The sequence below is a fragment of the Mesorhizobium sp. M0028 genome (assembly GCF_040323855.1).
Taxonomy (GTDB): domain Bacteria; phylum Pseudomonadota; class Alphaproteobacteria; order Rhizobiales; family Rhizobiaceae; genus Mesorhizobium.
This window is the reverse complement of the sequence record NZ_JAMYVG010000006.1, coordinates 222,817-280,487: the sequence shown is the minus strand read 5'-3', so window position 1 is coordinate 280,487 and position 57,671 is coordinate 222,817. Positions and strand designations below refer to the sequence as shown.

General features: G+C 63.7%; 41 protein-coding genes (2 of these 41 only partly in view). 15 read left to right on the top strand and 26 right to left on the bottom strand.

Features of this window, described 5'->3' with window-relative positions; genetic code table 11:
* The 3 genes from NKJ93_RS15270 to NKJ93_RS15260 all read right to left on the bottom strand — a co-directional run.
* Nucleotides 1-313, bottom strand: partial view of an RrF2 family transcriptional regulator gene (locus tag NKJ93_RS15270; RefSeq protein WP_352589965.1) — the 5' portion only. Its footprint begins 206 nt before the window's first position; the window shows 313 of its 519 coding nt (coding positions 1-313); its start codon is at nt 311-313; its stop codon lies beyond the left edge, outside the window.
* 100 nt (nt 314-413) lie between these two features.
* Nucleotides 414-1,727 (bottom strand): NAD-dependent dihydropyrimidine dehydrogenase subunit PreA, encoded by a 1,314-nt coding sequence (preA, locus tag NKJ93_RS15265; protein WP_352495148.1) that lies wholly within the window; start codon nt 1,725-1,727, stop codon nt 414-416.
* Nucleotides 1,728-1,729: 2 nt separating this feature from the next.
* Nucleotides 1,730-3,094 (bottom strand): NAD(P)-dependent oxidoreductase, encoded by a 1,365-nt coding sequence (locus NKJ93_RS15260; protein WP_352589962.1) that lies wholly within the window; start codon nt 3,092-3,094, stop codon nt 1,730-1,732.
* A 411-nt stretch (nt 3,095-3,505) separates the two neighbouring features.
* Here NKJ93_RS15260 and NKJ93_RS15255 point away from each other — a divergent pair, with 411 nt between their 5' ends.
* On the top strand, nt 3,506-4,282 hold the full coding sequence (locus NKJ93_RS15255) for a VOC family protein (RefSeq protein WP_352589960.1): 777 nt from the start codon (nt 3,506-3,508) through the stop codon (nt 4,280-4,282).
* Between the two features lie 117 nt (nt 4,283-4,399).
* Here NKJ93_RS15255 and NKJ93_RS15250 read toward each other — a convergent pair whose 3' ends face one another.
* Entirely contained in the window at nt 4,400-4,906 is a 507-nt protein-coding gene (locus NKJ93_RS15250; RefSeq protein ID WP_031194518.1) for a hypothetical protein, read from the bottom strand.
* A 181-nt stretch (nt 4,907-5,087) separates the two neighbouring features.
* Between NKJ93_RS15250 and NKJ93_RS15245 the strand changes: the two genes are divergently transcribed.
* Nucleotides 5,088-5,480: a DoxX family protein gene (locus tag NKJ93_RS15245; RefSeq protein ID WP_023720867.1), complete on the top strand. Its 393-nt coding sequence runs from the start codon at nt 5,088-5,090 to the stop codon at nt 5,478-5,480.
* Nucleotides 5,481-5,484: 4 nt separating this feature from the next.
* Here the strand turns inward: NKJ93_RS15245 and NKJ93_RS15240 are convergent, their stop codons facing one another.
* Together NKJ93_RS15240 and NKJ93_RS15235 are read right to left on the bottom strand one after the other, a co-directional pair.
* Entirely contained in the window at nt 5,485-7,926 is a 2,442-nt protein-coding gene (locus NKJ93_RS15240) for a GcvT family protein (protein ID WP_352589957.1), read from the bottom strand.
* Between the two features lie 79 nt (nt 7,927-8,005).
* Nucleotides 8,006-9,544 (bottom strand): trimethylamine methyltransferase family protein, encoded by a 1,539-nt coding sequence (locus NKJ93_RS15235; RefSeq protein ID WP_352495144.1) that lies wholly within the window; start codon nt 9,542-9,544, stop codon nt 8,006-8,008.
* Nucleotides 9,545-9,762: 218 nt separating this feature from the next.
* Between NKJ93_RS15235 and NKJ93_RS15230 the strand changes: the two genes are divergently transcribed.
* Nucleotides 9,763-10,353, top strand: coding sequence for a transglycosylase SLT domain-containing protein (locus tag NKJ93_RS15230; RefSeq protein ID WP_352495143.1), 591 nt, complete (start codon nt 9,763-9,765; stop codon nt 10,351-10,353).
* Between the two features lie 15 nt (nt 10,354-10,368).
* Here the strand turns inward: NKJ93_RS15230 and NKJ93_RS15225 are convergent, their stop codons facing one another.
* From NKJ93_RS15225 to NKJ93_RS15200, 6 genes are all read right to left on the bottom strand, one after another.
* On the bottom strand, nt 10,369-12,780 hold the full coding sequence (locus tag NKJ93_RS15225) for a dipeptide ABC transporter ATP-binding protein (RefSeq protein ID WP_352589954.1): 2,412 nt from the start codon (nt 12,778-12,780) through the stop codon (nt 10,369-10,371).
* A 79-nt stretch (nt 12,781-12,859) separates the two neighbouring features.
* Complete coding sequence (locus tag NKJ93_RS15220) at nt 12,860-14,017, bottom strand: ABC transporter permease (protein ID WP_352482929.1); 1,158 nt, start codon at nt 14,015-14,017, stop codon at nt 12,860-12,862.
* 12 nt (nt 14,018-14,029) lie between these two features.
* Entirely contained in the window at nt 14,030-15,064 is a 1,035-nt protein-coding gene (locus NKJ93_RS15215; RefSeq protein WP_023720873.1) for an ABC transporter permease, read from the bottom strand.
* A 221-nt stretch (nt 15,065-15,285) separates the two neighbouring features.
* Nucleotides 15,286-16,938, bottom strand: coding sequence for an ABC transporter substrate-binding protein (locus tag NKJ93_RS15210; RefSeq protein WP_352495141.1), 1,653 nt, complete (start codon nt 16,936-16,938; stop codon nt 15,286-15,288).
* 260 nt (nt 16,939-17,198) lie between these two features.
* Nucleotides 17,199-23,249, bottom strand: a complete 6,051-nt coding sequence (locus NKJ93_RS15205; RefSeq protein WP_352589951.1) for a translocation/assembly module TamB domain-containing protein — start codon at nt 23,247-23,249, stop codon at nt 17,199-17,201.
* Nucleotides 23,249-25,177: an autotransporter assembly complex protein TamA gene (locus NKJ93_RS15200; protein ID WP_352589948.1), complete on the bottom strand. Its 1,929-nt coding sequence runs from the start codon at nt 25,175-25,177 to the stop codon at nt 23,249-23,251. Before NKJ93_RS15200 ends, NKJ93_RS15205 begins: the two co-directional genes overlap by 1 nt.
* Nucleotides 25,178-25,450: 273 nt before the next feature.
* Between NKJ93_RS15200 and NKJ93_RS15195 the strand changes: the two genes are divergently transcribed.
* The 7 genes from NKJ93_RS15195 to NKJ93_RS15165 all read left to right on the top strand — a co-directional run bounded on the left by NKJ93_RS15195 (nt 25,451) and on the right by NKJ93_RS15165 (nt 38,040).
* Nucleotides 25,451-30,931 carry an alpha-2-macroglobulin family protein gene (locus tag NKJ93_RS15195; RefSeq protein WP_352589945.1) on the top strand — a complete coding sequence of 1,827 codons (5,481 nt, stop codon included), beginning with the start codon at nt 25,451-25,453 and terminating at the stop codon, nt 30,929-30,931.
* Nucleotides 30,932-31,108: 177 nt separating this feature from the next.
* Nucleotides 31,109-33,190 carry a penicillin-binding protein 1C gene (gene pbpC, locus NKJ93_RS15190; RefSeq protein ID WP_023720877.1) on the top strand — a complete coding sequence of 694 codons (2,082 nt, stop codon included), beginning with the start codon at nt 31,109-31,111 and terminating at the stop codon, nt 33,188-33,190.
* Between the two features lie 27 nt (nt 33,191-33,217).
* Nucleotides 33,218-33,931 carry a M15 family metallopeptidase gene (locus tag NKJ93_RS15185; protein WP_036245347.1) on the top strand — a complete coding sequence of 238 codons (714 nt, stop codon included), beginning with the start codon at nt 33,218-33,220 and terminating at the stop codon, nt 33,929-33,931.
* A gap of 219 nt (nt 33,932-34,150) precedes the next feature.
* Nucleotides 34,151-35,179 (top strand): sulfate ABC transporter substrate-binding protein, encoded by a 1,029-nt coding sequence (locus NKJ93_RS15180; RefSeq protein ID WP_023720879.1) that lies wholly within the window; start codon nt 34,151-34,153, stop codon nt 35,177-35,179.
* Between the two features lie 18 nt (nt 35,180-35,197).
* Nucleotides 35,198-36,049: a sulfate ABC transporter permease subunit CysT gene (gene cysT / locus NKJ93_RS15175; RefSeq protein WP_023720880.1), complete on the top strand. Its 852-nt coding sequence runs from the start codon at nt 35,198-35,200 to the stop codon at nt 36,047-36,049.
* Complete coding sequence (gene cysW, locus NKJ93_RS15170; RefSeq protein ID WP_352589942.1) at nt 36,042-36,926, top strand: sulfate ABC transporter permease subunit CysW; 885 nt, start codon at nt 36,042-36,044, stop codon at nt 36,924-36,926. Before cysT ends, cysW begins: the two co-directional genes overlap by 8 nt.
* A gap of 73 nt (nt 36,927-36,999) precedes the next feature.
* Nucleotides 37,000-38,040, top strand: a complete 1,041-nt coding sequence (locus tag NKJ93_RS15165) for a sulfate/molybdate ABC transporter ATP-binding protein (protein WP_352482922.1) — start codon at nt 37,000-37,002, stop codon at nt 38,038-38,040.
* 14 nt (nt 38,041-38,054) lie between these two features.
* Here NKJ93_RS15165 and NKJ93_RS15160 read toward each other — a convergent pair whose 3' ends face one another.
* Both NKJ93_RS15160 and NKJ93_RS15155 read right to left on the bottom strand, forming a co-directional pair.
* A complete protein-coding gene (locus NKJ93_RS15160; RefSeq protein WP_023721147.1) occupies nt 38,055-38,453 on the bottom strand; it encodes a type II toxin-antitoxin system VapC family toxin in 399 nt (132 codons plus the stop codon).
* Complete coding sequence (locus NKJ93_RS15155) at nt 38,453-38,725, bottom strand: antitoxin (RefSeq protein ID WP_352589939.1); 273 nt, start codon at nt 38,723-38,725, stop codon at nt 38,453-38,455. The genes NKJ93_RS15160 and NKJ93_RS15155 overlap by 1 nt, the downstream gene beginning before the upstream one ends.
* A 280-nt stretch (nt 38,726-39,005) precedes the next feature.
* On the opposite strand from NKJ93_RS15155, the gene NKJ93_RS15150 reads away from it, so the two are divergent.
* Both NKJ93_RS15150 and NKJ93_RS15145 read left to right on the top strand, forming a co-directional pair.
* On the top strand, nt 39,006-39,992 hold the full coding sequence (locus tag NKJ93_RS15150; RefSeq protein WP_023721149.1) for a sulfate ABC transporter substrate-binding protein: 987 nt from the start codon (nt 39,006-39,008) through the stop codon (nt 39,990-39,992).
* A 250-nt stretch (nt 39,993-40,242) separates the two neighbouring features.
* Nucleotides 40,243-40,692: an RrF2 family transcriptional regulator gene (locus NKJ93_RS15145; protein WP_006202816.1), complete on the top strand. Its 450-nt coding sequence runs from the start codon at nt 40,243-40,245 to the stop codon at nt 40,690-40,692.
* A gap of 8 nt (nt 40,693-40,700) precedes the next feature.
* Here the strand turns inward: NKJ93_RS15145 and NKJ93_RS15140 are convergent, their stop codons facing one another.
* Entirely contained in the window at nt 40,701-41,180 is a 480-nt protein-coding gene (locus NKJ93_RS15140; RefSeq protein WP_352483074.1) for an Lrp/AsnC family transcriptional regulator, read from the bottom strand.
* A gap of 90 nt (nt 41,181-41,270) precedes the next feature.
* Between NKJ93_RS15140 and NKJ93_RS15135 the strand changes: the two genes are divergently transcribed.
* Entirely contained in the window at nt 41,271-42,179 is a 909-nt protein-coding gene (locus NKJ93_RS15135; protein WP_352482917.1) for an EamA family transporter, read from the top strand.
* Here the strand turns inward: NKJ93_RS15135 and NKJ93_RS15130 are convergent, their stop codons facing one another.
* Both NKJ93_RS15130 and NKJ93_RS15125 read right to left on the bottom strand, forming a co-directional pair.
* Nucleotides 42,180-43,073, bottom strand: a complete 894-nt coding sequence (locus NKJ93_RS15130; protein ID WP_352589936.1) for a dienelactone hydrolase family protein — start codon at nt 43,071-43,073, stop codon at nt 42,180-42,182.
* 217 nt (nt 43,074-43,290) lie between these two features.
* Nucleotides 43,291-45,603: a glucose/quinate/shikimate family membrane-bound PQQ-dependent dehydrogenase gene (locus NKJ93_RS15125; RefSeq protein ID WP_352495137.1), complete on the bottom strand. Its 2,313-nt coding sequence runs from the start codon at nt 45,601-45,603 to the stop codon at nt 43,291-43,293.
* Nucleotides 45,604-45,855: 252 nt separating this feature from the next.
* Here NKJ93_RS15125 and NKJ93_RS15120 point away from each other — a divergent pair, with 252 nt between their 5' ends.
* Nucleotides 45,856-48,540, top strand: coding sequence for an ATP-dependent helicase (locus NKJ93_RS15120; protein WP_352589933.1), 2,685 nt, complete (start codon nt 45,856-45,858; stop codon nt 48,538-48,540).
* 9 nt (nt 48,541-48,549) lie between these two features.
* Here NKJ93_RS15120 and NKJ93_RS15115 read toward each other — a convergent pair whose 3' ends face one another.
* The 5 genes from NKJ93_RS15115 to NKJ93_RS15095 form a co-directional block, all read right to left on the bottom strand.
* Nucleotides 48,550-49,599: an ABC transporter permease gene (locus tag NKJ93_RS15115; RefSeq protein ID WP_352589930.1), complete on the bottom strand. Its 1,050-nt coding sequence runs from the start codon at nt 49,597-49,599 to the stop codon at nt 48,550-48,552.
* Nucleotides 49,596-50,393: an ATP-binding cassette domain-containing protein gene (locus tag NKJ93_RS15110; protein ID WP_352589927.1), complete on the bottom strand. Its 798-nt coding sequence runs from the start codon at nt 50,391-50,393 to the stop codon at nt 49,596-49,598. The genes NKJ93_RS15115 and NKJ93_RS15110 overlap by 4 nt, the downstream gene beginning before the upstream one ends.
* Before the next feature lie 86 nt (nt 50,394-50,479).
* On the bottom strand, nt 50,480-51,493 hold the full coding sequence (locus NKJ93_RS15105) for a substrate-binding domain-containing protein (protein WP_352589924.1): 1,014 nt from the start codon (nt 51,491-51,493) through the stop codon (nt 50,480-50,482).
* A gap of 105 nt (nt 51,494-51,598) precedes the next feature.
* Nucleotides 51,599-52,507 carry a sugar phosphate isomerase/epimerase family protein gene (locus tag NKJ93_RS15100; RefSeq protein WP_352589921.1) on the bottom strand — a complete coding sequence of 303 codons (909 nt, stop codon included), beginning with the start codon at nt 52,505-52,507 and terminating at the stop codon, nt 51,599-51,601.
* Entirely contained in the window at nt 52,504-53,538 is a 1,035-nt protein-coding gene (locus tag NKJ93_RS15095) for a Gfo/Idh/MocA family protein (protein WP_352482907.1), read from the bottom strand. Before NKJ93_RS15095 ends, NKJ93_RS15100 begins: the two co-directional genes overlap by 4 nt.
* 196 nt (nt 53,539-53,734) lie before the next feature.
* Between NKJ93_RS15095 and NKJ93_RS15090 the strand changes: the two genes are divergently transcribed.
* Complete coding sequence (locus NKJ93_RS15090) at nt 53,735-54,760, top strand: LacI family DNA-binding transcriptional regulator (RefSeq protein WP_352589918.1); 1,026 nt, start codon at nt 53,735-53,737, stop codon at nt 54,758-54,760.
* A 31-nt stretch (nt 54,761-54,791) separates the two neighbouring features.
* Here the strand turns inward: NKJ93_RS15090 and NKJ93_RS15085 are convergent, their stop codons facing one another.
* The 4 genes in view from NKJ93_RS15085 to NKJ93_RS15070 are tightly spaced (at most 30 nt apart) and all read right to left on the bottom strand, a layout consistent with a single transcriptional unit that may run on beyond the window.
* Entirely contained in the window at nt 54,792-55,685 is an 894-nt protein-coding gene (locus NKJ93_RS15085) for a ribokinase (protein ID WP_352589915.1), read from the bottom strand.
* A 30-nt stretch (nt 55,686-55,715) separates the two neighbouring features.
* The gene (locus NKJ93_RS15080) at nt 55,716-56,591 is read right to left on the bottom strand and encodes a MurR/RpiR family transcriptional regulator (protein ID WP_023721163.1); all 876 of its coding nucleotides are present in this window, start codon (nt 56,589-56,591) and stop codon (nt 55,716-55,718) included.
* Nucleotides 56,588-57,565 (bottom strand): ABC transporter permease, encoded by a 978-nt coding sequence (locus NKJ93_RS15075; protein ID WP_352589912.1) that lies wholly within the window; start codon nt 57,563-57,565, stop codon nt 56,588-56,590. Before NKJ93_RS15075 ends, NKJ93_RS15080 begins: the two co-directional genes overlap by 4 nt.
* A gap of 16 nt (nt 57,566-57,581) precedes the next feature.
* Nucleotides 57,582-57,671: the end of a sugar ABC transporter ATP-binding protein gene (locus NKJ93_RS15070; protein WP_352589909.1), read on the bottom strand. 1,437 nt of this gene lie beyond the right edge of the window; the window shows 90 of its 1,527 coding nt (coding positions 1,438-1,527); its start codon lies beyond the right edge, outside the window; it ends in the stop codon at nt 57,582-57,584.

Sequence of the window (57,671 nt, the reverse complement as noted above, 5' to 3'; positions counted from 1 at the left end):
CATCGAGCCTGGCGGGGCCGCGCTGGCGGATTTCGGCGCAGCGAAAGGCCGGTTCTCGCCCTTCGACGGCCAACACGATATCGAGCAGCGTAATGCGTTCCGCCGGCCGCGCCAGCCGGTAGCCGCCGGACGGCCCCGGAACCGATTCCAGAATGCCCGACACCGTCAGCATGTTGAGATGCTTGAGGAGATAGCTCGGCGACAGCCCGAACGCTTCCGCCATGGCAGCACCCGGCATGGTCGCGGCGCCATCAACGCCAGCAAGCATCGCGGCGCAGTGGATGGCCGCTTCGACGCCCTCACCCAGCTTCATTTCGCTCTCCTAGTCATGGATATAGATTATCGTGGATAATCTTTGTCCGCAATAGGGAAAAAAAAAGCGGCGCCCGTGAACGCCGATTTTTTTCGCAATGCTATTCCGCCGCCACCTTGGCCATCGGGTTGTTCGGATGCGTCGTCCAGTTGGCGTAGATCGGTGACACCGGCTTGCCGGTGCGCTGGTCCATCACGCCGACCGCCAGCGGCTCCATGGTGATGCAGTTCTCGACCGGGCAGACATTGACGCAGAGATTGCAGCCGACGCATTCGGCCTCGATCACCTCGAAATGCCTGACGCCGTCCACCATGCTGGTGATCGCCTGGTGCGAGGTGTCCTCGCAGGCGATGTGGCAGCGGCCGCATTTGATACAGGCGTCCTGGTCGATATGCGCCTTGGCGATATAGTTGAGGTTGAGATACTGCCAGTCGGTGACGTTGGGCGTGGCGCGGCCGACGATGTCGTCGAGCGAGGCATGGCCCTTCTCGTCCATCCAGTTTTCCAGGCCGGCGATCATCTCCTGCACGATCTTGAAGCCATAGGTCATTGCCGCCGTGCACACCTGCACATTGCCGGCGCCGAGCGCCATGAACTCGGCGGCGTCGCGCCAGGTGGTGATGCCGCCGATACCGGAGATCGGCAGGCCATGCGTTTCCGGGTCGCGCGCGATCTCGGCCACCATGTTCATCGCGATCGGCTTCACCGCCGGACCGCAATAGCCGCCATGCGAACCCTTACCGTCGATCGTCGGCTCCGGTGCGAAATTGTCGAGATTGACGCCGGTGATCGAATTGATGGTGTTGATCAGCGACACCGCGTCGGTGCCGCCGGCAAGGGCAGCGCGTGCCGGCTTGCGTATGTCGGTGATGTTGGGCGTCAGCTTGGTGATGACCGGCATGCGGGTGTTGGCCTTGCACCAGCGCACCACCATTTCGATGTATTCCGGCACCTGGCCGACCGCCGCACCCATGCCGCGTTCCGACATGCCGTGCGGGCAGCCGAAATTGAGCTCGATACCATCAGCGCCGGTCTCCTCGACCACCGGCAGGATAGCCTTCCAGGCATGCTCCTCGCACGGCACCATCAGCGAGACGACGATCGCCCGGTCGGGCCAATCCATCTTGACCTGCTTGATCTCGCGCAAATTGACCTGCAGGTCACGATCGGTGATCAGCTCGATATTGTTCAGGCCAAGCAGGCGACGATCGGCGCCCCAGATCGCGCCGTAGCGCGGGCCATTAACGTTGACCACCGGCGGACCCTCTTCGCCGAGCGTCTTCCAGACAACGCCGCCCCAGCCCGCCTTGAAGGCGCGGATGACGTTGTAGGCCTTGTCGGTCGGCGGCGCCGAGGCCAGCCAGAACGGGTTCGGCGATTTGATGCCGACGAAATTATTGCGGATGTCTGCCATGCTCATGCCCTCCCGTTCGAGGCAAGTGCCCGATGAATGCTTTCCGCCGCGTCGCGGCCTTGCGCGACGGCCGAGACGGTCAGGTCGTCGCCGCCAAAGATGCAGTCGCCGCCGGCCCAGACGTTTGGCAGCGAGGTGCGGCCTTCGGCGTCGACCTTGATGCGGCCGGCTTCCAGGTCAAGCAAAGCCCCGCTGCCGTTGAGCGCAGCCGGGACAAAACTCTGGCCGATCGCCTTGAACACCTGGTCGGCGGTCAGTGTCAGCCGCTCGCCGGTGCCGACGAGCCGGTCGCCGTCCATCGCGGTGTATTCGAGCTCGATCGCCGACACCTTGCCGCCATCGGCAATGACCCGCTTCGGCTGCAGCCAGTGCCGGATGATGACGCCGTTGGCAGCGGCCAGGTCCTGCTCGAATTCGGAGGCGTTCATGTGCTCCGGGCCGCGCCGATAGCAGATCGTCACCTCTTCGGCCCCGAGCAGCTTCGATTGCACCGCCGCGTCGATCGCCGTCATGCCGCCGCCGATGACGACAACACGCCGGCCGACCGGCAGGCTGGCCAGATCACTGGCCTGACGGAGCTCGGCAATGAACTCGACAGCATTGGTGACGCCTTGCGCCTCCTCGCCATCCGCTCGCAAGGCATTGACGCCGGCAAGCCCCATGCCGAGGAACACCGCGTCGTAATTCCGGGTCAGGTCCGACAGCTGGTAATCACGGCCGAGCGCCTTGCCGTTCTGGATGTCGATGCCGCCGATCGACGTGACATAGTCCACCTCGGCTTGGGCGAAATTGTCGACGCTCTTATAGGCCGCGATACCGTATTCATTAAGGCCGCCGGCCTTCGGGCGGGCTTCCAGGATGGTCACGTCGTGGCCGTAGCGGGCGAGCCGATGCGCGGCCGCTAGCCCGGCCGGACCGGCGCCGACCACGGCGACGGTCTTGCCGGTCGGTTCGGGGCGCTTGTAGAACTGCTTGTTTTCGGCCATGGCGACATCGGTGGCGTAGCGCTGCAGGCGACCAATCTGCACCGGCTTGCCTTCGGCCACTTCGCGCACGCAGACCTCTTCGCACAGCGTTTCGGTCGGGCAGACGCGGGCGCACATGCCGCCCAAAATGTTCTGTTCGAAAATCGTCTTGGCCGAGCCGATCGGATTGCCCGTCGAAATCTGGCGGATGAACAGCGGGATGTCGATCGAGGTCGGGCATGCATTCATGCACGGCGCGTCATAGCAGAAATAGCAGCGGTCGGATTCGACCAGCGCCTCGTGATGATCGAGCGGCGGATGCAGGTCGGCAAAATTGTCGGCATATTGTTCCGGCGAAAGCCGCCCGCCGGCAATGCCTTGCTTGAACTGGCCTTCTGCCATCGTCAGTTCCCCATGTTCTTGTTTTGGGGAAGGCTAGCACGTTTTATTTTTTTATCAATTGGTCAATTTTCGGCCAAGCGACTGAAAAGCTTCAACAAACATGATTGTAATAATCATGTTTTTCCAAACGGCCATATACGTCACGAAGCAGGTACGGAACCGCATTCAGGAGCGTTGCCATGGATCAACCTGATCTCGTCGCACAGCGCGACAAGTTCGGAAGTGAGCGACATCCGGCGCATGGATCAACAACCCCTCGTTGACTGCAAGCAAAGTCGAAAACCACAGGGCGCGCAACCCGGTAACATTTCCGGTTTGCCGTCATCTTTTTTGGTTGGCTGTCGGATTTTCGTCGTGAAGATCGTCCTAGAATGGATCGCGCATGATCGAAAAACCGCAAGGAGCACGACAATGCCACAGTCCCCCATGCCCTTCTTCTGGTACGAGCTGATGACCACCGATCTCGACGCCGCCGAGGCGTTCTACACCGCCGTGGTAGGCTGGCGGGGGCAGCCTTTCGACGGGGCGCCGGGCATGCCGCGCTATATCGTCATGAATGTCGGCGAGCGCGGCGTCGGCGGGCTGATGACGCTGCCCGATGACGCGCGCAAGATGGGAATGCCGCCGGCCTGGATCGGTTATATCCTCACCAGGGATGTCGATGCCGCAACGGCCTCCCTCAAGAAGGCTGGTGGCGCGGTTCACCGCGAGCCAGACGACATTCCGGGCGTTGGCCGCTTCGCCGTCGTTGCCGATCCGCAAGGCGCGATGTTCAACTTCCTGCAGCCCAGCGGTCCCGACCAGCCGCCGCTACCATTGGCGACACCCGGCAACATCGGCTGGCATGAGCTCTACACATCAGACTGGAAGGCGGCGTCCGATTTCTATTCCAGTCAGTTCGGCTGGGAGAGGGGCGACGCCATGGATATGGGTCCGATGGGCGTCTACCAGCTTTTCGCCTTCGGCGGCGAGCCCGTTGGCGGCATAATGAACAAGCCCGAGCAGATCCCGATGCCGGTCTGGCAGTTCTATTTCAACGTGCCCGGCATCGACGCGGCAGCCAAGCGCGTCACCGACAATGGCGGCAAGATCCTGATGGGTCCGATGGAGGTCCCCGGCGGCAGCTGGATCGTGCAGTGCACAGACCCGCAAGGCGCCCATTTCGCGCTAATGGCACCGGTGCGGTAGCAACGTCTCGTCGCGATTGGCGAAACCGGCAGCAAAAACCGATCTCCCCCCTCGTGGGGGAGATGTCCGGCAGGACAGAGAGGGGCGCTGTCCCTCCAACCTTACGCTCTTTGAGAACTATTCCGGCGTCAGCACGGAAACTTTGAGATCGGGCTTCTTGGCGCCGCTGAGCTGGATGGTCGCCGGGCCGGCGGCTAGCTTGAAGCGCACGCTCTTGCGGATCCCCGGACAGGTTTTTATACCACTGAAAGCCGCCGACTTCACGGCTTTACCGTCCTGAACGACATCGATCCAAGCCTCATCAGACAGGCTGATCTGGAGCTCTCCCTCCGGGGGCACGGCCACGCTCGCCATCGCGCCGAATGTACCGGCTGCCGGCGCGCGTTCCGGCGGAACGGTGAAGCTGATCGTGCCGACCGGCGCCAACGCCACATCTGCAGCCTCGCCGACCGAAAGGTCAGCGCCGGACTGCGCGGCGGGCGCCGCCGCAAACAGGGCCTCCTCGCGCGTCACCGGCCATTTGAAGGCAGCACAGCCGGCATCGTCGGCCGTGGCGACGCTGGTGCCTGCAAGGATGGCGAATAGGCTGACGACGACTTTTCTCATGGCAAACGGAACCCACATGGTTTGGAGTGTCTGGATATCACTACAACTATAGCATTTAAAATACAACCCTGGAGAGAAAAATATTAAAAGAACGAGGAACATTTCCAATCACTGATTGTGGCTGGCGGGCCATGCGAAGTGAATGGTCCCCTGTCGGGCGATGATCTATGGCCGGTTCGGGGGTAAAATGGAGTCTTAGATGAAGCTTTTCGACGGTCTTGTCAGATATCAGCTGCAGGCTCTGGCCGCATTGCGCTTCGTGACGGCACTGCAATTCATCGAACATGGTACGCAAAAGCTGTTCAATTTCCCCGTCGGCGACCATGCCGGCGCCCTGAGCGGGCTATCGCTGACCGCGGCCATCCTGGAATTCGCCGGTGGCATCCTGCTGGTATTGGGGCTTTTCACTAGGCCGGTGGCATTCCTTCTCAGCGGTGAGATGGCGATCGCCTATTTCATGGCGCACATGCCGCGCGACTTCTTCCCGGTCAACAATGGTGGCGATGCGGCAATATCGTTCTGCTTCATCTTCCTCTATCTGGTATTCGCCGGCGCCGGCGCATTGGCGCTGGATAACCGCCGCAGCGCCTGAAACCTCACCCACGCATCCGCTCGAAGTTCGCGTCGAACAGTGGGACCGGCTGCATGCGCGCAACATGGCGTTTGCCCAGAAGCTCGATCTCAAAACCGTCGACTTCGTCGGCAATCTCTTTCGGCACATAGCCGATAGCGACGGATTTTTTCGAATGATGCGCATAGCCGCCCGACGTGACCCAGCCGCGCACGGCGCCGCCATGCCAGATTGGTTCGTCGCCGATGACGTCGGCATCGACAGCATCGACGACAAAGGCCCGCAGCCGCAGTCTGCCGCCTTGCTTGCGCTCTGCCAGCGCCGCCTGCTTGCCGATGAAATCGGCCTCCTTGGCATAGGCGACGAAGCGATCGAGGCCGGCCTCCAGCGGCCCATAGATCGGCCGGTATTCGCGCGCCCATGAGCCGTAATTCTTTTCCAGCCGCAATGCGTTGAGCGCTCGCGAGCCGAACAGGCCGATGCCGAATTCTTCGCCCGCCGCCATCAGCGCCTGATAGGCGGCGCGCTGATATTCCGGCGCCACCCAGATCTCGTAGCCGAGATCGCCGGTGTAGCTGACACGCCCGACCAGACACGGCGCCATGCCGATGTCCATCTTGCTGATGGCCATGAACGGAAAGGCCGTATTCGACACATCAGATGGTGTGACCTTTTCAAGAAGGTTCCGCGTGCTCGGCCCGGCGATCGATAAGCCGGTGAGTTTTGCTCCCAGCGCTTCGATACTGACCGAGCCGTCCTTCGGCAGATGCGCTTCGAACCAGCGCATATGGTACTGCTCGGCGACGCCGGAGCCGGCCAGGAACCAGCCGTCCTTTTCCGAATTTGGGCTGCTGAGATTGGCTAGCGTGAAATCGCCAATCAGCCTGCCGTCTTCCTTCAGCATCGGCGCCAGCGTCATGCGGCCGGGCCTTGGCAGCTTGCAGGCAAGCAGGCGGTCGAGCCAGGCTGCAGCGCCCTCGCCCGTCACCTTGTATTTGGCGAAGCTCGAAATCTCCGACAGGCCAACGCCTTCTCGAACGGTCTTGACCTCATTTGCGACATGCTCGAAATCGCTCGAGCGCCGCCACGAGAACTCGTCCCTCACGCCTTCCGGCGCATACCATAGCGGCACTTCCAGCCCATAGGCGACGCCCCATTGCGCGCCTTTGGCCGACAGGAGATCATAGACCGGTGTGGTCTTGAGCGGCCGTCCAGCGGGCAGTTCCTCGTTGGGGAAGCGGATCGAAAACCGCCGCGAATAGTTTTCGCGCACCTTGGCGTTGGTATAGGCCATCGTGGCCCAGTCACCGTAGCGCGACACATCCATCGCCCAGATGTCGGCGCCGGGATCGCCCTCGATCATCCAGTTCGACAGCGCCAGCCCGACGCCGCCCCCCTGTGAGAACCCGGCCATGACACCACAGGCCGCCCAGAACCCCAGCAGGCCGCGCACCGGCCCGACCAGCGGATTGCCGTCCGGCGCGAAGGTGAAGGGCCCGTTGATGATCTGCTTGATACCGGTGTTCTGGAAGGCCGGGAAATGCCGGAAGCCGACCTCCAGCGATGGCGCGATGCGGTCGATGTCGGGCTCGAGCAACTCGTGGCCGAAGTTCCACGGCGTCTGGAACTCGGACCATGGCTTGTTGGCCTTTTCGTAAGTACCCATCAGCATGCCGCCGCGCTCCTGACGCAGATAGAGCTCGCCATCAAAGTCGACTGCATGGATGATTTCCGTGCCGGTCTTCTGGTTCCAGGCGGCGACTTCCGGCATGTCCTCGGTGATCAGGTACATGTGCTCCATCGCCAGCACCGGCAGCTCCAGCCCGACCATGCGGCCGACCTCGCGCGCCCACAGGCCGCCGGCGTTGACGACATGCTCGGCCACCACCTCGCCCTTGTTGGTAATGACGCGCCACAGCCCGTCGGCGCGCCGCACGATGTCCTCGACCTTTGTGAAGCGCTCAACCTCGGCCCCAAGCTTCCTCGCGGCCTTGGCGTAGGCGTGGGTAACGCCGGATGGATCGAGATGGCCATCCTCCTTGTTGCGGACGGCACCGACGAACTGCTTGGGATCGAGCAGAGGCATCAGTTCGGCGGCTTCGGCCGGCGATATCTCCTCGAGCTCGATGCCGAGATAGCGGCCCTTGGCGACAACGCCGCGCAGCCAGTCGAGCCGCGCCTCGGTCGCCGCCAGCAGCACACCGCCGGTCAGATGCACGCCGGTCGCCTGGCCGGACAGTTCCTCAATCTCCTTGTAGAGCGAGATCGTGTATTTCTGCAGCTTGGCGACATTGGGATCGCCGTTGATCGTGTGCATGCCGCCGGCCGCGTGCCAGGTCGAGCCGGAGGTCAATTCATCGCGCTCCAGGAGCACGATGTCGGTCCAGCCGTGCCGGGCCAGATGGAACAGCACGGAGCACCCGACGACGCCACCGCCAATAACCACGACCTTTGCATGTGATTTCATGGGATTCTCGTCATTTCAAAGAGTTGGATGGGTTTCATGATTCTGGAAGAGAAGAAGATGAATCCGAGAAGAGTGGTGCTTAAGGCTCGCTCTGCCCGATCGCTTCCTTGCGCTTGGCTAGGTACGCCTCCAGCGCCTCGCGCCTGGAGATTTCCATCACCGGCTCGGCGTAGTCCTCCAGCGCCTTCTTCCACAGCCTGGTCGCACGCGACGTGGCGTCGAGCCCACCGGCCTCCTGCCAGGCCTCGTAGTTCTGCCAGTTGGACAGTATCGGCTGGTAGAAGGCCGTGGCGTAGCGCTCCAGCGTGTGTGGCTCGCCGAAGAAGTGGCCGCCGGTCGGAACCGCACCCAGAGCCTCGACGGCAAGCTCGGCCTCGTTGACTTCGATCGGGCGCAAAAACTCCATCATGTGCTGGATCATCTCGACGTCGATGATGAACTTTTCGAACGATGCAGTCAGTCCGCCCTCCTGCCAGCCGGCGGCGTGATAGACGAGGTTGCCGTGGCCTAGCACCGCGCCCCACAGCGCCATCAGCGTCTCATAGGCGCCTTGCGCGTCGGCGGCATTGGAGGCTGAGCCCGGTGTCGTGCGATAAGGCAGCTTGTAACGCCGCGCCAACTGTCCGGACGCGATGTTCGCCTTGGTATTTTCAGGCGTGCCGAAGGCCGGCGCGCCCGATTTCATATCGACATTGGAGGTGAAGGCGCCATACATCACCGGCGCGCCGCGACGGACGAGCTGCGTCAGCACAACGCCAAACAGCGCCTCGGCATTCTGCTGGGCGAGCGCGCCGGCAAGCGTCACCGGGCTCATCGCTCCCATCAGCGTGAACGGCGTCACCGCCACCGACTGGCCGAACTCGGCCATCGTCATCAGCCCCTCGGCCATCATCTCGTCGAAGCGGCGCGGCGAGTTGACCGAAATGATCGTGGTGACCCCGGGATCGTCGCGCATCTCGTCAAGCGTCAGTCCGCGCGCGATTGCCATCATCTTGATGCCGTCGAGCGCCCTGCCACGGCCGATGGCCGAGACGTGAAAGCTTTTGTCCGTCAGCGTCAGATTGGCGAAATAGGTGTCGAGATGACGGGAATTCGCCGGCAATTCCACCGGCGCGCAGACCTGGTTGCCGAGCATGTGGATGCAGTTGAAATGCTGCGCCAGGCGGACGAGATCGGAATAATCGCGCAAATTGCCGGCACGGCGGCCGCGCTCCATGTCGTGCACATTGGGCGGCCCGGCGACGAGCGTGAAGTTGATGGTATTGCCGCCGAGGTGGACGGCATGGGCGGGATTGCGCGGCGTCAGAGTGTAGCTGGACTGTGTCGTCTTCAGCGCTTCCTCGATCATGCCGCGATCGATGCGGACGTTCATCGAGGCATGATCGACCTTGGCCCCGGCCTTCTCGAACAGCGACAGCGCCCGCGGGCTCATCACCTCGATGCCGAAATTCTCCAGGATATGCATAGAGGCTTCATGGATCGCCTCGATCTGGTCGGCCGAAAGCATCGCCATCGGCGGATAAGGGTTTGTCACCCGCCTGAGCGGCAGTTGCGGGATGGCGGTCGGTCCCCTGTTGCTCGTTCGCTCGGCGCCGCGCTTGCGTCTTGGTTCGCTCATGCGGCGCATCAAAGCGCCGGCACGAGGATCGAGCTGTCAAGAATCCGCCACCTGCGGGCGTGATTTTAGCCAAGGCGCCATTCCGGGAATTGCATATCGGTAAAAGCGACAACAAACGTCGGAATCTTCATACTTCCTCAGCGCCTGCCAAAGCGGCCGACGAGCCGTTAAGGAACGCCGCAAGATTCCTTTTATGTTTTCGGCCTAATGCTCTTCCAATGCGTAGGTCGAGTTTTAGTAAAATTGTAGCGATTGCCGTGCCGCTGACGCTTTCGGCATGCGCGACGCCGCCGAACCACATCAACGATGTCTGCGCCGTTTTCGACCAGAACGATGGCTGGTTCGACAACTGGCAGGCGGCGGCACAGCGCGCCGAGCAGAAATATGGGGTGCCGGTCCCCGTGCTGATGGCGACGGTGCGCAAGGAATCCGGCTTCAAGAGCAACGCCAGGCCGCCGCGCACCAAGCTGCTGGGCTTCATTCCCTGGAAACATATCTCCAGTGCCACCGGCTTCTCGCAGGCGCTCGACGGCACCTGGGCGCAATACCAGAACGAGACCGGCAGTTGGGCGGCGCGCCGCACCAGGTTTGCCGATGCCGTCGATTTTGTCGGCTGGTATCATTCCAAGACCGCCGACACGCTCGGCGTCGCCCGCAACGACACCTACAATCTGTATCTCGCCTACTATCTTGGCTGGAATGCCTATAAGCGCGGCAATCGCGGCGGCGCCGACGTGCAGCGCTATGCGCACGCCACCGAACAGATGGCGCAGGACTACGCCGCGCAGCTACGGCAATGCGCGCCCTAGCATATCAACGGTATTTCAGCCGCCCTTGGGTTTGCGCGGCTTGCGCGTGGCGTTCTCAGCTTGGCGGCCGTCGCCGACTGTCGGCGGCGTGATTGGTGCCACCGCGCTATCGGCAGAGCTTGAGATGCCGCCGGTCTCTGAAACCTCGTCGCGAACCTCGTGACGGCGGGCTTTGGCGACCGCTTCGGCATTCTCCGCTGCCTGACCCTCGGCATCGGCTTCAACGCTGCCAGTCTTGCCATGCGGGCGCTTGGGCGGATCTCCAGCAAAGCCCGGGCCAACACCGTGGTTTGCATCATCCGGCACGCCCTCATTCGCCGCGTGTTCCTTGTCGAATTTAATCACCGGCTCCATTTTTGCCAGCACGTCGTCGGCCAGCCAGCACAGGCTCATATGACCGTCGCCGAGATTTTTGACCGGCGGCACCGTAGTTTCGCAAAGATTGTCCGGCACAAGTTTCTTGTAGCCGCAGCGCGTCTGGAACGGGCAGCCCGAGGGCGGGTTCATCGCCGACGGAATGTCGCCTTCGAGCACGATATGCCTTTTCACCACGCTGGTATCGGCAATCGGGATCGCCGACAGCAGCGCCTCGGTATAGGGGTGATAGGGCGGCGAAAATATCTGGTCGGTCGTGCCTTGCTCGACGATATAGCCGAGATACATGACGACGACGCGGTCGGCGATGTAGCGCACCACCGACAGATCGTGGCTGATGAACAGCATCGTGGTCTTGTTCTTGCGCTGGATGTCCATCAAGAGTTCGGTCACCGCCGCCTGGACGGACACATCCAGCGCCGAGACCGGCTCGTCGGCCACCACCACCTTGGCGTCGCCGGCAAAGGCCCGCGCCACGCCGATGCGCTGTTTCTGGCCACCTGAAAGCTGGCGCGGCTTGCGCGTCTCGAATGCCCTTGGCAGCTTCACCAGATCGAGCAGTTCCAGCATCCGCTTGCGGCGGTCGGCCACCGTGTCGCCGACATTGAACTTTTCCAGCGTACGGATGATCTGCGAACCGACCGAATGGCTGGGATTGAGTGTGTCGAACGGATTTTGGAACACCATCTGGATCGACGACACGGTGTCGACGCTGCGCTTCTCGATCCCGGTCGACTGGATTTCCTTGTTGCCCAGCTTCACGCGGCCGGAGCTTGCCGTTTCGAGGCCGAGCAACACCTTGGCCAGGGTCGATTTTCCGCAGCCGGATTCGCCAACGATAGCGACGGTCTCGGATTCGCGCGCCATGAAAGAGATCGTCTCGTTGGCCTTGACGACACGTCCTTCGCTCGAGCCGAACACTTCGCTGCCGCCGACTTTGTAGTACTTCCTGAGGTCTTCGATCTGGAGCACCGGCGCACCGGGCACCACGCGCTCGTTGACTTTCTTGGCGCCAGGCGGCAGCGCCTCCCAGTCGATCTCGTTGAAGCGTACGCACCGCGAGAAATGCCCGTCATGGCCTTCGACCGCGATCATCGGAATTTCGGCGGCGTTGCAGACGCCCTCGACGAAATGGTGGCAGCGCGGGCCGAAATTGCAGCCCTTCGGCCGCTCGTGCGGCAGCGGCAACTGCCCCGGAATGGATATCAGAGGCCGCGAATTCTTGTCGGCGCCCGGCAACGGGATCGAGCGGAACAGGCCTTGCGTGTAGGGATGGCGCATCCGGTCGAAGACGTCCTTGATCTTGCCCGTCTCCACCGCTTCGCCCGAATACATCACCGTGATGCGGTCGCAGGTCTCCAGGATCAGGCCGAGATTGTGCGACACGAAGATCATCGAGGTCCCGAACTTCTCGCCCAGCCCCTTGACCAGATCGACGATACCGGCCTCAACCGTCACGTCGAGCGCTGTCGTCGGCTCGTCGAGCAGAAGCAGCGCAGGCTTCGACAGCAGCGCCATGGCAATGACGATGCGCTGCTGCTGGCCGCCGGAAAGCTGGTGTGGGTAGGAACGCATCATGCGCTCGGGATCCGGCAGCTTCACCGCGCGCACCATTTCCAACGCGCGTTTATAGGCTTCATCCTTCGATACCTTGTCGTGGATCAGTGGCACTTCCATCAGCTGCTGGCCGACCTTCATCGCCGGATTGAGACTGGCCATCGGCTCCTGGTAGATCATGGCGATCTTGTTGCCGCGGATGGCGCGCAGTTCCTCGTCGGACAGTTCTCCCATGTCCTTGCCTTGGAACTTGATCTTTCCGCCGACGATCTTTCCGATGTTCGAGAGGTCGCGCATGATGCCGAGCGACACGGTCGACTTGCCGCAGCCGGATTCGCCGACGATGCCCATCGCCTCGCCGGGCATGACCGTGCAGGAAAAATCCATGACGGCCGGGATCTCTCCCTTGCGGGTGAAGAAGGAGATCGACAGGTTCTCGATCTCGATGATCGGCCCATTGGTCGGCTTGGCGGGATTTCGAACTGCCTCATTCATGGGTCGCTCCAATCCTTGTTCTGCAGGCATGTCGGGCCGAACCCGGCATCGATCTTTCCCGGTTCAATCTTTCCCGGCATCAATCCTTCATCGACTGTTCGCGCAACGAATCCGCCAGGAGGTTGAGGCCGAGCACGAACGACATCAATGCGATCGTCGGCGGCAGCGCCGGGTGGATGAAAGAGCGCAGCAGCCGGCTGGCATCCTTGATCGCCGTGCCCCAGTCCGGGCTTTCCGGCGCCAGCCCCAGCCCGAAATAGCCGAGCGTGCCGAGCAGGATCGTAGTGTAGCCGATGCGCAGGCAGGCGTCGACGATCAGCGGCCCGCGCGCATTGGGCAATATCTCCCACAGCATGATGTACCAGGGCGATTCACCGCGCGTCTGCGCCGCCGCAACATAGTCGCGCGTTTTGATATCCATGACCAGGCCGCGCACGATGCGGAACACGCCCGGGCTGGAGGCGAACACCACTGCCACGAAGATGTTGAGCTGGTTGGGATCGATGTGGATGATCTTGAACGGATCGGCGTCGAAGACAAGGCCGGCATAGATCCAGCCGCCAACGACCAACGTCAGGCCAAGCAGGATATAGAGGCGGTCGGGCCGGTTCTTGTAGCGCGTCCAGAACAGCACGCTGAAGAAGATGATCGGGAACAGGAAGAACAGCCCGGCCATCGCGTAGGGGATCGGCGTGTCCATGATGCCTGGCGTCACCAGGAGGTAGAACAGCAGGATCACCGGGAAGGCCAGCACCAAATTGGCGAGGAAGGAGAGCACCGTATCGATCCTGCCGCCGTAATAGCCAGCCGGCAGGCCGAGCGTGATGCCGACCATCAGTGCAAAGCCGGTTGCCGCCGGCGCGATGATCAGCACGATCTGGCTGCCATAGACCATGCGGGAGAACACGTCGCGGGCGAGCTTGTCGCCGCCGAAATAGTATACAAGCTTCGACGCCGGCTCGATCGCGCCCGGCAGCGCGTCCTTCATGATCGGCACCTGGGCGAGCGGATCGAAGGGCGCGACGGTCGATGCGAAGATCGCCGTGAACAGCCAGAACAGGCAGATGCCGACGCCGACGATGCCGACGCCGCTGTCGAAAAGCTGGCCGTAAAGGCCAAGCTTCTTCTTGTAGCCGAAGCTCGCCCCCATCACCAGGGCGAGAGCGATCCAGACCGGCCAGAAGCGGGTAAGCACGCCGAGTACGACGTTGAAGGCGCTGAGATATTCGACCTGCATCCGCCCGGTCTCCTATTGAACTCTGATGCGCGGATTGAGGAACGCGTAGCCGACATCGGAGATGAGCTGTGTGATCAGGACGATAAACACCGAGACCAGCGAGCAGCCGAGCAGAAGATCGATGTCGTTGTTGCCGGCCGCCTCGACCAGCGTGTAGCCGAACCCCTGGTAGCGGAACATCACCTCGACGATGACGACGCCGGTGAGCAGCCAGGGGAACTGCAGCATGATGACCGTGAACGGTGCGATCAGCGCGTTGCGCAGAGCGTGCTTTACCACCACGCTGCCGAAGGAGAGGCCCTTCAGCCGGGCGGTTCGGATATATTGCTGCGTCATCACCTCGACCATCGAGGCGCGGGTCATGCGGGCGATGTAGCCGATGCCGTAGATCGCCAGCGTCATCACCGGCAAGGTGAAATTGTAGAAGGTGATGCCCTGGCTGGCCGAGGCCGCCGAGCCGTTCAGCACGCCGAGCCAGGAGGCGAAGATGACGGTGAAGATGACGCCCGAAACATATTCGGGCGTCGCCGTCGAGGCGATCGACGCCACCGACAATGTGCGGTCGGTGCGTGAGCCCTCGCGCATGCCGGCAAGAATGCCGATCAGGAGCGAGACCGGCACCATAACCGCAAGCACGCAGAGCATCAGGATGCCGGTGGCGCTGAGCGCCGGAAAGAGTTTCGAGGCGACCGTCGTCTTGAATTTGGTCGAGCAGCCGAAATCGCCTTGCAGGATGCCGGAAAATGTCGGCACGACCGGATCGTTGCAGAAGGAGAAACGCTGCGCTGGCTTGCCTGTCGCCGGGTCGGTCACCGGCTGCTTGGGCACGACGCCCAGCCATTGTCCGTAGCGGACAAAGAAATTCTGCCGATAGCCATGATTGACCAGCCAAGCCTCGAGCTGCTCGGCCGATGTGTGCATTTCGGTTTGGCTGATCGCGAGCTTCTTCAGATTGGGCCCGAGATTGACCAGGAAGAAGACGATCATCGTCAGGCACAGCATCGTCAATGCCATGGTGCCGAGACGCCTGATAACGAAAGAAAGCATGGCGGTCCCCTGCCGGTCGGGTTGGGGGGTGGAACCGGTTTGCAAGCCGTGCCCTGCCGCCAGCGGCAGAACAAGCCTTCAGACCAGTCCCAGATGCAATACCCTTTTTATTGCAGACCCCGGCCGAAGAGTCCGCAACTTTTTGCTGCGCCGACTTCCGGTCCAAGGACCATGCAACGAGCGAGAGAAAGGGGCCAGACGCCCCTTTCCGGATCGTCCGGTCAGGCCTGGTCGAGCCAGACCTTACCGTAGTCGCGCTCGAAGGTCGGGTGCATCTTGTAGTTCTGCACCGCCTTGACCGAATGGCTGTAGAGCTTGCGCCAATAAGGCTGGATGATAATGCCGGAATCCTGCAGGATCTGCTCGATATCCTTCATCATTTCCTTGCGCTTGGCGGCGTCGGCAACTGCCAGCGCAGCGTTGAGCTTGGCATCCCACTCGGGATTCGACCAAGCCGTCTCGTTCCAGGCTTCACCTGTACGATAGCCGATCGCCAGAACCTGGACGCCGAGCGGCCGCATGTTCCAGTTGGTCATCGACAGCGGATACTTCGTCCAGTCGTTCCAGAAGGTCGAACCCGGCAGCACCGTACGCTTTACCTTGATGCCGGCGTCGCGCATCTGCGCGGCGATCGCATCGCCGGTGTTCTTGTGCCAGTCTTCGTCGACCGTGATCAGCTCGTGCTCGAAATCGGCTTGGCCGGCTTCCGCCATCAGCGCCTTTGCCTTGGCCGGGTCGCGAGCAACCTTCGGCAATTCGTAGTATTCCGGATGGATCGGGGCGACATGGTGGTTCTCGGCAACCGTGCCGGCATTGCCGTAGCCGAGCTGGAGGACGACAGCGTTGTCGACCGCGAGCTGCAGGGCGTTGCGAACCTTCTGGTCGCCGTAAGGCTTGTTGGTCACATTGGTGCGGCAGACGATCGTCGAGGCGGTGACGACCTCGGACTTCGCCAGGTCCATGCCGTCGAGGATCGACACATAGTCGGCCGAGGTTTCGAAATTGGTGTGCACTTCGCCAGCTTCGAAAGCGCTGACCATCGCCGCCGGATCGGTGCCGTAGTCGATGAACTCGATGCCGTCGAGGAAGACCTCGCCATCCCACCACTTGTTGTCTTCACGACGCTTGTAGACCACTTTCTGGCCGACATCGTAAGAGACCAGCTCGAACGGCCCAGTGCCGATCGGGCAGGACTTGAAGTCGCCGCCTTTTTCGTCGAACGTCTTGTGGACGATGAGGCCGGGATAGTCGCACACGTTGGGAATGAGGGCGATATCGGGCTTGCTGAGCGTCAGCTTGATCGTGTGGTCGTCGACCTTGGTTACCGCGCTCTCATCCAGCTTGTCGTCCTTGACCAGCGAACCGAGGCGACCGGGCATAGAATTGCCTTCGGCCTTCTTGTCGGCCCAACGCTTGAGGTTGAAGATGACGTCGTCTGCGGTGAACGGATCGCCGTTGTTCCAGGTGACGCCTTTGCGCACATGCAGCGTGTATTCGGTAGCGTCGTCATTCACGTCCCAGCTCTCCAGCAGATAGGGGCGGAATGTGTATTCGGTGGTATATTTGACCAGCGGCTCGAGCGCCTGACGCTCGGCATTGGCGATTTCCGACCAGTCGGACTTGCGCGGATCCTTCGGATCCTTGATCCACTGCGCGACCTTCAATACGCCGCCTTTCTTGCCCTGGACCTCTTCCGCCTTGGCCGGCGTGGGGTCTGCAAGGCCAAGTATGCCATATGCCATCGCCGTCGACGCACCGAAGACGCTGGCGAGAGCCAGAAATTCGCGACGATCCATCTTGCCTGCCTTGGCGTCTTCGGCCATGGCCAGGATGTGATCGGGAACGCGGTCGCCGTTACTCTTGTAGATCGTCATGACTAACTCCCATTGTTGGCTTTCTGCCTTTTAACATTCCGCATTCGCGCCATGATGTCAAAGACGGCACGGATTGGGAACATGCCAAGGAATGTGCAACTTTGAAAGCAGGGCGGTTCGCGCGATAACGACAGTCTTGGCGCAAATTTGCTACTGCGCCAGGGATTTCGCGCGAAATCTCCACGGACAATTAAACCGGGACATTTGCTGCTGCGCCGCTCGTTCTTCGGGCAACCAACTGTTCTGCGCGAACAGCCGTTTCAATATTCCCGTTCATAGAAAACACCGCCTTTGGCTTCGCCGGCGTCGGTTGCCTCACCACGCAGCTTGACGCCGCGCCCGACGTCGAGATCGACGGTTGCCTTGCCCGAGCCGGGCCTATCGCCCTTCTGGATCGTCACGTAAGTGCGGTCGTTGAGATACTTGCCCGCCGAGACGGCGGTGCCGCCCTCTTCGTCGGTGATTACGTCGAGATCGTCGACGCCGATCGCGCTGCGCAGGTTCTGCAGCAGGGAGGTCGAGCCGCCGACGCCGGCCAGTTGTCCGGCAGCCTCGGCAAGCTGCGCGATCTGCAGCGGCGACAGGTTCGACATCGAACGGCCGAAGATCAGCTGCGCCAGCACCTCGTCCTCCGGCAGCGCGGGTACCGAGGAGAAGGTGAATTTCGGGTTGGTCGCCTCGCCCGACACCACGATGGTCACGGTGGCGCTGGTTGTCTTGGATTGCGCCGTAAGGTTGAGGTAGGGCACCAGAGAGCCCGAGAAGCCGACCGTGCCTTCGGTGAAGGTCAGCCGCTTGGCAAGGATCGTCAGCCGCCCGCGCCGCAAGGTGAAGGTGCCGACCGCCTGGGGTGACGATGCCGGACCGGTCAGCCGCAGCGAACCGCCGAGCTCGGCGTCGACGCCCCTGCCCTGGATGAAGATCTGGCTCGGCGCATTGATCGTGACGTCGAGGTTGAGGCCACTGCCGCCGCCACCGCTGCTTGCAGCGGCCGGGCGCAACGCCTTGTCCTGCGCACGCACGGCTGCCGGCGCATTCTTGTGCTTGACGTTGAGCTCGGCCAGCGAGCCGGGCAGCTTTTCGGGTACGGTGATGACGGTCTTGGCCAGGTTGACGGTACCGGAAATCACCGGCCCGGAGGTGAGCGGTCCCTTGATGGTCAGGTCGCCGCCGAGGTTAGCAGTGACCACCTTGCCGTCGGTATAACGGCCGTCGACCAGTTTGACCGACAGGTCGGCTGGGAAACCCTTAGCCGGATCGATGCCGACGGTGCCGCTGGCCGAAAGGCTGCCACGCGTCGACAGCGTGCCGGTCAGGCGGTTGATCCTGGCCACGCCACCACCGATAGCGACATCGGCGGTGATGTCGTTGATCGCAAGCCCCGAGCGCGCGTCGACCAGGCGGGCGCCTGACGTACGGACCGTGCCTGAGATCACCGGCGACGTCGCCGGGCCGCGCACCTGCACATCGACGTCGGCCGTGCCGCTCAAGGACAGGCCTTGCGCGGCGAGTGTCCTGGTGAGGAAGGCGAACGGCACCTTGCCGGAAAAGTTGAGATCAAGGGTGGGCGCGCCTGATGTCGTCATCGTGCCGCCGCCCTTGAGGCCAAGGCCGGCGGCATCGCTCATGTTGGCGTCGAAGGTCAGTCTGTTGCCCGAATACGTACCTGAAGACGAAACGCCCATGCCGCCGAAACCTGCACCGCGGGTCTGCGACGTCTGAACGCCTGCGGCGTCGATCTTGAAGGCGACGGCCGGATTGGCCGGCGCGCCCGTCACCTTCACCGTGCCCGAGACGGAGCCGGCGGCATCGAGGCCAGGCGAAAAACTGTTGGCCATCGAGATCGGGACGCGGGCCAGCGTCGCGTTGAGGTCGAGCGCCTGCCCAGCCGTGCCCGTGACCGTCGCCGTTCCGCCGCCGAGGTTGAGCACCAGCCTGTCGAGGCTGATCACTCCATTGGCGATGTTGATGGTCGAGGCCTGGGCGATAGCCGCCTTGATGCCGCGAATGGTCGCCTCGCCGGAGGCAAGTTCGACCGTCGTCGTGCCCTTGACCGCCCTGACCCGGCCGCCGGCCTTCAGCGGAATATCCTTCACGGTGGCGCCACCGGAGAAACCGGTCCATTCGCCGTCGCGCTTGAGATCGACGTCGACACCACGGATAACCGTGCCGCCGGAAGTGACGCTGTCGGCACGGATTTTTCCGGAGATCACCGGTGCCGCCAGGTAGTTGGCGATCAGCGCATCGATGGTCACGGCCTTGGCCGAGACATCGCCGCGCGAGATCGAGCCCGTCGTCGCCTTGATGGCGACCTGCGGCACGGCGCCAGCCCTGGAGAAGGCGATCGTGCCGCGCACATCGCCATCGGCCTTTTCCAGTGCCAGGGCAGCAAGCGGACCGATATCGGGCAGGTCCAGTGCTACCGTACCGACCGGCACGAAGGCATCGTCGAGCGCCAGGTCGCCGGAAATACGGTTCTTGCCCAGCGACAGCAAAAGCCCGTTGATGGCGCGTTTGCCGTCCGATGTCGCCAGCACGGCACTACCCTGCAGCGACTGGCCCGCGACATTTCCGGTGAGTTGTACATTCGCCGCCGGGTTGGCGGCATCAGCCTTGCCGGTGGCGGTGAGCTTCAGTCCGGTGATCTCACGCGCCGCCACCGAAAGCCTATCGCTGTTGACAGTCAGCGACAGATCCGGCGCGGTGCTGGCGCCTTGCGCATTCAGCGCGAAAGAAATAGCGCCTTTGGCATCCTTGGATAGCAGCGAGACGTCGCCCAGCGCGCCTTTGACGTCGGCGCTCAGCTTGTTATCGGCAAGGCTCGCCCGCCCGTCTGCGGTCAGCGCGCCTGATGACAGCCTGATCGCGTTGGCGGTGACATTGCCGTTGGCGTCCCGCTTCAGCGCGGCACTGAGTTGCGTCCGCTCGGCGAGCATGCCACGCGCCGCTACTGGCAGCGCCGCCGACGCGGCATCCGCCTTGAGATTTAGATCGATGGCGCCGTCGGCCAGCGAGACCCGCCCGTTGAAGCCGCTGTTCAACGCGTCGCTGGTCACGGTGCCGCTATCGATGATGACAGCGTCGGCGGCAAGGCTGCCGGCGACTTTGGCAGTGACCTTGCCGGCGATCAGCGGCGCGACGGTCGGATTGTCGAGGCCGATTTTTCCGGCGGTCACCGAGCCGAAGATCGGCCCGCTCCGGGCTTTCACGTCGAAGCGGTCGGAGTGCAGCGCAAGCGTGATGCCCTCGATCTTAGCTAGATTGGTGGCGGCCGATGGCAGCGTCGCGGAGATGTCGAGCTTCGGCTGGGTGCCCTGCCCGGCCGCCTTTAGCGACAGCGTCTGCAGCTCGAGCTTGATCGGGCTCTCCTTGCTGCCGAGCGAAAGCGGCAGGCTCGGGCCGGTGGATGCGAGGTCGAGCGAGAAATCGCTGGCACCGTTCGGATTGATGGTGCCGGCTGCCTTGCCGGAGATTTTCTCGCCGGCAAGCGTCGCATGCTCGATGGCGACGCCGCTGGCCGACGAGAAACGGCCAGCCGCATCGAGATTGAGCGGCCCGAGCCCGGCCCGCCGGGTCTGGCTGGTTTCGCCGCCGCTGAGCCGGGCGTTGAAGCGAATGTCTGGGGCAGCCGACGATCCCGTGACTTGCGCGGTGCCGCTGAGCGTGCCCGCGGCATCGAGGCCCGGTGAAAAATCATTGGCAAGTGCTGCCGGCACCGCCGACAAGGTGGCAGCGAGATCGAGCGTCTGGCCAGCCGTACCCGACACGGCAACCGAACCACCGCCGACACCGAGCGCCAGTTTCTCTATGCTCACCATGCCATTGGCGATTGTCAGCGCCGATGGCTGCGCGACCGCTGCCTTGATGCCGCGGATGGTCGCCTCGCCGGAGGCAAGCTCGATGCTGGTGATGCCGTTCGCAACCCTGACCCGCCCGGCCGCGCTGGCCGGAATGCCGGCGACCGTGGCGCCGCCGCTAAAGCCGGTCCAGTCGCCATCGCGCTTCAGGTCGACGTCGATGCCGCTGATCACCGTGGTTCCGGAGGTGATCGTGTCGGCCTTGATCTTGCCGGAGATCGCCGGGGCTTTGAGATAATTGGCGACCAGAGCGTTGACGGCGATTGTCTTCGCCGCCAGTTCGCCGCGCGAAATCGCGGCGCTCGTCGCATCGATCGCGACCGTCGGCGCACCATTGTCATTCGCGAAACGGATCGTGCCACGCACGTCGCCGGCTACCGTTTGGCCGGCAAGTCTGGCCAGCGGAGCAATATCCGCGGCATCGAGGTTCAACGTGCCGAGCGGCAGCAGGTTGTCGTCGAGCCCGAGGTCGCCGGAGACCTTGTTGTCGGCCAGTGAGACGGCAAGTCCATTGATGGAGCGCTTGCCGTCGGTGGTGACCAGCGATGCCTTGAGGTCGAGCGGCTGGTCGTCGACCGAGCCGGTCAGCGAGACATCGGCGGCAGGGCTGGCAATGTCGGCCTTGCCGCTCGCGCTCAACTTGATCTGCTTCACCGCATGGCCGGACGCCGTCAGGCTGTCGCTGTTGGCCGAAACCGAGAAATCCGGTGCGCTGCGCGCGCCGCTTGCCGTCAGCGCGAAACCGACGGCGCCGCCGACCTTCGCGCCGACCAGCGGCGACAGTACCGACACGTCGCCGAGCGTGCCCTTGATATCGGCCCGGATATCGGTGCCTTGCGCACTGGCGGTGCCGCTGGCACTAAGCGTACCGGAGGTGAGCTGCAATGCGTTGGCGGCGAACGCACCGTCCGGGTCGCGTGTCGCGGTTGCGGAAAACTGCACACGCTCGCCGAGAACCGAGCTGATCTGCGGCGGCAGCGCCGCCGAAGCCGCGTCGGCATTCATCTTGAGCGTCATCGACAGATCGGCCAGCGCCACAGTGGCCGTCACGGACGCATTGAGCGCGTCGCTGCGCAGCGTGCCTTGGTCGACAACGACCTGTTCCTTGCTGACCGAGCCGGCGAGACCGGCGCTGACCCTTCCCGTTATCAGCGGCGCCAATGTCGCAACGTCGGTGTTCAGGCCGGCCGCCGTCAGCTTGATGGTGACGGGCCCGCTACGGTTCTGGATGTCGAAGCCATCAGAATGCACTTGCCCGATCAGGTCGTCCACCCGCGTGCCGCCCGCCACCACGGAGACCAGCGACGCGCCGATATCCACCATCGGCGCCTTGCCATCGCCGAAAGCGCGGACCGTGGCGTCCTTGATCGCCACGGTTATCGGCTGTGCCTCGCTGCCGAGGCTAAGCACGATCGGCGGTCCTTTCGCGGCGAGTTTCACAGAAAGATCGCTGACGCCGTTCGGATCGACAATGCCGGCGGCGGTCGCGTGCACGGCGCCGCTGTCGATATTGGCGCGCTCGACATCGACGCCGCCGGCCGCGGTCGCTGTGCCGGCAAGGTCGAAGGTGGTCTTGCCGGCAAACAGCGGTTTCAGGGTTTCGGGCAGGAAGCGCTCGAATTCGCCATCGCCGTTGGCCTCGACATAATGGCCCTTATCGGTGAGCTGATGGCGACCGGTGAGTTGGGTGACGATCCGGCCGTCGACAACGAAAGTCCCAATACCATTCCAGTTGGCGAGCGGTCCTGTGCCGGAAACGACAATGTCGACTGGCGGCGCGCCCGGCAGCTTGAGCAGGTTGGCGATGATGCCGCCGGCCGGCTCGGATGCCTTGAGGTCTAAGTCGAGCTTGTTGTCAGCCGGCGCGAAATGGGCTTTGGCGTCGACCGTGCCTTGCTTGCCGTCATGGCGAACGATGTTGAGGCTGCTCTCGATCGCCAATGGCGAGGCGTCCGCCTTGAGCGCTCCCTTGGCTGCAAGTTCGGCGACGCCGCTGCCGGCCAGAGCCTGCCCGAGCGCGACTTCGGGAAGGTCGAGTTGCTTGACGTCGATGGAAACCGGCAGCGTCGCCGCTCCGCTTTGGCTCGGCTGCGTGCTGGCCACCGGCAGCCGTGCCAGCTCGATGCGCTCGGCCCCAATGCGATCGGCGCTGAAGCTCTTCGACAGGAGTGCCAGAGGCGACCAGTCGACTGCCACCTTGCGCGCCACCATCCAGGCGCCTTCGCGATCCTCCAGAACGACATGATCGACCCTCAGCGCTCCCGACCAGATGCCGTCGATGCCGACGACAGTGACCTTGCGATCGCCGCTCGAGGCCAAGGTCGAGATGATGCCGGCAAGGTTTTCGCGGCCGCCCTCGGTTTTGGTCAGCACGATGAGCGCCCCCACCGCCGCTGCCACGACGATGAGCAGCGTGTAGAAAAGGATACGGAGGATGCGCCTGAATATTGCCATCAGAATGCCTGGCCGATGCCGGCATAAATGCCGAAATGAGGATCGTCGGGGCCGCGGTTGAGCGGCACTGCCGCGTCGATGCGCAGCGGCCCGAACGCCGTCAGATAGCGCAAGCCTACACCCGCGCCGACCTTCATGTCCGAAAAATCGGGGACCTGCCTGGTCGACACCGTGCCGGCATCGACGAACGGCACGACGCCGATCTTGTCGGTGACGGCGATGCGCATCTCGACAGAGGTCTCGAAGAAGGAAAGCCCGCCGATCGGCTCTCCATTGCTGTCCTTCGGGCCGATGCCCTGATAGGCATAGCCGCGCACCGAGCCGCCGCCGCCGGAGTAGAAGCGCCGGTCGGCCGGAACATCCTGAAGACCGGCGCCGATGATCGAGCCGATGGCGACACGTTCGGCAAAAACGAATTTCGAGGCCGAATCGAGCAACTGGTAGGCCGACCCCTCGCCTTTCAGCTTGACGAACGCAGCCCCGCTCAAAATGTCGTAGCTCGGCTCGGCATAGGCCAGCACCCTGAAGCCCCTGGTCGGATTGAGCTTGCTGTCGCGATTATCGTAGACATATTGCAGCGGAATGCTGGCGATCAGATAGGTGTGTTTGCCGAAAGCGTCGTGGATCCTGGAATAGTCGAGCGCGACTTGCGCGGAAACCGTCTGCTTCTTGTCGAGTTCGTAGGACAGGCCGGTGCTGCCCTTGACCGAGAAATGGTCGTAGGCGTCGGGGTGCTCCAGCACGGTGTTGACACTGGCAATGAATTTCGACGCCGGCCCGACCACGCCCGGCTTTTCGAACATGACGCCGGCATTGTAATTGAGCTGGGTCAAGTCGTTGCTGCCGATGCCGCTGATCTTGCCGTCGATGCGCAGCTTTTCGGCGCGGCCAAACAGATTGCGGTGGCCCCAATAGCCCTCGAGGCCCAGCCCTTCGGTGTTTGAGAAGCTGCCGCCAATGCCGAAATAGCGCGGCTTACGTTCGCTTACCTGGACACCGATCGGGATGTTGCCCTCGACGTCGAGGGCGTCGGCTTCCTTCACCGTCACGCTGTTGAAGACCTCGAGCCCGAGCAGCCGGTCGCGCGCATCGTCGATCTCATCGGGCGAATATTGGCGGCCGCGCTTCAGGCCGGTCATATATTCGGTGAAGTCGCGGTCGACCTTTTCGGTGCCCTCGACAGTGGTGTCGCCATAGCCGGCGACCGGCCCGGCCGCGACGGTGAGCGTCACGTCGAGCGTCGACCCGGCGTGCTCGGCGACGATCTCGCGGCCCGTTACCTTGGCCAACGGCCTGCCTTCTTGCTTGAGTGCCCGCACGATCGCCGCCTCGGCCTTGAGCACGGCGCCCGAACCGGCGTCACCGCCGGCGATCAGGCCGAAATCGGCACTTGCCAGCCCCGCTGCATCGCCTTTCAGTCTGATGTTGCCAAGCGTGAATTTCGGCCCGGCTGCTATGCTTATCACCACCGGAATCGGCTGCGGGCCGGAAAACTCGGCATCGGGCGGCAGATCGTCGAGCGGCTTGCCCTGAATAGTGATGGTGACGACACCCTCGTAGCGCGCGTCCGCGTAGAGCGCGGCGACAAGTTGCTCACGGTCGCTGCGCGCCTTGGCCAAAAGACCCAGCGAACCTGATACCGGGTGTTCCTCGTCGGCTTTCAGCGCCGAGGCGTTTTCGAGCTTCTCGGCGAGATCCTCGTCGGCGTCGGGCGCTTCTATCGTCACGGCATAGCGCAGTGGGTCGACGATGTCGGCATCTTCGTCCTTTGACGACCCCCAGAGCTTGATGCCGAAAATCTCGAAGGCTGCCGCACTTCCGGTTTCGGCAACAAGTGCCGTCGAGCACAACAAAGCGAAAAGCAGGGCGCGCGAAAGCGCGCGCTGTGGCGCGGTTCCTCCCGACATCTGCCTTTCATACGCCGGCATTATGCTCCTAGCCTAGCTCGCAAACCTAAAATTGGAATGAAGTTCTGAAGCACTCGTAAAGGGGCCACAATCCAATTGCTGAAATAGACAGGGCTTGGAACTCACACCTTCTGCGTCGCCGCAAGAAAGCGTGATCCCCTGTCCTATGGAGCTACTACCGGTCACCGACCGGAAAGCAAACCGTTGGCAGGCGGATCCTGCCGCGTCCTGATGTTGACAAGCGCGACTGAAGCTTGAAGATTTCTGGACGTAAGCACTTGTCTGGAGGGGTTTATGGCAATGCGCGCGGCTCGTGGTCTATCGATTCTTTTCCTTCTCTTTTTCGCCTGGAGCGGTGTCGCGCAAGCGGCCGAAGCCCGGCGGGTGGTGACATCGGATAATTCCGACTATTTTGGTTTCGATCTCAGATCCGACCAGAATGTCAGCCTCGATCAGTGCAAGACCACCTGCCTCGGCGACCCGGCCTGCCGTGCCTTCACCTACAACCTCAAGGCCAAATGGTGCTTCCTTAAATCCGATTACAACTCGTTGAAACCCTTCGGCGGCGCCGTCGCCGGCAAGGTCGTCAACATCGATGGCGATCCCGACATCGGCGCGCCACCCGAACTCGCCTTCTTCCCCAACTGGATGGCCGACCAGGCCCAGCAATACCGCAACAAGCTCACCGGCCCGACCTACACCAAGCCGACAGAGGGGCTGACGGCGCTGAGGGCCGCCGCCGAACAGTCGGCGCTGACGGGCGATCATCGCTCGGCCATGCACAAATACGAAGCGGCGGTTTCGGTGCTGCCGGACGATGGCCAGCTCTGGCTCGAGCTGGCGCGCGAAACCCTTGCCGTCCATCCGACCGCCAACAGTTCGGAGCCGTCGACCCTACCGGCGAACGCCACTTCCGCCGCCTTCAACGCCTACAAATTGCTGCGCACCACCAAGACGCGCGCCGACGTGCTGGCGCTGCTCGGCGACGGCCTTGACCGCCGCGACCTCTACAGGCCGGCCCTGCAGGCCTACGAGGCGAGCCTCGCTTTGGTCAATTCGCCGGCGGTCAGGGCCGCCTATCAGGATCTCAAGGCCCGCAAGGGCTTCCGCGTCATCGATCATACCGTCGATGCCGACACCAGCGCGCCGCGTATCTGCGCGCAGTTCTCCGAGGAGTTGGTCAAGACCGGCGTCGATTATTCCCAGTTCGTCACCGTCGACAACGCCGCTCCCAAGGGCGTCGAAGCCAAGGACAAGCAGATCTGCGTCGAAGGGCTCGAGCACGGCCAGCATTATGACGTGACCTTCCGCGCCGGCCTGCCGGCCGCCATTGGCGAGGTCACCGCGGCACCGGTGGTACTGTCGATCTACGTGCAGGACCGCGCGCCTTCGGCCCGCTTCACCGGCGACAGCTTCGTGCTGCCCGCCGGCGCACGCCGCGGCATACCGGTCGTCACCGTCAACATGAATGCCGCCGAAATGAAGCTCTTCCGCATCGGCGACCGCTCGCTGGCCCAGCTTCTGTCGGGGTATCAGTTCCTGCGCCAACTTGACGGCTACGACATTTCGAACATCTCCGAACAGATGGGCGAGCCGGTCTGGCAAGGCCAGCTCGACATCGCCAACGACCTCAACAAGGAAGTCACCACCTCCTTCCCCATCGACGAGGCGTTGCCGAAGCGCAAGCCCGGCGTCTATGTGCTGACCGCACAAGCCGTCAACGATCGCAGCGACGACTATGATTCGCACGCCACGCAATGGTTCGTCGTCTCCGACATCGGCCTGTCGACCTATACCGGACAGGATGGGCTGAACGTCTTTGCCCGTTCGCTCGCAACCGCCAAGCCGATTGCCCACGCCGAGCTGACGCTGCTGGCCAGGAACAACGAGATCCTTGGCACCGCGACCACCGACGCGGAAGGGCGGGCGGTGTTCAATCCCGGCCTGACGCGCGGCGACAGCGGCATGGCACCGGCGGTGCTGATGGCCAAGCAGGGCGACGACGACTTCGTCTTCCTCGATATGGGCCGCGCCGGGTTCGACCTGTCCGACCGCGGCGTCGCCGGACGTGCGGCGCCGGGCGCGCTCGACGTCTATGCCTGGACCGAGCGCGGCATCTACCGCGCCGGCGAGGACGTCCACGTCTCGGCTCTTGCCCGCGACAGTGCCGCCAAGGCGGTCGAGAACCTGCCGCTCACCTTCATCTTCTCGCGGCCCGACGGCGTCGAGGACCGCCGCATCGTCAGCGACGGAGCATCGGCCGGCGGCCACGCCGTCGACCTGCCGCTGGAACCCAACGCCATGCGCGGCACCTGGACAGTGGCGATCCACACCGATCCCAAGCAGGCGGCGGTTGCCAGCCAGATGTTCCTGGTCGAGGACTTCGTCCCGGATCGCATCGAGTTCGACCTGTCCGCCGACAAGCAGGAGATCGCCCAGGGCGAGACCGCCAACATCACCGTCGACGGCCGCTTTCTCTATGGCGCGCCGGCCGCGGGCCTCGCGCTCGAAGGCGAATTGACGCTGTCGACCGCCCGCGACTGGGACCGCTTCAAAGGCTATTCCTTCGGTCTGGCCGACGAACAGTCGGCCGAACCAACGGTGACGCCCTTCACCGGCCTGCCGGTGGTCGGCGACGACGGCAAGGCGACCTTCCCGGTTTCCGTCGATCAATTGCCATCCACCACCAAGCTGGTCGATGCCAAGGTCACGGTCCGGTTGCGCGAGACCGGCGGCCGTGCGATCGAGCGCTCGCTGAATATCGGCATCCGCCCGCAGGGCCACATGATCGGCATCCGCCCCGATTTCGACGGCGACGAGGTGCCGCAAGGCGGCACGGCCAAGTTCAGCCTGATCGCCGTCGACCCCGACGGCAAGCGTGAGGCGCTCAAGGGTGCGCAGTGGTCGCTGGTCAAGGTCGAGCGCAGCTACCAGTGGTACCGCTCGAGCAATTCCTGGAACTATGAGCCGGTCATCTTCACCAAGGCGGTGGCCAACGGCCAGGTCGACCTGAGCGCCGATGGCGAGGCTACCATGTCGCTGCCGGTCGACTGGGGCCGCTACCGGCTCGATATCGAGACAGCCGATCCGGAAGGCCCGGCGACCAGCTATGAGTTCGACGCCGGCTGGTATGTCAGCTCGACGACCACCGAAACGCCTGACGGGCTCGAGATAGCGCTCGACAAGGACACCTATGCGGCGGGCGAAGTAGCCAAGCTCAAAGTGTCGCCGCACTTTGCCGGCGAATTGCTCGTCACCATCGGCGCCGACAAGCTCTTGAGGACGGTCACCGCCAGCGTGCCGGCCGGCGGCAGCACCGTCGACATCCCGGTCGGCGACGATTGGGGTGCCGGCGCCTACGTCACGGCAACGCTGTTCAGGCCGGGCGATGCGCAAGAGACGCGCATGCCGGCGCGCGCCATCGGCGTCAAATGGCTGAAGCTCGATCCCGGCTCGCGGAAGCTTGCCGTCAGCTTGGCGCCGCCGGACAAGACCATGCCGCGCCAGCAGCTGTCGATCCCGGTCGCCGTCGCCGGCGTGCAGCCCGGCACCAACGCCTATGTCATGGTCGCGGCCGTCGACGTCGGCATCCTCAACCTGACCAACTACAAGGTACCGGATCCGGAGAACTGGTTCTTCGGCCAGCGCATGCTCGGTCTCGAGGTTCGCGACATCTATGGCCGGCTGATCGACGGCTCGCTGGGCACGACCGGCAAGCTGCGCACTGGCGGCGATGGCGCCAACATGCAGTCGCAAGGCAGTCCGCCGACCGAAAAGCTGGTCGCCTTCTTCTCCGGCCCGGTCCAGCTCGACGCCGACGGCAAGGCGCGGATCGACTTCGACATACCACAGTTCAACGGCACCGTGCGCGTCATGGCCGTCGCCTGGACCAAGGAAGCGGTCGGCCATGCCCAGTCAGACGTCATCGTGCGCGATCCGGTGGTGATCACCGCCGGCCTGCCGCGCTTCCTGGCGCCCGGCGATTCCGCCGTCATGCGGCTCGACGTCGCCGACACCGATGGCCCCGCTGGCGACTACAAGCTGACCATCGACACGACGGGCGACCTGTCTACCGGCAGTGCCGCCTTGCCTGAAAAGCTGACGCTGGCCAAAGGCAAGCGGCAGACACTGACCGTGCCGTTGATTGCGCAGACCGCGGGCAACGCCTCGATCACCATCAAGCTTGCGCATGCCGATGGCACCGCCGTCGAGCAGACGCTCTATGTGCCGGTGCGCCCGGCGCAACTGCCGGTGACCACCCGCATGGTCGTCGACCTCAAGGGCAATGGCGGCGCGCTGCGCGTCGACAAGGAACTGTTGGCGGCAAGCCTGCTCGATGGCGCTTCGGTGAGCGTCGGCGTTTCGCAGTCAGCTGCCTTCGATGTGCCGTCGCTGCTGATGACGCTCGACCGCTATCCCTATGGTTGCGCTGAGCAGACCACCAGCCGTGCCATGCCGCTTCTATACGTCAACGAGATGGCTTCCGGCATCGGCATGGCCAGCGACCCCGATCTGCATGGCCGCGTCCAGGACGCCATCTACAAGGTGCTGAGCTACCAGGCCTCGGCCGGCAGCTTCGGTCTGTGGGGTCCGGGTTCCGGCGATCTGTGGCTCGACGCCTATGTCACCGATTTCCTGACCCGGGCGCGCGAGCAGAAATACGACGTGCCGGCCCTGGCGATGAACCAAGCGCTGAGCAATCTGCAGAACGCGATCGGCTACGACCAGGACGTCCAGGATCGCGGCAGTGAGATCGCTTATGCGCTCTATGTGCTTGCCCGCAACAAGAAGGCCTCGGTCGGCGATCTGCGTTATTACGCCGACACCCAGCTCGAAGCCTTTACCAGCCCGATGGCCGTCGCCCAACTGGCGGCCTCTCTCGCGCTCTACGGTGACACGCAGCGCTCGGAGGCAACCTTCCAGGCCGCGTTGCAACTGGCCAAGTCGACGCCGGAATATGACTATTACCGGTCCGACTATGGCTCGCCGCTGCGTGACGGTGCGGCGATCCTGGCGCTTGCCGCGGAAAGCAAGCCGGTGCCGACCATCGTGCCGGCGCTGATCCAGCTGGTGACCAGGGAACGCGCCGACGCCAGGTGGACCAGCACCCAGGACGAGTCCTGGATGCTGCTGGCGGCCCGCGCGCTGAAGGCCGGCAATGATTCGATCGCGCTGACCGTCAACGGCGCACCGCATGCCGGCGGCTATTCGGACCAGATCGCCGGTGGCGAACTGGCCGACAGTCCGCTGACCATCGTCAACACCGGCAGAAATCCGCTGCAGGCGGTCGTCACCACCGTGGCCTCGCCGATCCAGCCTCTGCCGGCCGGCGGCAACGGCTTTACCATCAGCCGTACCTACTACAAGCTCGACGGCACAGAGGCCAACGTGACGGAGGTCAAGCAGAACGAACGCTATGTCGTCGTGCTCAAGGTTTACGAGCAGAACACCTGGCCTTCGCGGCTGCTGATCACCGACCTGTTGCCGGCCGGCTTCGAGATCGACAATCCGGGCCTGGTCTCCAGCGCCCAATTGACGAACTTCTCCTGGCTGGCGCAGACCGATGCTGCCCATCTCGAATTCCGCAACGACCGTTTCGTCGCGGCCTTCAATCCGAACGACGGCGACGGCGACCGCAACATCACGCTCGCCTACGTCGTGCGCGCGGTGACGCCGGGCATCTACGCCCACCCGGCGGCAACGATCGAGGACATGTACCGGCCGCAATATTCGGCCCGCACCGCCACCGGCATGATGGAGGTCAAGGCGCCGTAACGATGGAGAGGGACGCAGACCGGTTGACTGCAGGTAACGACGTGATGCCGCGCCGCCCCTCACCCTTACCCTCTCCCCGTGAAGGACGGGGAGAGGGGGTCGCCAGCGTTGCGGCCATTCACCTTCTCCCCGTCCTCCACGGGGAGAAGGTGCCGGCAGGCGGATGAGGGCGGCGCCGTGCTCTCCAAAAGATTCCTCCGCCGAGCGGCCATTGCGGGCATTTCCTTCGCCGCAATCACCGCTGTCGCCCTCTGGCAGCTCGACCGCGCTTTTCCGCCGCCGCTGCCGGCTGCGCTGACGGTCTCGACCGAGGTGCAGGACCGTGACGGCCAGCTGTTGCGGGCCTTCGCCACGCCGGATGGCTATTGGCGGCTTGCGACCAACCTGGACCAGGTCGACAACCAGTTCGTCGACATGCTGGTCACCTATGAGGACAAGCGCTTCTGGGATCATCAAGGCGTCGACGTGCTGGCACTGGCGCGTGCGGCCGGACAGTTCGCGACCAGCGGCCATATCGTCTCCGGTGGTTCGACGCTCTCGATGCAGCTCGCCCGGCTGATCGAACCGCGCGACAGCCGCAGCCTCGGCTCGAAGATCAAACAGATGCTGCGCGCCGTCCAGATAGAACGGCGGCTGTCCAAGCGCGAGATCCTCGAACGCTACCTGACGCTGGCGCCCTATGGCGGCAATCTCGAAGGCGTGCGCGCCGCTTCGCTCGCCTATTTCGGCAAGGAGCCGAAGCGGCTGACGGTCTCTGAGGCGGCCCTGCTCGTCGCTTTGCCGCAATTGCCGGAAAAGCGACGCCCTGACCGCAACCTCGAAGTCGCTCATGCCGCCCGCGACCGCGTGCTGACCCGCATGGTGTCGGCAGGCCTGCTCGGCGAACGCGAGGCCGCGCGAGCCGCGCTCGACGATGTGTCGGGGCTGCGGCGGACCTTGCCGGCGCTCGCTGCTCATGCTGCCTATGCAATGCTGCCCAAGGCCATTCCCGGCCAGAAGCTGCAACTAACGATCCGCAAGAGTGTCCAGGAAGGGCTGGAGCAGGTGGCCAAGGATGCCGCCGCCAAGCTCGGCCCTCGCCTCTCGGTGGCCATGGTGCTGGCCGATGCCCGCACCGGCGATATTCTTGGCGAGGTCGGCTCTGCCGATTTCTTCGATGCCAGCCGTTCGGGCTGGATCGACATGACCAAGGTCGTTCGCTCGCCTGGCTCGACGCTGAAGCCGTTCATCTACGGCCTCGCCTTCGAGCAAGGCCTGGTGGCGCAGGAGATGCTGATTGAGGACAGCCCGGCCGATTTCTCCGGTTACCGGCCGAAGAACTTCGACATGGGCTATCAGGGCGATGTCAGCATCAGGCAGGCGCTGCAATTGTCGCTCAACGTGCCGGCGATCCGCGTGCTCGACGCGGTCGGCCCGGCCCGGCTGATGGCGCGCTTTCGCCAGGCAGGCGTGATGCCGATACTGCCCGTCAACGAAGCGCCTGGCCTGGCGATCGGCCTCGGTGGCGTCGGAGTGACGCTGCGCGACCTCGTCCAACTCTATGCCGGCCTTGCCAATGGCGGCAAGGCACACACGCTGCATGACGGCACGGAGCCGGCGAACACCGAACGCTCGACCACCACCATCCTCGATGGTCAGGCGAATTGGCAGATCACGGACATCCTGTCGGGCGTCAAGCCGCCCCAGGGTGCCGCCCAACGCGGCATCGCCTACAAGACCGGCACCTCCTACGGCTATCGCGACGCCTGGTCGGTCGGCTTCGACGGCCGTTATGTGCTCGGCGTCTGGGTCGGCCGCCCCGATGCCGGCGCGGTGCCCGGTCTGTCCGGCTATGTCTCGGCCGCGCCCATTCTGTTCGAAGGCTTTGTCCGTTCCAGCCTAGCCGCCGTGCCGCTGCCAAGCCAACCGTCCGGCGTCCGCCGGCCAAAGCGTGAAGAATTGCCGGTGACGCTGACGCGCTTCGGCGCCGGCGTCGACGGGTTGGTGCAGGCGACGCCGACCGAACCTGCACCAACCATCGTCTTTCCGCCTGACGGCGCCCGTGTCGATCTCGGCACTTCCTCGGCCGACGCCTCGCCGCTGGTGCTCAAGCTGCAAGGCGGCCGCGCACCGTTCCGCTGGCTGGCCAACGGCAAGCCGCTGGTCGGCATCGACCGGCGGCGCACCGCGACCTGGCAGCCGGACGGCGCCGGCTATTCCACCCTGACCGTAATCGATGCGGCGGGGCGCGCGGCCAGTGTGAAGGTTTTTGTCGAGTGAAAGTTTCCCTTGAATAGTTTCCGGCAGGTGATTCAGCGGATTGGGTTTTACGCCTTGCTTTCGGCCGCCGGTATTTCCTCGGCCTCTGCTGACGCCCTCCCCGCCGGCTTTGTTCGGCTGGCCGACATCGATCCCGGTATCCGGCAGGATATCCGCTATGCCGGCCTCGAAAACTTCCTGCATCGCAAGGTAAGCGGTTACGATGCGCCGGTATGCGTCCTCACCAGCCAAGCGGCGCAAGCGCTTTCCGCAGTGCAGAAAGCGATTGCTGCCGGAGGGCTGACGCTGGTCGTGTTCGACTGCTACCGCCCTGCGCGTGCTGTCTCCGACATGGGTGACTGGACAAAAACGAGCGGACCACCGGACCCGCAATGGTACCCAAAGGTCAAGCGCAAGGATCTCATCGCCAAGGGCTATATCGGCGAACTGTCCACCCATTCGCGCGGATCGACGGTCGATGTCGCCATCACGCGAGCGGACCGCAAGAGCGCTCCGAAACCGGCCTGCGGCGCGACCGATGCCGACACGCTGGATTTCGGCACCGGTTTCGACTGTTTCGATCCGACGAGCGAAACGGCTCACCGACCGATCGCCAGTGAAGCGGCGGCAAACCGCAAAAAACTTGTCGAGGCGATGCGCGCCGGCGGCTTCAAGAATTACGCACGCGAATGGTGGCACTTCACGCTGGAAAACGAGCCGTTTCCAAGAGAGCGCTTCAACTTTCCCGTCACCGCCGAATAGTCCGCCAAAACCTCGTTCGGACGCGACGCCGCCATTGCCGAAGAGCTAGCCGTCTCTAGATAATCGCGTCGGGAGCGCAGGTCCCGTGCAAGGGAAAATAGTTCCTCCCATCGCCGAAAGTAGGCGAAAAATTGCTTCAATAGGCCAAAAAAGGCAACATTGAATGCATCTAAATTCTATCAATTCGGTAGATTTGGCGCGAGTTCAACGGAGGCGGAAATGACCAAACCTCATTTCAGGAAACTGCTCGGCGCACTGGTCGCCACATCGGTCCAGTTCGGCACGCTCGGTTTCGCGTTTGCCGACACCACCATTCTCAACGTGTCCTATGACCCGACGCGTGAGCTCTACAAGCAATTCGATGAGGCCTTTGTCGCCCACTGGAAGGCCGAGACAGGCGAGACGGTGACCATCCAGCAGTCGCATGGCGGATCCGGCGCCCAGGCGCGCGCCGTGATCGACGGGCTCGACGCCGACGTGGTGACGCTGGCGCTCGAAGGCGATATCAACGCCATTGTCTCGAAAACGAAGAAGATCAATCCCGACTGGCGGACGAAATTCGAAAACAATTCGGCGCCTTACACCTCGACCATCATCTTCCTCGTCCGCAAGGGAAACCCCAAGGGCATTCATGATTGGGGCGATCTGGTCAAGGATGACGTCCAGGTGATCACGCCCAATCCGAAGACCTCCGGCGGCGCGCGCTGGAATTATCTTGCCGCCTGGGCCTATGCCAGCGCCAAGGATGGCGGCGACGAGGCCAAGACCAAGGGATTCGTTGGCAATCTCTATGCGCATGTCCCGGTTCTCGACACCGGTGCGCGCGGCGCCACCGTGACCTTTGCGCAAAAAGGGCTAGGCGACGTGCTGCTCGCCTGGGAAAACGAGGCCTATCTGGCGCTCGACGAGTTCGGCGCTGACAATTTCGATATCGTCTACCCGCCGACCTCGATCCTGGCCGAGCCGCCGGTCGCAGTGGTCGACGCCAATGTCGACGCCAAAGGCACACGCAAAGTTGCCGAAGCCTATCTGAGCTACCTCTATTCCAAGGAAGGCCAGACGATCATCGCCAAGAACCATTATCGCCCTTCGAAGCCCGACCTGGTGCCGGCGGAGGACCTGGCCAAGCAGCCTGAGATCAAGCTGGTCACCATCGACGACCCACTTTTTGGCGGCTGGAAGAAGGCACAGCCTTATCATTTCGGCGACGGTGGTATATTCGACCAGATCTATAAGCCGGCCCAGTAGCATTTAGATCAGGACGACATGACCACAGCACCCGCCAAGGCGGGGTGGCGGTTCAGGCAGCCGAGCGTCATTCCGGGTTTCGGATTGACGCTCGGCTTCTCGCTTGCCTACCTCACCCTCATCATCCTCATTCCCCTGTCCGGGTTGATCTGGCGCTCGGCGGCGCTCGGCTGGACCGACTTCTGGGCGATCGTCACCGACCGCCGCACCATCAACGCGCTTGAAATCAGCTTCGGCACCGCCTTCATTGCCGCCGCCGTCAACGTCGTCTTCGGCACGATCGTCGCCTGGGTGCTGGTGCGCTACAGCTTTCCCGGCCGCCGCATCGTCGATGCCATGGTCGACCTGCCCTTTGCGCTGCCGACGGCGGTTGCCGGCATCGCGCTGACCACGCTTTACGCACCGAACGGCTGGATCGGCAGCCTGCTGACGCCGCTCGGCATCAAAGTCGCTTATACGCCACTCGGCATTGTCATTGCGCTGATCTTCATCGGGCTGCCCTTCGTCGTGCGCACCGTGCAGCCGATCATGGAGGAGATCGACAAGGAGGTCGAGGAAGTGGCCGCAACGCTCGGCGCCAATCGCTTCCAGATCATCAGCCGCGTCCTGCTTCCCGGACTGGCGCCGGCCATCGTCACCGGTTTCGCGCTGGCCTTCGCGCGCGGCGTCGGCGAGTACGGCTCAGTCATCTTCATCGCCGGCAACCTGCCCTATAAATCCGAGATCGCACCGCTTCTGATTGTCATCAGGCTCGAGGAATATAATTACGCTGCGGCGACAGCGATCGCGGCGATCATGCTGGCGCTGTCCTTCGTGATGCTGCTGGTCATCAACCTGGTGCAGACGTGGAGCCGCAAGCGCTATGGCTGACCCGGAGATCAAATCCTACGCGCCGCACCACGAAAGCCAGTCGCCGGCGGTGACCGAAAGCCGCACGGCGAGAACCGTGCTGATGATCGGGACCTTTGCCTTCCTCGGCATTTTCCTGCTCTTGCCGCTGATCATCGTCTTCAAGGAAGCTTTCGCCAAAGGCATCGAGGCCTACACACAGGCGCTGTCGGAACCGGATACGCGCTCGGCGATCCGCCTGACGCTTCTGGTCGCGGCGATCTCGGTGCCGCTCAACGTCGTCTTCGGCATTTCCGCCGCCTGGGCGATTGCCAAGTTCGAGTTCAAGGGCAAGGCGTTCCTGACCACGCTGATCGACCTGCCGTTTTCGGTCTCCCCGGTCATTTCCGGCCTGGTCTATGTACTCCTCTTCGGCGCGCAAGGCCTGCTCGGTACCTGGCTCAAGGCGCATGGCATCGTCATCCTGTTTGCCGTGCCGGGCATCGTGCTGGCCACCATCTTCGTCACCTTCCCCTTCGTCGCCCGCGAATTGATCCCGCTGATGCAGGAGCAGGGCAATGGCGACGAGGAGGCGGCCCTGTCGCTCGGCGCCAATGGCTGGCAGGCGTTCTGGTACGTGACGTTGCCTAACGTCAAATGGGGATTGCTCTACGGCGTACTGTTGTGCAATGCCCGCGCCATGGGTGAGTTCGGCGCGGTCTCGGTGGTGTCCGGCCACATACGCGGGTTGACCAACACCATGCCGCTGCATGTCGAAATCCTTTATAACGAGTACAATGCCGCCGCCGCCTTTGCCGTCGCTTCGCTGCTTGCCGGCCTGGCGCTCGTCACACTGGTCTTGAAAACACTTCTCGAGATGCGCTACGGCGCCGAGATCGCCGCGACGCGCGGACACTGACAAAATGCATGTCGCCCAAAAGTGGGAACCGGTTTTGGGATAACGACATGCATCAACTACAAAAGGGATTTGTATGGAAGTTCGCGTTGCCAACGTGCGCAAGGAGTTTGAGCGGTTTCCGGCCCTTCACGACGTTTCGCTCGACATCAAGTCGGGTGAGTTGATCGCGTTGCTGGGGCCATCCGGTTCCGGCAAGACGACGCTGCTCAGGCTGATTGCCGGGTTGGAGCGGCCGACCCGCGGAAAGATCTTCTTCGGCGAAGAGGATGCCTCGCAAAAGTCGATCCAGGAGCGCAATGTCGGCTTCGTCTTTCAGCATTACGCGCTGTTTCGCCATATGACGGTCGCCGACAATATCGGCTTCGGACTCAAGGTCCGGCACGGGCCGTCACGCCCGTCGGCGAAGGAAATCCGCCGCCGCGCCTCGGAACTCCTCAACCTCGTTCAGCTTTCCGGTCTGGAAAAACGCTATCCGGCGCAGCTTTCGGGCGGCCAGCGCCAGCGCGTGGCGCTGGCCCGCGCCATGGCGATCGAACCGGCCGTGCTTTTGCTCGACGAGCCGTTCGGCGCGCTCGATGCCCAGGTGCGCCGCGAACTGCGCCGCTGGCTGCGCGACATCCACGACGCCACCGGCCACACCACGGTCTTCGTCACCCATGACCAGGAAGAGGCGCTGGAGCTTGCCGACCGCGTCGTGGTGATGAGCCAGGGCCGCATCGAGCAGGTTGGCACCGCCGACGAGATCTACGACACGCCGAACTCGCCCTTCGTCTATGGCTTCATCGGCGAATCGAGCTCGATCCCGGTCAAGGTCGAGGACGGCCAGGTCTGGATCGCCGACCGGCCGATCGGGCTTTCCGCGCCGCACGCACCGCAAGGTGAAGCGACGCTGTTCTTCCGCCCGCACGACGTCGATCTGGTGGAAGAATGCAACGGCTGCATCGCCGGCACGGTTGTCGCCAGCCGCCGCGTCGCCGGCACCAGGCGGGTCGAGCTCGAAATCGGCGGCGAACGCCAGCGGGTCGAGATCGAGTTGCCAGTCGACCATCCGGCGGCGCAGAAAAGCCGGGTGGCTTTCAGGCCGCGGCGCTGGAAGCTTTTTCCGGCTGCTTGATCCTCTTTTAGGCGCTACACCAGCCAGTTCTCGACCTTCAGGCCTTTGATCCGGTTGAACTCGCCGGTGTTGGCGGTCACCAGGGTAGTTCCCAGTGCATAGGCGTGGGCAGCAATAAAAAGGTCGTTTTGGCCGATGGTCTGGCCCCTGCCTTCCAGCTCTGCGCGAATCGCGCCGTACTCGGCATCTACCGGCACATCGAGCGGCAAGACAGGAATCTCAGCCAGCAATTCCTCGACCTTCTTGAGCAACTTGGCCGACTCTTTCCTGGCGCAGCCATATCGCAGTTCCGAGGCGACCACGATGCTGGTACACACGGCGGCGTCTCCCACGCGCAGGGCGGCGGCGGCGGCTTTCCCGGCCGGATTTCGGATCATGTCGCTGATAATGTTCGTGTCCAGCATGAACCGCATCAAAAAAATTCCTCGGATTTGACAGGCATATCCTCGACTTCGGGAAAGTCCTCCTCGGAACCGGGGGGCGGCTCTTTCGCCCATTGCGCGAGCAGCGCCGTGAGGCCGGGTTTGCGAGCCGGCTCGATGATCAGGCGGTCGCCTTCACGACTGATCAAGACCTTTTCGCCGGGAAGTTCGAACTCGACAGGAATGCGCACCGCCTGACTGCGATTGTTACGAAACAGCTTCGCCTCTTTCGGCGGGGTTGTTGAATGGCGGCGTTGAGGCATGACGATAGCTCCTTGTATATACCATTTGTATATGCCAGACCGCGCGGCGATGCAATCGCCATCGCGTTGGCCGGCCGGGAACCATCGTGCACGCCGACGGCATCGGCACCGCTGCCAAGCTGCCCGGAAGACTCTGCCTGAAAGAAAAAACTAGAAATCCTCCACAGCGGGAATATTTCTTCTATCGACAACGTGGAGCGGCCGCTCTGCCTGCCTCGTCGCGCACAATGCCTTGCCGCTATAGTCCGGCAATAAGCGCACGCATTGGAGCCTTGTTTTCATGAAGCGATTTTTGCTTGGCGTCGCCACATTGGCCGGCCTGTTCCTCGCATCCTCCCAAGCCTGGTCGGCCGACAAATTGCTGAACGCTTCTTACGATGTCGGCCGCGAGCTGTTTGCGCAGGTCAACAAGGCGTTCGTCGCCGGCCACCCAGGCGTCACCATCGATCAGTCGCATGCCGGGACGTCTGCGCAGGCACGTGCCATCGCCGAGGGCCTCGGCGCCGATGTGGTCACCTTCAACCAGGTCCTCGACATCGACTTCCTGGTCAGGAAGGGTCTCATCTCCGCGGATTGGCAGAAAGATTTTCCCGACAACGCCTCGCCCTTCTATTCGCTGCCCTCCTTCCTGGTGCGCGCCGGCAATCCGAAGCACATCAAGGATTGGAACGATCTCGTGCGCGACGACGTCCAGGTGATCTTCCCCAATCCGAAAACCTCCGGCAATGCCCGGTACACCTACCTTGCGGCCACCGCCTACGCCAAGGAAGCCTTCAAGGGCGACGACGCCAAGGTGAAGGAATTCGTCACCAAGCTGTTCAACAACGTACCGATCTTCGACAGCGGCGGACGCGCCGCGACCACCACTTTCGTGCAGCGCGAGATCGGCGACGTGCTGATCACCTTTGAGTCGGAAACGCGCGGCGTCCGCAAGGAGTATGGCGAGGACAAATTCGAGCAGGTGACGCCCTCGGTCAGCCTTTTGGCCGAGTTTCCGGTGGCGATCGTCGACACGATCGCCGACGAGCATGGCACGCGCGACCTCGCCAAGACCTATCTCGACTTCCTTTATACGCTGGAGGGCCAGGACATCGCCGCCCGCAACGGCCTGCGGACCCGCGACGCGACGGTCGCCGCCAAGTACAAGGCTGAGTTTCCCGATGTCCGCCTATTGACGGTGGAGGATGTCTTCGGCGGCTGGGCCAAGGTCCAGGCCGAGCATTTCGCCGCTGGCGGCCTGCTCGACCAGACTTACGGCAGCCGCTGACGTCTGCAACCTCGTGAACTGATTGAAAGCGGGCGTTTGCCGGCTTTCTTCATTTGCTCGCCGAAAACGTGGCCTCCGCCCGTTCCGGACGCCCGCCCTCCAAAACGTTACGAAGAATCAACGCGTTTGCGCGCAATATGTCTTCGGGCGGCCTGTCTGCGCGAACGGCATCGCACGGCCAAACCGTCATTATTTGCACACAAACAGCCGCCAGATGCGGGTGGTTGGGGCTTAATGGGTTGACTCGGGCATGCTTACCAAAAAAGGCAAATACGGCCTCAAGGCTCTCGTGCATCTGTCCGGCCTGCCGGTCGGCCAGCTCGCATTCGTCAACGACATTGCGGTCGCCAACAACATCCCCAAGAAATTCCTGGATGCCATCCTGGGCGAGTTGCGCAATGCCGGCTTCGTCCAGAGCCGCAAGGGCAAGGAAGGCGGTTACCGCCTCGCCCGTCCCGCTTCCGAAATCAAGATCGGCCATGTCGTGCGTGTCCTCGACGGGCCGCTGGCGCCGATCCCTTGCGCCAGCCGCACACAATACCAGCGCTGCGAGGATTGCGACGAGGCGACCTGCCAGGTCCGGCACATGATGCTGGAGGTGCGTCAGGCGATCGCAGAGGTGCTGGACAACCGCAGCCTCGCCGCCATGCGCGACGCCGACAATGACGATTTCCCGGTCGAGCTGACGTCGCAGATTTAAATCTAGCATCAGGCCGGGCGCTTCACCGCCCCTAGCGGCGAGCGTGCCACTACCGGCGTCGACTGGATGATCGCCGTATTGGTCATCGCATGGGGAATGATCCGGTCGATCACCCGCTCGAGCTCGGCGACCGAGCCGACATGCGCCAGCGCGATGAAACAGTCTTCGCCGGTGACCCGGTCGCATTGGGCGATTTCCGGCAGGTCGCGGATGATTTCGGCCACGACGGCGAGTTGCCCCGGCACCGGCCTGATGCGCAGCCATGCCGACAGCTTCATGCCGAGCGCGGCCGGATTAATCCGCACCGTATAGGCCTCGATCACGCCGCTTTCCTGCAGCCGCTTGATGCGCTCGGCGACGCTCGGCGCCGACAGGCCGACTGAGCGCGCCAGTTCGGCAATACTGGTGCGCGCATCCTCCTCCAGCAGGCGCAGGATTTTTAGATCCGCCGGATCCAGATCGGTATTTTCATTTCGAAGGCGTTTCAGCGGAATACTCCTTGCTTTCGAAAAGGGAATAGCCGCAATGCCCGGCCATCATCCATATCAACGGCAAAAATCGCCTGCGATACTGACCCCATGGAAGATCGGACGCAAGCCCCAGCAGCAAGTCCGGCACTCGCCGGCCCGGCTTTTACCTTGGCAAGCTCGGTGCCGCCCCATCTGTGGTTCGGCGTCAGCGCCGTGTTCCACTATCTCGGCCCCGCTTTCGCAGTCCTGCTTTTCTCGCATGTCGGCGTGCTCGGCATGGCGTGGCTGCGCATCGCCACCGCGGCACTGGTTTTTGCCCCGCTGACCCGACCATGGGCGGTCTTCGCCCGCGCCGATCGCTCGACGCGGTTGTTGCTTGTGGGTTTCGGCGTCTGCCTTGGGGTGATGAATTGCTCGTTTTACCTGGCGCTCGACCGGCTGCCGATCTCGCTGGTAGCGGCGATCGAATTCGTCGGCACCATCGGCGTCGCGCTTGTCGGCCTCAGAAGCCCGCGCAATCTCGCCGCCCTTGCAATCGCCGTCGCCGGCACCTTGCTGCTCATCGACGTCAAATGGTCGAGCGATCCTGTCGGCCTGTTCTGGGCCTTCCTCAATGGCGCGCTGTTCGTCTTCTATATCGTGCTCGGCCACCGCGTCGCGCGCGCCGACGCTGGCGATGGCATCGCCGGGCTGGGTGCCGCCATGGCGGTCGCCCTTCTCGTCGTTCTGCCGATCGGTCTTGCCGATGCGCTGCCGGCGTTCTCGACGCCGCCGCTGCTGCTTGCGGCGGTCGGTGTCGGCATCTGCTCGTCGGTCATTCCCTATATTTGCGACCAGCTTGCCATGTCGCGGCTGCCGCGCTCCAGTTTCGCGCTGATGCTGTCATTGCTTCCGGTTACCGCGACGTTTATCGGCGTCATCGTGCTGCGGCAGGTGCCGAGCCTCACTGACTGCCTCGGCATCGCGCTGGTGGTGGCCGGCGTCGCCCTTCACAAACCGGCGCTGGCGCCCGCCTGATCAGGCCAACTTCTCCTTGAGGAAAGCGATCGTCCGCCCCCAGGCGAGGTCAGCCGCCTTCTTGTCGTAACGGGCCGCCGATGTGTCGTTGTTGAAGGCATGGTTGGCGCCTTCATAGACATAGACCGAATATTCGATATGGGCCGCGTCGAGTTCCTTCTTGAAGGCGTCGATGCCGGCATTGGTGCGGGTGTCGAGCCCGGCATAATGCAGCATGAGCGGCGCCTTGATCTTCGGCACGTCCTCGGCCTTCGGCTGCATGCCGTAATAGGCAACGGCGGCTGCAAGATCCGGCGCGTTGACGGCCAGCATGTTCACCGTGCCGCCGCCCCAGCAGAAGCCGACGGCGCCGACCTTGCCGTTGCCGTCCTTGTGGCCTTTGAGGTAGGCGACCGTTGCGACGGCATTGGTGGCGACCTGTGCTGGATCGAGCTGGGAAAACAGGTCACGTGCCCTGTTTTCATCGGCCGGCGTGCCGCCGAGCGGTGTCATGAAGTCCGGGGCAAGCGCCACGAACCCCTCCAGCGCCACGCGCCGCGCCACGTCGCGAATATGCGGGTTGAGCCCCCGGTTTTCGTGCACGACGATGACCGTGCCCAGCTTGCCGGCCTGACCCGCCGGCTTGACCAGATAACCCTTCATCTCGCCGCCGCTGCCTGTATAGCTGATGTCCTCGCCTTTCACGCGCGGATCGTTTTCCGCGACGATTGCCGCCTGGGCCGAATTCGCCGCCAGCAGCGGCGCGATCGCGGCCGCTGCCGCACCCGACCCGGCAAGCCTGGTCAACTGCTCCATGAAGCGCCGCCGGTCGAGCGTCAGATGCGTGTATTCATCATAGGCATCGATCATCGCCTGGGTAATGACAGGCTTGGCGGGGCCGGCAGGTGTTGTCATGGCGCGCTCCTAGGTCTTCGGCCCCCGGCAGCAACATAGGGTCGAAGCCTGGCTGGTCCAGTCACGGCTGAGTGAGGGCTGCCATAAGTCTCTGTACGATGGCCTTGATGCCGCGTTGGTCCAGCAGGCCGAGACAGCCGCCGGCCCACAGCTGACCAACGAGGTACTTGCATCGGTACCCGACCTGAAAGGGCATCTCGGGCTCTGAGGAACTTCTCTATTTCGGCAGCGTATAGGCCATCACATAATCGCCCGGCTTGGTGCCGACCGAGCCGTGGCCGCCGGCAACGATGACGACGAACTGGCGTCCGTCGGCTACCGTGTAGGTCATCGGTGTCGACTGCCCGCCGGCAGGCAGCCGCGCCTGCCAGAGCTGTTTGCCGGTCGTCAGGTCATAAGCGCGCACATAGTCGTCGACCGCCGCACCGAGAAAGGCGACGCCGCCGGCAGTGATCATCGGCCCGCCAATGCCCGGCACGCCGACCTTGAACGGCAGCGGCAGCGGCGTCATGTCGTAGACGGTGCCGTTGCGATGCTTGTAGACGATCTTGCCGGTCCGAAGGTCGGCGCCGGCCACATAGCCCCACGGAGGCGCCTGGCAGGGAATGCCGAGCGGCGACAGGAATGGCTTCAATATCACTGCGTAAGGCGCACCGTCATTGCGGTTCAGGCCTTGTTCGCTGCCCTTGGTATCGCCCGGCGGCGGCACGTCGGCGCGCGGCACCAATTTGGAGATGAACGCCAGGTATGTCGGCATGCCGAACATCACCTGCCGGACCGGATCGACTGCCACGCCGCCCCAGTTGAAGGTGCCGAAATTGCCAGGATAGATCAGCGAGCCTTGCAGCGACGGCGGCGTATAGCGGCCCTCATACCGCAGCTTCCGAAGCTCGATCCGGCAGGCCAGCTGGTCGAACATGGTGATGCCCCACATATCCGCGCCGGTCAGTGGCTTCGGACTGAAGCTGAGGTCCGAGACCGGCTGCGTCGGCGAGGTATGGTCGCCTTCGATCGCGCCGCCCGGCGCCGGCACTTCCTTGACCGGAACGATCGGCTCGCCGCTGCGCCGGTCGAGCACATAGAGGTCGCCCTGCTTGGTCGGCCCGACCAGCGCCGGCACCACACCACTGGCCGTGGTTATGTCGACCAGCGTCGGCTGCGCCGGCACGTCCATGTCCCAGAGATCGTGATGCACGGTCTGCCGCACCCAGCGCAATTGTCCGGTGTTGAGATCGAGCGCGGTGATCGAGGAAGAGAATTTCTCGTCATTGGCGCTGCGTCCGGCGCCGAGCTGATCCGGCGTCTTGTTGCCGAGCGGCACATAGAGCAGGCCGAGCTTCTCGTCGGCGCTCGCCGTCGACCACATATTGGGCGAGTTGTTGGTGTAGGTCTGGCCCGGCGGCAGCGGCGTCGTCTGGTCCGGATTGCCGGAATCCCAATTCCATAACAGCGCGCCGGTGTCGGCATCGTAGGCACGGATGACCCCGGACGGCTCCTGCGTCGAATAATTGTCGTTGACCGCGCCGCCGACGATGATCTTGTTGGCGACGATCAGCGGCGCGGAAGTCGAATAGTAATAGCCCGGCTTCGGATATGGCATGTTGGCGAGCAGGTTCAGCGTGCCGCCCTCGGCAAATGTCGGACAGACCTGGCCATTCGCCGCGTCGAGCGCGATCAGCCGGGCGTCCGATGTCGGCAGATAGATGCGCGTGGCGCAGGGCTGGCCGGCGGCGATCTTGGCATCGGCATAGTAAGCCACGCCGCGGCAGGTCTGGTGCTGGCGGTCCTTGTTGAGCTTGACCTGCGGATCGAAACGCCATTTCTCCTTGCCGCTCGCGGCATCGATGGCGATGGCGAAATTATGCGGCGTGCAGATGTAGAGCGTGTCGGCGATTTTCAGCGGCGTCACCTGATAGGTCGTCTCGCCGATGTCGTCGGGCCCTTTCACGTCGCCGGTGCGATAGGTCCAGGCCGGCTGCAGATTGGCAACGTTTTCGGGGGTGATCTGGTCGAGCGGCGAATAGCGCTGGCCATATTGCGTGCGACCGTAATAGTGCCATTCGCCGGCCGGCACATTGCCGCCGAGTTCGGCCGTCGGCGTCACCTTGTCGGTGTTGAGTTGGCCGGCAATATCCTTTGGGTCCGTCGTCATCGAATAACCGGCGACGCCGAGCGATGCCAGCACCGCGAGGATCAGCGGCGCTCGTCCGTCGGGACCGGTAAGCCCGCGCCGCGCCCATGGCGTCAATAGCCACAGCGCGACAAGCACGATGATGCCGCCGCGCGGGCCGAGCTCCCACCAGTCGAAGCCGGTTTCCCAGACAGCCCAGGCGAGCGTGCCGAGCACGATCGCCGCGTAGAGCCACAGCGCCGTGGATCTGCGCCTGTAGAGCAGCCAGGCAGCGATCAGGAAAGCTATGCCGGCGATGACGTAATACCAGCTGCCGCCCAGCGTCACGAGCCAGATGCCGCCGCCGCCAAGCGCCAGGCCGATGAGGAAAAGGATCAGGGAGGTGATGACCACAGCCAAGACGGTGCTCCTTCGACTGGTGCGCTCCGCGACGCGTCCATGGGCAACCCCGCATTGCGTGCCTGCCCCCACGCAACTTTCTCCGGCCCGCTTCCCCTGTCAAGCAAGCTCGGCGTTTTACGGCGTCGACCCACGGCAAGCTCGGCGTTTTGGTTAGCGGACCCATTCAGATTGTGAGTCTACCGACTGGACAGAGAACAAAACGGAGACACTTCTGGCCTTTCGCTGCCGAATCACTACATTCGGGGAGAGATGTCCGGCTTTTCGGAAGACATGCCCTTTTTTGACGAACCGAACGCGCGGCCCGTGGCCCCGTCGGGCATCGCCGCGCGCGCCATGGCTGCCCGCAGCAATCAAAACAACGCGCCCGATTATCTCAACGGCCTCAACCCCGAGCAGCGGCTGGCGGTGGAAACCACCGAAGGCCCGGTGCTGGTGCTGGCCGGCGCCGGCACCGGCAAGACGCGCGTCTTGACCACCCGCATCGCCCACATCCTTGCCACCGGCAAGGCCTTCCCTTCGCAGATCCTCGCCGTCACCTTCACCAACAAGGCGGCGCGCGAGATGAAGCAGCGCATCGGCCTGTTGATCGGCGAAGGCAATGTCGAGGGCATGCCGTGGCTCGGCACCTTCCACTCGATTGGCGTGAAGCTGCTGCGCCGACATGCCGAGCTGGCCGGGCTCAAATCCGACTTCACCATTCTCGACACCGACGATGTCGTGCGGCTGATCAAACAGCTCATCCAGGCGGAAGGGCTGGACGACAAGCGCTGGCCGGCCAAGCAGTTCGCCCAGATGATCGACGGCTGGAAGAACAAGGGCCTCGGTCCCGCCGACATCCCCGAGGGCGATGCCCGTGCCTTCGCCAACGGCAAGGGCCGCGAACTCTACAAGGCCTATCAGGAGCGGCTGCAGACGCTGAATGCCTGTGACTTCGGCGATCTCCTATGTCACCCGATCCGCATCTTCCGCGCCAATCCGGACGTGCTGAAGGAATACCACAAGCGCTTCCGCTACATCCTCGTCGACGAGTACCAGGACACCAACACCGCACAGTACATGTGGCTGCGCCTGCTGGCCCAGCGGCCTCAAGGCAAGCCAATCTCCCCCCTCCCGGGGGAGATTGGGCGCTCTTCGGCCGAAGGCCGCAAGCCCGACCGGGCGTCGGCCGGCCAGGCCGCCCCCGCGGAGGCCAGCGAGCGAAGCTCGCGCGCGGCCGTGAGCGAAAGCAAAGTTAACATCTGCTGCGTCGGCGACGACGACCAGTCGATCTATGGCTGGCGCGGCGCCGAAGTCGACAACATCCTGCGCTTCGACAAGGATTTCCCCGGCGCCACCATCATCCGGCTGGAGCGCAACTACCGCTCGACCGCGCACATCCTCGGCACCGCCTCGCATCTCATCGCCCACAATGAGGGCCGCTTCGGCAAGACGCTGTTTACCGAGAAGATCGCCGAGGACGACGAGAAGGTGCATGTCCACGCCGCCTGGGATTCCGAGGAGGAGGCCCGCGCCGTCGGCGAGACCATCGAGGCCTACCAGCGCCAGAAGCACAATTTGAACGATATGGCGATTCTCGTCCGCGCGTCTTTCCAGATGCGCGAATTCGAGGACCGCTTCGTCACGCTCGGCCTCAACTACCGCGTCATCGGCGGCCCGCGCTTCTATGAGCGGCTCGAGATCCGCGACGCGCTGGCCTTCTTCCGCGTCGTCGCGCAAGGCGCCGACGACCTCGCTTTCGAGCGCATCGTCAACGTGCCGAAGCGCGGGCTTGGCGAGGCCACCATCCGCCAGATCCATGATACCGCCCGCGCCCTTCGCATCCCGATGCTGGAGGCGGCGGCAAAACTCGCCGAGAGCGACGAGCTGAAGCCGAAGCCGCGCGCCGCACTTCGCGAGGTCGCCGCCAATTTCGAACGCTGGCAGAAGGCTCTGGAAACCACCCCGCATACCGAGCTCGCCGAGACCATTTTGGAGGAGAGCGGCTACACCGACATGTGGAAGAACGACCGCTCGGTGGAAGCGCCCGGCCGGCTCGAGAACTTGAAAGAACTGATCCGCTCCATGGAGGAGTACGAATCGCTGCGCTCCTTCCTCGAACATGTCGCACTCGTCATGGACGCCGAGCAGAACGCCGAGCTCGACGCCGTCAACATCATGACGCTGCATTCGGCCAAGGGCCTCGAATTCGAGACCGTCTTTCTGCCTGGCTGGGAGGAGGGCCTGTTCCCGCATCAGCGCGCACTCGACGAGGGCGGCCGCTCCGGCCTGGAGGAAGAGCGCCGCCTTGCCTATGTCGGGCTGACCCGCGCCAAGAAGAACCTGCATTTGTGGTTCGTCTCCAACCGCCGCATCCATGGCCTCTGGCAATCGACTATCCCGTCGCGCTTTCTCGACGAACTGCCGGAAGCCCATGTCGAGGTCGCCGAAAGCGGCAACTCCTATGGCGGTTACGGCAACGCCTATGGCGGTGGTTCTTTCGCCTCCGGTCGTGGTGGCCAAGGGGCAGGAAGACAGAACCCCTACGGGGCGTCGCGCTTCGACAACATTGGCGGCAATTCCGGCGCCGAGAAATCCGGCGCTTTCTCCAACACCTATGCGACGCCGGGCTGGCAGCGCGCTCAAGCGAACCGCACCGAGGCGACCGACCGCAATTGGGGCACGCGCTCCGGTCACCAGGTCGAGCGCATCGGCTATGGCGAAACCGACTCGGGCTACGGTGCCGGCCGCACCTCGATCAAGGGCCGCACCATCGACGGCGAGCTGGTCGCCAAATCCGTCGCCGACACGCCCTCCCCCTTCAGCGTTGGCGACCGCGTCTTCCACCAGAAATTCGGCAACGGCAACATCTCGGCCATCGAAGGCAACAAGCTGACCATCGACTTCGACAAGGCCGGCCAGAAACGCGTGCTGGACGGGTTTGTCACGGGGGTTTGAGGCCGCCGGTCACCGATACCGCGCTTGGTTCCACTTATGGCCGAGCAGCGACAGGATAATGATCAGCCCGTTGAAGAACTGGACGTAGAAGCCGCTCAGTCCCGCCGCGACGACGCCGGTCTGGATGAAGGACACCGTAACCGCGCCGATCGCGCCGCCGACGACGGTGCCGATGCCGCCCCAGGTCGGCGTGCCTCCGACGAACACCGATGCCAGCACCGGCAGCAGGTATCCGTCGCCCGCCGTCGGCCACCAGGTGAAGTTGATCATTACCGAGAACGTGCCGGCGATCGCCGCGCCGATACCGACGAAGACGAACACTTTCACCCTGACGCGCTTGACATCGATGCCCATCTGCTGGGCGCTGTCGGGATTGTCGCCGACCACCTTGACCTGGGCACCGAAGCGATGGCGGTTGTAGAGCAGCGCCGACAGCACGACGAAGGCGATGGCCCAGAATATCTGCACCGGGATGCCGTAAAGCTGGCTGGAGAAGATCTTGTAGGCCCAGCTGTCGGCAAGGCCGGTCAGCGCGGTCGACCTGCCCTCGTTGATGATCTGGATCAGGCCGCGCAGCAGGAAATTCATGCCGAGCGTGGCGATCAGCGACGACAGCCCGCCATAGACGACCAGCGAGCCGACCAGGAAGCCGAGCAGCATGCCGGTGACGATTGCGGCGGCGATGCCGAGGAACGGGTCGTAGCCGGCCTGCACGACCAGCGCGAACACCCATGAGGCAAAGCCCATCGTCGCCGGAAACGACAGGTCGATCTCGCCACAGGTGACGACGAAGACCAGCGGCACCACCACGAACAACGCCACCGGCAGCGTGGTCAGCACGGAACTGTAAAGATACCAGGTGGTGAAGACCGTCGGATTAGCGATCATGAACACCGCCATCATAACGATGAACACGGCCAACGTGCCGAGTGCGGCGCGGTTGTCGAGGATGAACCCGCGCAGCCAATTGTCGGACGGGTGTCTCCACTCTTTCCCGGCGGTTTCGCCATGCGTGGTGCCGAGGGGGCTCTGCAGATCGGGTTCCATGGTCTTGCTCATCGTGCCGCCCTCTCCGTATCGCCCGCGTCGTGCAATCCCGGCAATCCGCTGGGGTGGGCGACGTCTTCCATGAAATTGATCAGATCCTCGGCCGACTTGACCTCGCTCCGGTCGGCGGTGAGCGCGACCTTTCCGCGGTCCAGCACCACGAAGCGATCGGCGATGTCGAAGACGTGGTGGATGTTGTGGCCGATGAACAGGATCGAGCGTCCGCTCGCCCGCACCTGGCGCACGAAGTGGAAGACCTTGGCGGTCTCGGTCAGCGATAGCGCGGTCGTCGGTTCGTCGAGGACTATCAGCTCCGCCTTCTTATAGATGGCCCGCGCGATCGCCACGCCCTGGCGTTCGCCGCCCGAGAGCTGGCCGACGATCGACTGTGGCGTGAACACTTTCGAGGTGAAGCCGATCTCGCGCATCAGCCGGCTCGCCTCCGCGATCTCCTTGTTGACCTTCAGCCAGCCAAGCCAGCCGGTGAGTTCGCGGCCCATGAAGATATTGCGCACGATCGTCTGCTGCACGGCGAGCGCCCGGTCCTGGAACACCGTTTCGATGCCGGCGTCGCGCGAGCGCGCAGGGTTCCATCCGGTCACCGGCTTGCCGCGGACGAGAATCTCGCCGCTGGTCGGCTTGACCACGCCAGACAGGATCTTGATCAGCGTCGACTTGCCGGCGCCATTATCGCCGATCAGGCCGACCACCTCGCCGCGATCGACGCTAAGATTGACCCCACCCAGCGCATAGACCTGGCCATAGGACTTGCTGATGTCGCGCAGTTCTATGATGCGTTCGGCCATGGCGATCCTCGCTTGATTTTCGCGTGCCGGCCTTTTCGCCGGCGGTCCCGCCGGCCGGGCTCGATCCCGGCCGACGGCTTGGGAGGTCAGCGCAGCGCCTGCTTGGCGAGCTCGGCGACGATCTCGTAATTCTGTGGCGTGACGAAACCGGCGCCGGTGTCGACGTTCATCGGCGCCAGACCCAGCACCACTTGCTGGCAGAGGCTGAGGATCGGCAGATATCCCTGCAGGAACGGCTGCTGGTCGGCCGTCAGTTGCACCCAGCCGCCCTTGAAGCCCTCGACGATCTGCGGGCTGGTGTCGAAGCCGAAGTTGAAGATATCGCCCGGCTTCCTGCCCGCCGCCTGCATGTAAGTCGGTACGTTGCCCAGCATCTGCCCGCCGGGATAGCCAACCGCCTTGACGTCGGGATTGTTGAGCAGTGCCGCGGTGATCACCGGAATGGCCAGATTGGGGTCGGAAGCCCATTCGCCGCTTGGCGGCGAGGAGAGCTGTATGACCTCGACGCCCGCTTCCTTGAGGGCAGCGACAGTGCCGCGCTCGCGCGCGCCGCGGCTCTCGTTTTCGAACGGGCCGATCATAATCGCCTTGTCGCCGGCCTTGAGCCCGGCCAGCTTGACCGCCTCGGCGCCGAGCGCGCGGCCCTGCTGCTCCTGCTGGGCGCCGACATAGCCGCCGCCGAACGCCGCCGTGACCGTCGGCACCGGCACGTTCTGGTACATCATCTTGATACCGTCCTTGTGTGCCTGTTCGGCCAGCGGCATGATCGAAGCGTCGCCGGGGTGGCCCATCATGGCGATGCCTTGGGGCTTGACCGCGACAGCCTCGCGCAACTGCTGCACCATCTTCTCGACATCCCACTGGGAAAAGATGTAGTCGACCTTCGGCCCGAGATCGGCCGCCGCCTGCTTGGCACCATTATAGACGATCGTGCCGAAGGCATCGCCCTCCGCCCCGCCGACGAAGAAACGGATATGGACATCCTTGCACCACTGGGCATCGAGCGCCTGCGCCGGCAAGGTCGAGAGTGCGGCGGCGAGCGCCATCGCGGCCGCCGCGACGGTCGAGCGCAGAACTGTCCTTCTCATCGTAATGCTCATGCACTTATCCTCCCTTTGTTCCCTCGCTAACCGAGGGGTTTCGACGATCGCTTCGGCAAGGCGCCGCAATCTTTCCCTGGCCGGCACCTCCCGCCGGCCGAGTTCTCACACCGGGTTCGGCAGGTAGCTCGCGCCTCCCCGGCATTGTTGGAGATAATCCAGCGCACGCGCCTGGCCGGTGATCTCGAGATCGCCGCGATAGACCGGGTCGTGCCAGCCCTCGATGTCGATGGCGCCCTTGTAGCCGGCCAGCCGCAGCTCGCTGATCACCCTTGTCCAGTCGCTGTCGCCGAAGCCCGGCGTGCGCATCTGGACGAACGGCAGGCGACCGAACACGCCATGTTCGCGGATCACGTCCCAGCGCACCGTCGCGTCCTTGCCATGGACGTGGAAGATGCGCGGCGCCCATTTGCGGATCTGCGGGATCGGATCGATCAGGTAGACCAGCTGGTGGCAGGGCTCCCACTCCAGGCCGAGATTGTCGTCCGGCAACTCGTTGAACATCAACTCCCAGGCGTCCGGATTGTGGGCGATGTTCCAGTCGCCGCTGGCCCAGTTGCCGTCCATGGCGCAGTTCTCGAACGCGATGCGCACGCCCTTGTCGGCGGCGCGCCTGGCCAAGGGTCCCCAGACCTCGCGGAAACGCGGCAGGCTGTCGGGCAGCGGCTTGCCGCGAATGCGGCCGGTAAAGCCGCTGACCATATTGGTGCCGAACAGATGGGCGTTGTCGATGATCGTTTCCCACGCCTGGAGCACGCCGCGATCGATCTCGCCGCTCTCCAGCGGATTGCCGAACACGCCGATCGACGAGACGATGACATCGGCATCGCCGATCGCCTCGCGGATCTCGCCCGCCAGCCGCGGAATGTCCTTGCCGCCCAGCGTCTGCCAGAAGAACGGCTGGATGCTCTCGAAGCCGAGCGGCAGGATCTGCCTGACATAGGCGGCCGGGTCGTCGAGATTGGCCCGCACCATTGTGCCGATCCTGATGTCGAGCAGCGGGTTTGGCATCATGATCCTTCCTGTGCAGCGATGGCGACCCGGCGCCCGGTCTCGGCGCTCTCGATCGCAGCGAAAACCATGGCCAGGCTCTTGATGTTGTCGGCGCCGCGCGTCTCCGGCTCGGTGCCGGTTTCGACGGCGCGGACGAAATCCTGGATGATGCCGAGATGGCCGCCGACGCGATCGGCCGGGTCGAGCGGCGGCACGGCGATCGGTTCGGTGCGGTCGAACAGGCCTTCACGGACCGGCCGCACGACTTCCGCCTTCAGCCCATCCTCGCCGTCCCAGACAATGCTGCCGCGCTCGGCGACAATACGCCATGTACTGTCCCAACTGGTACGGAAGCCGGCCGCGCACCAGCTGCCGGCATAGGTGAACAGCTTGCCGCCGCCGAGGTCGAAGCTTGCGGTTGCCGACGACCCTTGCCGATACCAGGAATTGGCCGGCTCCCACTCCTGGCAATGGACACCGGCCGGCTCGCCGGCCACCATGTAGCGGGCGGCATCGAATGTGTGGATCGCCATATCGAGCAGCAGCACATGGCGCATCTCTTCGCGAAAACCGCCGAAATGCGGCGCAACGAAGAAATCGGCGTGGATGCTGGTCGCAGCACCAATGACGCCGGAAGCGAGAAAGCGCCGGATGCGCCTGACATTGGCGACATAGCGGCGGTTCTGCACGACGGCATGGATGCGCCCGGCGCTGCGGGCGGCCTCGACAATGGCACGCGCATTGCCCGGGCTGTCGGCCAGCGGCTTTTCGGTCAAGAGGTGGCAATGATGGGCAAAGGCGGAAAACGCGACCTCGCGGCGGGCGGCGGGAACCACCACGTCGAATACCGCGTCGGGCCTGGTCTGGTCGAGCACGGCGTCGAGGTCGGTTCCGATGACAGCGCCGGAAAGCTCGTATTCGCGCGCCCTCGCCCGCGCCCTTTCGGCGTCGATATCAACCAGGCCTACAATGGCGAGCCCGTCGATCTGCCTGGCCGCATCGAGCCAGGCCTTGCTCATCGCTCCGCAGCCGACCAGGACGACATTGATCATCCAGTGTTCCTCCCTCTCGGCCCCTCCAGACCGATCCTCACGGCATTCACGGCAGGGCCGTGAATGTTTTTCCGTAAACGTTTACGAGAACACACCCGATGGCGTAGAATGTCAATTGGCCGGTTGCGAAAAATCGTGGTGTCGGCTTGGCCCGGAGAGCAGCCGGTGCTAGCCAAGCAAGGGGGAGAACTGTCCTTTGGCGTCCAGCATTCACGACCTTGCGCGTCACCTGAACATTTCGATCGGCACGGTGTCGCGCGCGCTCAACGGTCGCGCCGACGTCAATGCCGACACACGCCAGCGCGTGCTCGATGCGGCCAAGAAACTGAACTATTCACCGAACCAGTCCGGCCGCAGCCTGCGGCGCGGCGCCACCCATTCGATCGCCTTCATGCTGCAGCCGCATCCGGGCGACCAGGAGTATGGCGAGCCGTTCTTCATTCCATTCCTGACCGGGCTGCAGGCCAAGCTCGCCGAAAGCGGGCTCGACCTGATCGTGGTGATGGGCGCGCCAGGCGACTATCAGCAGGAGCGCCTGCGCCGTGTCGTCGAGACCCGCCGGGCCGATGCCGTGGTGCTGGCCTGGACGCGGCGCGAAGACGAGCGCATCGACTATTTGACCCAGGCCGGTTTCCCGTTCGCGACGCTCGGCCGCAGCCGTTCCGGCGGCGATGCCTACCCCTCGCTCGACCTCGACTTCGAAAAAGCCGGAGCTGACGCCGTCGATCGTCTCGTCGCGCGCGGCCACCGGCGCATCGCCGCCATCCGCCCGTCGCTCGACCTCAATTTCGGCTATCTGTTCCTCGCCGGCTATCGCAAGGCGTTGCGGCGGCACGGCATCGAATTCGACCCCGAGTTGATCGCCGACGGCTTCATCAACGAGGCCGGCGGCTACGCGGTGACACCGAAGGTCATGCGCTCCAAGGACCCGCCGAGCGCCATCATCTTCAACAACGACGCGATGGCGCTTGGCGGCTGCAAGGCTCTGGCCGAGGCGGGAATCAAGCCCGGCCACGACATCGCGGTGATCGTCATCGTCGACACGCCGCTCTGCCGCTATTTTTCGCCGGCGCTGACCGGCTTCCGCCCGGCGCTGGAGCCGATGGGCGAGCGGCTGGCCGAAATGCTGCTGGCATCGATTCCGGCCTTCGCCGGCACCGAAGGCGCCCGCATCATCCGCGAAGTCTGGCCGCTGGAGCTTATCGCGCGCGACAGCGATTGAGCGCGGCGGTCACCGAGCAGGTTCAGATTGATCAAGGCCCGCCGCGCTCGCGCTCCGGCGTTGCAACCAGCAAGGCCGCTGCGGCATTGGCGGCGGCAAGTGCCGCCTCGACAGGCTGCCCACGCGCAAGCCCCGCCGCGAAGGCGCCAACGAATTCGTCGCCGGCACCGTGGGTGCTGATGACCTTCACCGGCATCGCAGGCAAGGCGAACGCCTGGCCGTCGCGGTCGCGATAGGCGACCCCCTCCCCGCCGGCGGTGACGATGGCAGCCGGGTAGGAGCCGAGCATACCGGCCGCATTCGCAGCACCCTCGAGCGTGTCGACGACCGGAACACCGGCCAGGAATTCCGCCTCGATGGCGTTGACGATGACGATGTCGGTGAGCGCGATCAGCTCGGCGGACAGTTTCCGGGCGGGTGCGGCGTTGAGGAGGACGCGGCCGCCTTGCGCCTTCACCGCCCGCGCCGCGGCGATATTGGCGGCTTCCGGCACCTCGTTTTGCAGCAGCAGCACCGCCGTTTGCGCGATCAGCTCGGCCGCCTCCGCAATGTCCTTTTCGCTGAGAGTGAGGTTGCTGCCCGAGACGATCACCGCGCCATAGTCGCCGCTGTCGTCGAAAATCGCTACGCTCATGCCCGAGCCGGCGCCGGAAGCCTCCCGCACGGAGCGCCGGTCAACGCCCCAGCGATCGAGATTGTCGAGAAGCGTGCGGCCGAAATCGTCATCGCCGACAGCTCCGATCATTGCCGCACGCACGCCGGCCCGCGCTGCCGATACCGCCTGGTTGCCGCCCTTGCCACCGCATTTTGGATGCCAGGCATGACCGGTCACCGTTTCGCCCTTGCGTGGGCGATCGGGGGCTTCGACCATGATGTCGTAATGCAGGCTGCCGAATACGGTGACCAGCGGCGGGGAAGCCGTCATGTGCCCTTGACTTTCACGAGCCGCTGCCTTTCATGAGTTCTTGTCTTTCCGTTTCGACGTCACCGCGGACATGGTGCGGCCGAGATTGCGCTCCGCCGCCTGGTAGTCGCGTTGCGCCACCGCGACGAACAGCGCGTCGAGGATGTTGAGCTGGGCAATGCGCGCCGCGGCGTTCTCACCCATCAACGGCGAGCCTTGCGCGGTCGAGCAGAGCACGATGTCGGCGACGGCTGCCAATGGCGAGTTATCGTAGTTGGTGATGGCCAGCGTGCGTGCGCCGCTTTTGCGCGCAAGCTGTATAGCGTCGATGACGGCGCTGGTGTTGCCGGAATGCGAAAAGCCGACGGCGATGTCGTCGGCGCCGAGCAACGAGGCCGACATTAGCATCATGTGCGAATCGTCGTAGACAGAGGTGCGGATGCCGATCCGAAGGAATTTGTGCGAGACGTCGCGTGCGATCTGCGCCGAACCGCCGACGCCGTAGAAATCGCGGTTCCTGGCGCGGTAAAGCAGATCGGCGGCGCGGTCGAAATCGTCCATGTCGAGGATGGCGAGCGTCTCCTCCAGCGCCTGGATGGAGGTGCGGAACACCTTCTGCACGATTTCGGCCGAGCTGTCGTCCACCGACAGCTCCTGATGCATCTCGGCGGTCGGCAGGCGGCTGTATTCATAGACCGCCGTGCGGAAATCGCGATAGCCGGAAAAACCCAGCTTCTTCGCGATTTTGACCACCATCGCCTCTGAGACGCCGGCCTCCTCTGCGATCTGCTTGAGCGGGATAGTCTCGTCGAAGCCGCGCCTGCCGAAGACGGTTTCCACCACCTTCGCCTCGAGCGGCGTCAGATGCGGCATCATCATGCGGATGCGCGGCCCTACTGCTTTCAGATCCAGCCCGGTCAATGTCATCCACGTCCCCTCGTCACGCGATCGACAAGCATCGCGGCGAGGATTATAAGGCCAGTTGCCAGGAGCTGATAGAAGGACTGCACGTTCATCAGCGTCAGGCCATTGCGCATGCTGCCAAGGATGACGGCACCCAGGATTGTGCCGACGACGCTGCCCTTGCCGCCCATCAGCGAGGCACCGCCGATCGCCGCCGCTGCTATGGCGTCGAGCTCCCAGAGATTGCCGAGAATGGGTTCGGCCGCACCCAACCGGCCGATCAGGATCTGTGCGGCAAGCGCCGCCAGCAGGCCCGAGATCATATACGCGGCGATCTTGGTGCGGGCGATCGGCACGCCGGCTATATAGGCCGCTTCCTCATTGCCGCCGACGGCGAGCAGATATTCGCCGAACGGCGTCTTCTTGAGGATGATCCAGGCAATCAGCGCGACCACGGCCACGATAATGACCGCCAACGGCAATCCGAACAGCGAGCCATTGAAGATGGCACGGAAGCCGGCAGGCAGGCCGAGCACCGGATTGCCGCCGGTATAGATCAGCGCCAGCGCCCGGTAGGTGCTGAGCGTTCCCAGCGTGACGATGAAGGGCTGCAGCCCGACATAGGCGACCAGCACGCCGTTGAGCAGGCCGCAGGCAAGGCCGATGGCGAAGCCGGCGGCGATGGCCAGCGGAAACGGCACGCCGCCAACCAGCATCGAGGCCGAGATGACTGCCGAAAGAGCTGCCGTCGGCCCGACGGACAGATCGATGCCGCCCGAGATGATGACCAGCGTCATGCCCAACGCCAGGCAGGCATTGATGCTCGACTGCTGCAGGATGTTGATCAAATTGCGCTCGGCAAAGAAGCCGGGGACCAGCGCCCCGAAGACAGCGAGGATCACCACCAGGCCGATCAGCGTGCCAGCGTCGCGCACCGAAAACCGGTGCAGGAAATCTGCGCTTGGGCGCGCTGCTGTGTGTTGGGTTATATCGGTCATCCGCTGGTCCTGTCCGTTATGCACCGGCCCGACGGCCTTGCGCCTTGCCGGCCTCAATCTCCGTTTGGGGTATGGCGTGCGCGGCGATCGCCTGTTCGCTGAGACT

Bases quoted from the DNA above. Each gene is read 5' to 3' on its own strand.
- preA (WP_352495148.1), bottom strand. From the start codon at position 1,727: ATGGCAGACATCCGCAATAATTTCGTCGGCATCAAATCGCCGAACCCG.
- NKJ93_RS15260 (WP_352589962.1), bottom strand. From the start codon at position 3,094: ATGGCAGAAGGCCAGTTCAAGCAAGGCATTGCCGGCGGGCGGCTTTCG.
- NKJ93_RS15255 (WP_352589960.1), top strand. From the start codon at position 3,506: ATGCCACAGTCCCCCATGCCCTTCTTCTGGTACGAGCTGATGACCACC.
- NKJ93_RS15250 (WP_031194518.1), bottom strand. From the start codon at position 4,906: ATGTGGGTTCCGTTTGCCATGAGAAAAGTCGTCGTCAGCCTATTCGCC.
- NKJ93_RS15245 (WP_023720867.1), top strand. From the start codon at position 5,088: ATGAAGCTTTTCGACGGTCTTGTCAGATATCAGCTGCAGGCTCTGGCC.
- NKJ93_RS15240 (WP_352589957.1), bottom strand. From the start codon at position 7,926: ATGAAATCACATGCAAAGGTCGTGGTTATTGGCGGTGGCGTCGTCGGG.
- NKJ93_RS15235 (WP_352495144.1), bottom strand. From the start codon at position 9,544: ATGAGCGAACCAAGACGCAAGCGCGGCGCCGAGCGAACGAGCAACAGG.
- NKJ93_RS15230 (WP_352495143.1), top strand. From the start codon at position 9,763: ATGCGTAGGTCGAGTTTTAGTAAAATTGTAGCGATTGCCGTGCCGCTG.
- NKJ93_RS15225 (WP_352589954.1), bottom strand. From the start codon at position 12,780: ATGAATGAGGCAGTTCGAAATCCCGCCAAGCCGACCAATGGGCCGATC.
- NKJ93_RS15220 (WP_352482929.1), bottom strand. From the start codon at position 14,017: ATGCAGGTCGAATATCTCAGCGCCTTCAACGTCGTACTCGGCGTGCTT.
- NKJ93_RS15215 (WP_023720873.1), bottom strand. From the start codon at position 15,064: ATGCTTTCTTTCGTTATCAGGCGTCTCGGCACCATGGCATTGACGATG.
- NKJ93_RS15210 (WP_352495141.1), bottom strand. From the start codon at position 16,938: ATGACGATCTACAAGAGTAACGGCGACCGCGTTCCCGATCACATCCTG.
- NKJ93_RS15205 (WP_352589951.1), bottom strand. From the start codon at position 23,249: ATGGCAATATTCAGGCGCATCCTCCGTATCCTTTTCTACACGCTGCTC.
- NKJ93_RS15200 (WP_352589948.1), bottom strand. From the start codon at position 25,177: ATGCCGGCGTATGAAAGGCAGATGTCGGGAGGAACCGCGCCACAGCGC.
- NKJ93_RS15195 (WP_352589945.1), top strand. From the start codon at position 25,451: ATGGCAATGCGCGCGGCTCGTGGTCTATCGATTCTTTTCCTTCTCTTT.
- NKJ93_RS15180 (WP_023720879.1), top strand. From the start codon at position 34,151: ATGACCAAACCTCATTTCAGGAAACTGCTCGGCGCACTGGTCGCCACA.
- cysT (WP_023720880.1), top strand. From the start codon at position 35,198: ATGACCACAGCACCCGCCAAGGCGGGGTGGCGGTTCAGGCAGCCGAGC.
- cysW (WP_352589942.1), top strand. From the start codon at position 36,042: ATGGCTGACCCGGAGATCAAATCCTACGCGCCGCACCACGAAAGCCAG.
- NKJ93_RS15165 (WP_352482922.1), top strand. From the start codon at position 37,000: ATGGAAGTTCGCGTTGCCAACGTGCGCAAGGAGTTTGAGCGGTTTCCG.
- NKJ93_RS15160 (WP_023721147.1), bottom strand. From the start codon at position 38,453: ATGCGGTTCATGCTGGACACGAACATTATCAGCGACATGATCCGAAAT.
- NKJ93_RS15155 (WP_352589939.1), bottom strand. From the start codon at position 38,725: ATGCCTCAACGCCGCCATTCAACAACCCCGCCGAAAGAGGCGAAGCTG.
- NKJ93_RS15150 (WP_023721149.1), top strand. From the start codon at position 39,006: ATGAAGCGATTTTTGCTTGGCGTCGCCACATTGGCCGGCCTGTTCCTC.
- NKJ93_RS15145 (WP_006202816.1), top strand. From the start codon at position 40,243: ATGCTTACCAAAAAAGGCAAATACGGCCTCAAGGCTCTCGTGCATCTG.
- NKJ93_RS15135 (WP_352482917.1), top strand. From the start codon at position 41,271: ATGGAAGATCGGACGCAAGCCCCAGCAGCAAGTCCGGCACTCGCCGGC.
- NKJ93_RS15130 (WP_352589936.1), bottom strand. From the start codon at position 43,073: ATGACAACACCTGCCGGCCCCGCCAAGCCTGTCATTACCCAGGCGATG.
- NKJ93_RS15120 (WP_352589933.1), top strand. From the start codon at position 45,856: ATGTCCGGCTTTTCGGAAGACATGCCCTTTTTTGACGAACCGAACGCG.
- NKJ93_RS15115 (WP_352589930.1), bottom strand. From the start codon at position 49,599: ATGAGCAAGACCATGGAACCCGATCTGCAGAGCCCCCTCGGCACCACG.
- NKJ93_RS15110 (WP_352589927.1), bottom strand. From the start codon at position 50,393: ATGGCCGAACGCATCATAGAACTGCGCGACATCAGCAAGTCCTATGGC.
- NKJ93_RS15105 (WP_352589924.1), bottom strand. From the start codon at position 51,493: ATGAGCATTACGATGAGAAGGACAGTTCTGCGCTCGACCGTCGCGGCG.
- NKJ93_RS15100 (WP_352589921.1), bottom strand. From the start codon at position 52,507: ATGATGCCAAACCCGCTGCTCGACATCAGGATCGGCACAATGGTGCGG.
- NKJ93_RS15095 (WP_352482907.1), bottom strand. From the start codon at position 53,538: ATGATCAATGTCGTCCTGGTCGGCTGCGGAGCGATGAGCAAGGCCTGG.
- NKJ93_RS15085 (WP_352589915.1), bottom strand. From the start codon at position 55,685: ATGACGGCTTCCCCGCCGCTGGTCACCGTATTCGGCAGCCTGCATTAC.
- NKJ93_RS15080 (WP_023721163.1), bottom strand. From the start codon at position 56,591: ATGACATTGACCGGGCTGGATCTGAAAGCAGTAGGGCCGCGCATCCGC.
- NKJ93_RS15075 (WP_352589912.1), bottom strand. From the start codon at position 57,565: ATGACCGATATAACCCAACACACAGCAGCGCGCCCAAGCGCAGATTTC.